The following is a 56,052-nucleotide window of genomic DNA, read 5'->3' as shown; positions in this document are numbered from 1 at the left end:
GACAACTTTTATATCATATCATGTTTCCAACCACTTGGCAAGCACTTTTTTTGAAAAAGTTTTTTAAGTTGTTTTTACAACTCGCTTAAACGCCGTGGTGCCAGTTGTTGACTGGATTTATAGAATACCACATATTTTTCATTAGTGCAACACTTTCTATAAACTATTTTTATATTGATGAAAGTATTAATTAATAGACGGTGCATTTATATACTTCCATACTATATGTATAACAACCTTTTGGTTGGAGAAAGTAAAAGGAAGAATCAGTGTTAACACTGATTCTTCCTTTGTTTATTGATCCTGTTGATAAAACTTCATATTGTTTGTTCTTCTAGCACTAAGATAAAAGAGACCATAAGAAAGCTTAATAGTTACTCAGCTGAACGATTACGCATATGTGGGAATAGTAGTACATCACGAATAGACGCTGCATCTGTTAGAAGCATAACTAGACGATCTATACCGATACCTAATCCACCTGTAGGTGGCATACCGTATTCTAGCGCACGAATAAAGTCATCGTCCATTTCATGAGCTTCATCGTTTCCTTTTTCTTTCTCTACCATTTGCGCTTCAAAACGTTGGCGTTGATCGATCGGATCATTAAGCTCTGTAAATGCGTTAGCATGTTCACGAGCAACTACGAACAATTCAAAACGATCTGTAAAACGCGGATCTTCTACATTGCGTTTGGCAAGTGGAGAGATTTCAACCGGATGTCCTGTAATAAAGGTTGGTTGAATCAATGTTTCTTCTACAAACTGCTCGAAGAACTCATTTAAAATATGACCGAATGTCATATGTGGTTCTACTTTTACATGGTGTTCTTTAGCTAGTGCATGAGCTTCTTCATTGGTCATGTGTACACCAAAGTCTACACCTTTTACTTCTTTAACAGCATCTACCATAGATAGGCGACGCCATTGTGGAGTTAGATCAATGTCTTGTCCTTGATATTGAATATGTGTTGTGCCCAGTACTTCTTGCGCGATATGAGCAATCATATTCTCTGTTAAGCTCATGATATCTTTGTAATCTGCATATGCTTCATACAATTCAATCATCGTAAATTCAGGGTTATGACGGGTTGATGTTCCTTCATTACGGTATACGCGTCCGATTTCGTATACTTTCTCCAGACCACCTACGATCAAGCGTTTTAGATGAAGCTCAATAGCAATACGCATATATAGTTCCATATCTAGCGCATTATGGTGAGTAATGAAAGGCTTAGCTGCCGCTCCACCAGCGATAGAATGTAGTGTAGGTGTTTCTACTTCCAAGTAGCCTAGCGAATCCAAATAACGACGCATCGATTGGATAATGCGGGAACGAGTAATAAATGATTGTTGTACTTCTGGATTCACGATCAAATCCACATAGCGTTGACGGTAACGCAATTCAACGTCTTTTAGACCATGGTATTTTTCTGGCAATGGATAAAGTGATTTGGACAATACTTCTAGATCGCTTACTTTAATAGAAGTTTCGCCTGTTTTGGTTTTGAATACTTTACCTGTTACACCAACGATATCTCCAAGATCAAGAATAGAGAATGCTTGGTACTTCACTTCTGGCGTGCTGTCTTGACGAACATAGATCTGAATACGTCCGCTCAAATCTTGAATATGTGCAAAGCTTGCTTTACCCATACCACGTTTAGCCATAATACGTCCTGCTAAACTAACTGTGATACTTTTCTCTTCTAGCTCTTCTTTGGTCAAGCTATCGTATTTACTGATGACATCCGCTGCTGTAGAAGTACGTACATACTTTTGTCCAAACGGATCAATACCTAGACCACGTAATTCATCTAGTTTGTCTCTACGTATTTGTAGTAACTCGCTTATTTCGTTTTCATTATCCATCTCTTCTGGATTGGGGTTTACATTTTCTTCAGACATTGCTGAACTTCAACTCCTTCAAAGTAGTACCTGTTTGCTATATTTCATATCTTTCGTTCATCTTACATACATGCTATGAAATATACACTATGACTATAGTGTACCTGATTTGACAGTATTCATAAATCTATAAAACGATTTTACATGATAATATCTGCGCAACATTTGCGAAATGTCCATATATTATGTGTTCATTTCAAGAAAAAAGCTTCCCAAAGGAAGCTTTTTCATAGGATATAACATAAATACGATCTACTTATCTCAACATACATAAGGCAATCTTATTTTTTGATTTCAAGAATTTTGTACTGAATTACACCGCCAGCAGGAACGCTAACATCAACGGTTGTTCCTTTTTGCTTACCAAGAATAGCTTTACCTACAGGACTTTCATTTGAAATCTTATTCTGTGAAGGATTCGATTCAGCACTACCTACAATGGTATATTCCATTGTATCGCCAAATTCCATATCTTCTACGATTACAGTAGCACCAATACTTACGATATCGGTAACAATCTCATCGCTATTGATAATACGAGCGTTGCGTAGCAACTTTTCAAGTGTAATGATGCGTCCTTCGATAAATGCTTGTTCATTCTTAGCATCTTCATATTCGGAGTTCTCACTAATATCACCGTACCCGATAGCAACTTTAATTCGCTCTGCTACTTCACGTCGTTTTACAGATTTAAGCATTTCTAGCTCGTCTTCCAGCTTCTTCAGACCGTCCTGTGTTAAAATGACTTCTTTGTCGCTCATCTCAACCGATTCTCCTGTCATGTGAATAATTTTCGCTCATCGCGCTTCGGGGTTTCTTGTCGAAATGATGATTGGATTAGGGATTCCCCAAAGAGGCTTAATTACTGTATCTAAACCTTTAGTTCAGGCAAATTTATACTGAAAAAGTATATGGGAATGATTACGAAATGTCAATAAAAAGGCAGGAACAGTATCAAACCCTGTATCCTGCCTTAATTATTCCTATACATTGCATAGATTTAGATACTGCAAACTTGCTCTACTTCTTCTAATTCGTTTCCCGGAGAGCTTAGTTCGCCTTGAGGTAATCCTTCTAGGAAATTGTGCAAAATCTGTACCATCTCATCACGTTTAACTTCTTCCATGATCGAGTCTTTGATTTTAGCTGATCCTTTTATTCCTTTTAGATACCAGGAAAGGTGTTTACGCATTTCTCGAACTGCCACATGCTCGCCTTTGAGATTAATCAAACGATCCATATGCAAAATAGCTATTCTGATTTTCTCTTCTGCTGTAGGCTCGGATAGCAATTGTCCTGTTTTTAAAAATTCAATCGTACGATATAACATCCACGGATTGCCTAGTGCACCGCGTCCAATCATAACTCCATCGCAACCGGTTGTATCTAACATACGCTTCGCATCTTCAGGAGTAACAACATCCCCATTCCCGATAACAGGAATAGAGACTGCTTCTTTGGCTTGTTTGATATAAGACCAGTCTGCTTGCCCTGTATATAGCTGCTGACGTGTACGACCATGAACGCTGACTGCTTTACCACCTGCGTCTGCTACAGCTTTGACATTATCGACCACAAAAATATGATCGCTATCCCAACCGATACGCATTTTCACTGTAACTGGCTTGCTTACATTAGCTACGACAGCGGCTACCATTTCATTGATCTTGTTCGGATCAAGTAACCATTTCGCTCCTGCATCGCTTTTATTAATTTTGGGCGCAGGGCATCCCATATTAATATCTATAATGTCTGCATTAGTATCTTGATCGACCACTTTGGCGGCGGCAACTAGCGATTCACGATCTCCACCAAAAATCTGCAAACTTAATGGCTTCTCACGCTCGTCGACAAATAACATTTCGTGTGTGCGCTTGTTACCGTTCAAAATAGCTTTATCACTGACCATCTCAGCACAGACTAGACCTGTACCAAATTCTTTGGCTATCAAACGAAAAGCAGGGTTACATACTCCAGCCATAGGTGCGAGTACGACCTGATTTTTCATTTCTATATCACCGATCTTTAACATTCGAGTTCACTCCTTGTATCTCTATCCATGGTTTACGATCAAAACAAGCGACTGATTCCCTGTATCAAAAAGCAGATTGTATAATCTGCGGTTTATTTTAATTTTGAACTATAAGGGCATCGTAAAAGCTTTAACATAATGAATCCCTTGTTGTTCGGCTTCAATATCACTTAATGATTGCTGAATCGATTGAAATAACTCGGGATGGTGATCAGACGATACTAATTCTGCTAACGGAACCAGTACAAAAGCTCGTTCATGCATTCGTGGATGAGGTAATTCTAAACGTTCGGTATGCAGTTGTTGATTGTCCATCCATAACAAATCCAGATCCACTGTACGTGGTCCCCAGCGAATATCTCGTACCCGACCTAACTTATTTTCTACATCTAACATGCTCATTAATAATGATTCCGGTTCTAATGTTGTACGTAACATCAATACCATATTGAGAAAAGAAGGTTGATCGATATATCCGACAGGAGCAGTCTCGTACAGACCTGAACAATGAACAATCTCTATATCGGAATGATCATTCAGCATCTGTATAGCTTCTGTTAAGGTCTGCTCACGATCGCCCAAATTAGCGCCTAAAGCAATATAAGCCTCTGAGTATTCAGAGGGAACAGATGACTTCATGACAGATTCTCACTTTCGTGTACGCCGCAATTCCACAGTAACGCCTTGAAAATGAATATCAAATGGTGGATGAGGCTTGGTTACTCTTACCGTTAGTGCATGTACATCAGTATAAGCGTCCAATAAAGAGGATGCAATACATTCTGCTAGAGCTTCAATCAATTTAAATGATTGCTGTTCTACTACCTGTTTTACTTTTTCATGAATTTCAGCATAGTTGATTGTAGTGCTAAGATCATCGGTCTGACCTGCTATTGATAGATCCATTTCTAATTCTAAATCGACATAGAAACGTTGACCTAATTTACGTTCTTCTTCAAAAACACCATGATACCCGTAATACTCCATACGTGTCAGAATCATTTTATCCATAACGGCATACTCCTTCTATATATAAATTATATAAATTGTTAGTTCTTATGATGTCGAGTAGACTGTACCATCGCATCACACATTACTGCCATTCGTTTATTCTGCTCAATATCATGCACACGAATAATCTGACAACCTTGAGCAATTCCAAAAGCAGTCGTAGCTGTTGTTCCTTCTACTACATCATGAGCAGGTAGATCCAAAACAGTTCGAATAAACTTTTTGCGTGAAGTTCCTAGTAATAACGGATACCCTAGTGAAGATAACTGATCAAGCTCCATCATTAGCTGTAAATTATGATCTGCTGTTTTGGCAAATCCAATACCCGGATCTAAAATAATATGCTCTGCTTGTACGCCTGCTTGTAGCGCTTGATCGATACAGTATTGAAGATCATGACGTACATCTGCAACAAAATTCGTATAATCCATATTATTTCGATTGTGCATCAAAATAATCGGGCACTGTGCAGAAGCTGCTACTTGTAACATTAAAGGATCGGCTTGTCCGCCCCATACATCATTAATGATATGAGCGCCTGTCTGTAATGCTTGCCTGGCGACTTCTGCTTTGTACGTATCAATTGATAACGGAATATGAGGAGCTTCCCGATGCAAAGCTTCAATAATCGGAAGTACACGTTCTAATTCTTGCTCAGCAGATACAGGATCATGCCCCGGACGAGTAGATTCTCCGCCAATATCAATCAGATCTGCTCCATCTTGCATCATTTGCAAAGCATGTTCAACAGCACGATCGATTAATGTATATTGTCCACCATCGGAAAAAGAATCCGGCGTAACATTCAAAATGCCCATTATTAAGGTTGAATCTCCAAGTGTTACAGTAGCGGAACCCATATTGTATGTTCTTGTGTAGCGAATAGGCTGTTTCACTGCTGATAAGCCTCCTTCTGGTAAGCATAAGCTAATTGAAAAGTCATAGAGTTGGAAAGAAGCTCAGGAAGCTGATGTGTTGCTGTATGTGCTAACAATTGCTTTACAGGTACTATTTCTTGAATAGAATTCGTTAAAAACACTTCATCTGCTTCTAGTAACTGCTCCCATGTATAATAACCTTCATGCACTGTTATTCCAGCAGACTCTGCTAACTGAATCACAAAAGCACGTGTAATGCCCGGTAATATCCCTGTATCTATAGCAGGTGTGTATAATTGTTGATTTTTTACAAAAAACACATTACTCACAATGCCTTCTGCTATATATTGTTCTTTGGTCAGCATTAATCCTTCTACAGCAGTAGCAGGGTGATCTTGATACTGTATTAATTCGCGCTTACCCAAAATGCTATTCATATAATGGAGTGATTTGAGACGAATATCGCCTTCTGGTGTGTTCCGTAAGGTGTGTAAGCGACGCAATGACTTGCTATGAGTATATAAATGATCTGCAAGCGAAATAGAATCAAGGCGAGCTGGAGGTAGCGACTTGGCATAGATCACGATAGTAGGCTGTTCATATTCTGCTGAAGGCAGACCTAATATATCGGTTCCTGCTGTAACTGTATAACGAATATAAGCATCTGATAATTGGTTAGCGATCCTTAATTGCTGAATCTGTTCAGATATATCGTTGACTGACTCATTCCAGATGATTCCTAAGGACTGGCAACTTGTCGATAATCTTAATAGATGTTGTTCTAATAAAAACGGCTGGCCATTATACGTACGAAACGTCTCAAACAATCCCATTCCATACAAAAAGCCGTGATCCATGACAGAGACCACGGCTTGATCTGTAGCAGTAATGTGCCCATTTAAAGATACATAGTTCATACGGTTGGTGCTTTATCTACTTTACGACTCAAAAAGCTACGCAACATCTCATGTCCATGATCCGTTACAATCGATTCTGGATGGAATTGTACACCTTCGACTGCATACTCTTTGTGACGCAGACCCATAATCTCGCCTTCAGCCGTCTCAGCCGTAATTTCTAGACAATCAGGTAAACTTTCACGCTCAACAATCAACGAATGATAACGGGTCGCTGTAAATGGAGAAGGTAAATTTTCAAAAACAGATGCTTTGTCATGCAGGATAGGCGAAGTCTTACCATGCATTAATCGCTCAGCACGAATCACATTACCACCAAATGCTTGACCGATCGCTTGATGACCGAGACAAACGCCAAAGATCGGAATATCGCCTTTGAAATTTTCAATAACGTCTAACGTAATACCAGCTTCTGTTGGTGTACATGGACCCGGGGATAATAAAATATGATCTGGTGCCATTGCACGAATACCTGCCATATCAATCTCATCATTACGACGAACGACTACCTCTTCACCCAATTCGCCTAAATATTGTACAAGGTTGTACGTAAATGAATCGTAGTTATCTATTACAAGTATCATAATATCCTCCCTTTCTCTGCTTGCACTTGATCATGTTGTTCACTTAACATCACTGCTCTAGCGATCGCTCTAGACTTGTTAAAACATTCGCGATATTCACGATAAGGTTCAGAATCGATCACTACACCAGCTCCTGCTTGCATATAAGCTATATTGTCTTTGACCGTTAATGTTCTAATAATAATATTTAATTCCATATTACCATTATAGTCAATCCAGCCCATCGAACCGGTATATGCACCACGACGTGTCTGTTCTAACTCTTCGATGATTTCCATCGTACGCACTTTCGGTGCACCTGTAATCGTTCCACCGGGAAATACAGCGGCTATTACATCATATACATCTTTGGAATCCGCTAATTCTCCTTCAACTCCAGATACTAAATGCATCACATGCGAATACCGTTCGATCGTCATCAATTCAGGCACACGTACTGTTCCGTATTTGGCGATTCGTCCTAGATCATTACGTTGAAGATCGACAAGCATAATATGTTCGGCACGTTCTTTCTCATTAGATAAAAGATCATCTTCCATCGCTTGATCTTCGATATCTGTTGTTCCTCTACGCCTTGTACCCGCTATCGGTCGTGCAGACACTTTGCCATCTACTACACGCACTAACAGTTCAGGCGAAGCAGATACTAAATGAAAATCAGGTGTACGCAACAATCCCATGTACGGAGAAGGATTGGTTAAACGTAACCATTCGTATACCGATTCAGGTGTTGAAGTTAACGGTCGCTGACTGCGTAACGATAAATTGACTTGAAATACATCACCCTGACGGATATACTCCTGAATCGTCTGTACTGCTTTTTCAAATTGAACTTGAGCAAATCCGGTCTCAAATCCATACCCATCTGTACGTGAATTGGTTAATGCTATAGGATGTTCAGCCAAAAATTGCTTGCGTGCTAATGTAGAGGATAGCTGTGATTGCTGGATGATCTGCTGCCACTCCTCAGCCATTTGCATCGCGCATGTAGCCGCATGATCATAATCTCGTTGATAATCTGTATGTTCATTTATCGATGTATGCACACAGCAGTATAGTTGCTTTTCCAAATGATCGATTACCCATACTTGATTGAACTTCATCCATAGATAATCTGGCATTCCAAGATCATTGCTCAAATGATCTGGTAATTTCTCTAAAGAACGAGCTACATCATAGCTAAGAAAACCAACGCATCCGCCTGTAAAATGGGGTACTTCTGCTAATCTAGGTGCACGATCGGTAGACATCCATGTTCGTAGTATATCTAAAGGCTTGCCTGTATACGATGCACCAGCGATATATTCAGGCTGTGCTTGTTGCCACGATAATATAGGAGTGGTGCTTGTTGCATTTCGAATATGCGCTTGTCCATCTTGACCACTAAGAATAGAGATAGGAGAAAGTCCAAGATAACTGTATCTACCGCTTTTTCCATTTTCCAATATAAATGAATATGGCATCTGTTCTTGCCATAATTGTTCCCAACTATCAGGTAATAGCTGATCTTGCAAAGGAATCTGCACGATATAAGGCAACTGTGTATATCCTGCTGCTTGCCAGTCTGTCCATTGTTGAAATGATGTATATACTTTGGTCAATCGATCTTCCTCCAACCTCATGATCTATTCGTTGTCGTTAGTATACTAAAGCGTAGATCGAATGAGAAGATGCGAGAAATAAAAAAGCTTCTATCCCTATGCCATATAGACAAGGGTAGAAGCTTTTATTACATATTGATTGAGCCTATAACATAATGATCAATAGATCACTTAATTCCAATACGGAAACATCAGTACATCTAGCAACACTATTTTATACCGAGATGTTATTAGGATTAAGATTCAAAGTTGTATAATGGCGTACTAAGGTAACGCTCACCATTACTTGCAATGATCACAACGACACGTTTACCTGTACCTAATTCTTTTGCTACTTGTAGAGCGGCTTTGATCGCTGCACCTGAAGAAATACCTGTAAGAATTCCTTCTTCTTTGGCTACACGACGAGCCCATTCAAAAGCTTCTTCATTTTCAACATGAATAATCTCATCGTAAATATTTTGGTTCAAAATCTCAGGAATAAAGTTAGCACCGATCCCTTGAATTTTGTGAGGACCTGGTTGTCCGCCTGCCAAAATAGGAGAAGCCGCAGGTTCTACAGCATAAATTTTGATCTCTGGGAAAGATTGTTTTAACACTTCACCTGCTCCAGAAATAGTACCGCCTGTACCGATACCTGCTACAAAAGCATCCAAAGTTCCACCGATAGAACCGATTGCTTCTACAATTTCAGGACCTGTTGTTTCGCGGTGAATTTTAACGTTTGCTTTATTTTTAAATTGCTCTGCAATAAAGTAATCTGGATTTTCACTCAAAATCGTTTCTGCTTTTTTGACAGCTCCATTCATACCTTCTGATCCTGGAGTAAGAACCAATTCTGCTCCATATGCACGAAGCAAATTACGACGTTCAATACTCATTGTCTCAGGCATTACAATTACACATTTATATCCTTTAGCAGCAGCAACCATAGCCAGACCAATCCCTGTGTTACCACTGGTTGCTTCAACGATCGTACCACCAGGTTTGAGTAAACCTTGTTTTTCCGCTTCTTCTACGATGCTGATTGCAATTCGATCTTTGACACTGGAACCCGGATTCTGATATTCAAGCTTCAGATAAATATCTGCGCTTCCTTCAGGAACGATACTATTCAACTTAACTAGCGGTGTTCCTCCGATAAGTTCTGTAATGTTATTGACGACTTTTGCCATGCCTATAGCCCTCCTTCAAATGATTGAACGTAGCCGCGAATATGAACTCTATTCTATATGTCTAATCTACGCTATTCCGAGTAAAATAGTAGGTTTTAATATACTTTTATATTATCAATCTGTCACAGCGTTGTCAATCTAGCATTTCGCAAAAATCACATGAAATAGATCAGATAGAGCAAATATTTTTACTCTGCTACAGATAAAATATACGCATTGTATTTTTCTCTTAATTGTTGCTCGATTTCTGTTAACGGTTTGGCTTGTCCAAGTGCGATTTTGCGTCTTGCTGTTTCCCGGCTTAACGTCTGCTCGGACGAAGGCGCAGGGCGAATATCGGTGACTTGTACAATTGCATAATGACCTGTACTCAGCGCAATCGGCCCGACAATATCACCTGCTTGCATATCTTGAATCGCTTTTAACAATTCAGGCGGTTGAAAAGGATCATCTTGATCTATCCATCCAAGTGCTCCACCTTTTGGAGCTGAAAATGTATCTATAGACATCGACTGTGCTACTGCCGAAAATACTTCCCCTTGATCGATACGCTCAATCGCCTGTTGCGCAGACGATTCATTGTCTAATTCAATCCATGACAAATCAAATTGATGTTTGGTCATCGATTGCTTATATTGTTTCAAGTACGCATCTACTTCTGCATCGGTAATATTGATATCTGCTGTAGCGATCTTTTCCAATTCAATCTGATATTCCGATTCTTGTCTCAGATCATCTGCACTCAATCCAAATTGAGTATTCATTTCCTGATAAAAGTCTGCTGGTGAAGAATATCCGCTAATACGCTCTGCTAGATCATCTTGAATCTCTTCTTCACTGACTGCAATATGGCGTGCTTGTACTTCTAGCTTAACCGCTTGATGATTAAGCATTTGTGTCAAAATTTCTTTGCCATATCTTCGTTTTAATTCATTTACCCATTCTTGTTCACTAATTGACTCATTACCTACCATCGCTACTGTAGAAGAGCTAGAATGTTGAACTGCCCGGATGACCCAAAAGGCACCGAGCAGCATAATAATTACAGATAATAAGACCAAGACGGCTGTCCATACAGGTGATCTGCCTCTAGTCATATATTTAAGATTCCTTAACTTTTAGCTTCAGCAAGAATAGATTCCAGATCTTGACGATTGAATAAATGCTTTTCACCACAGAAATGACATACCACTTCTGCTTGTCCATCTTCTTCAATCAATTGTGTTAATTCATATTCACCCAGACTCATCAATGTCTGTTCTACACGTTTGCGAGAACAAGGGCAATAGAAGCGTACATCCGATGTTTCCATTACTTCTGCATCAGGTACAACGCGGCGTAACAGTTCTTCCAGTTCTAATCCTTCTGCTAAAAGAGTCGTTACCGGTGGCAATGAACCTATGGATTGTTCAATTTGATCAATCTCAGCATCAGTAAGACCTGGCAACAATTGAATAATAAATCCACCTGCTACAATCACAGAATTGTCGGTATCGACCAATACACCTATTCCTACAGCAGAAGGAGTCTGTTCAGACTTAGCGAAATAGTACGTAAAATCTTCGCCCAGTTCTCCTGAAATAATCGGTACGCTTCCGCGGTACGGATCTTTAAGCCCTAAATCTTTGATCACATATACAAATCCTTCTGTACCTACTGCACCAGCTACATCTAATTTCCCCATTGCATTACTTGGCAAGTGTACATGTGGATTATCGACATATCCGCGCACTTCGCCTTTAGCATTAGCATCCGCTACGATCTGTCCAAGTGGTCCGTCGCCTTTTACTTGTAGCGTTAATTTTTCTTCTCCTTTAAGCATTGCACCCATCATTGCTGCTGTTGTTAGGGTACGACCCATAGCTGCTGTTGCTGTAGGCCATGTATCATGACGTTGACGTGCTTCTTCGACTAAATGAGTAGAACGAATAGCAAATGCACGTACTTTGCCACCTAATGCTATACCACGGACCAAAAGATCCGGTTTTGTATGATTTTGATTTTCCATTTGTAATGGCTCCCCTCGTTGCTCTTGCTGTATATTCCAATGAGCATGTTCTTCTATTTTTATTTAGACGCTTTAGGCGTACCAAAAGTTTTGTCTATATTGGTTGTAACTATATTACGTTCATAAATCAAACGCAATCCTTCAAGAGTAAGCATCGGATTCACTTCATCTACCGTTTCGGTTTCACTGGAAATGAGTTCTGCCAAACCACCAGTCGCAATAACTTTACCGATAACGCCCATTTCTGCATGAATTCGTTTGACGATACCATCCACTTGACCTGCGTATCCATATATAATACCAGATTGCATCGCATGAACGGTATTGCGTCCTATCACTTTTTTAGGTTTTTCGAGTTCAATATTAGGTAATTTAGAAGCACGTTGATATAAAGCTTCTGTTGAAATACCAATTCCAGGTACAATCGCTCCACCTAAATAATCGCCTTTACTATCTATACAATCAAATGTTGTCGCTGTGCCAAAATCAACTACAATCACCGGTCCACCGTATTTGGCAACGGCTGCTACTGCATTCACTATGCGATCTGCTCCTACTTCGCGCGGGTTCTCATAACGCAAGTTCAGACCGGTGCGTATGCCCGGTCCGACAATCATAGGAGTATGATGTAAATATTTTCTGCACATTTCTTCTAACGTGTTCATAATCGGAGGAACCACAGAAGAAATAATAATACCTTTAATATGATCTATTGCAATTTTAGACATTTGAAAAAGATTATGCACCATCACACCATACTCATCTGGTGTTGCTTGTCGATTCGTATTGATGCGGAAATGATGAAGCAATTGTTCTCCTTCATACACGCCTAGAACAATATTCGTATTCCCTATATCGATCACCACTATCAAAGTGCGTCACTCCCCTTTCTTCGCACCCAAATCCAGACTAATATCCAGATTTTCAAAAGAATACGTCAATCTCCCTACTGATATAATATCAACACCTGTGGCTGCCAATTTATAAATAGTCTCTAACGATACATTGCCTGATGCTTCGATCTTAACATGTGATGCTTGCTGACGAATCATACGCACAGCTTCTTGCATACATTCGGTCGGCATATTATCAAGCATAATGATATCTGCACCCACAGTCAAAGCTTCTTGCACTTGCTCTATACTTTCAGTCTCTACTTCAATCGTCATCGTATGGGGAATCTGTTGACGTGCAGAAGTCACAGCTTCTGTAATCCCTCCTGCTGCTTTGATATGATTGTCTTTAATCATAACGGCATCATATAATCCAAAACGATGATTATGCCCTCCACCAACACGTACCGCATACTTTTCAAGCATCCGATGCCCTGGTGTTGTTTTGCGTGTATCGACTAAGCGTACCGGTAATTTTTGAATCGCATCTACATATTCACGAGTGCGAGTAGCGATCCCCGACATACGTTGCAATAGATTTAGCGCTAATCGCTCGCCTGTGAGTAGATGATGCGTACTGCCTTCTACTTCTGCAATGATATCACCTTTGTGTAGCTTTTGTCCTTCTTGAGCAATAGGTTGAAAGGTTAGATCAGGATGAACGGTATGAAATACTAACTCTGCAATCGCCAGTCCAGCAAGTATACCTTCTTGCTTAGCATGAATAACAGCACGACTGATATGTCCTTGCGGAACGGTAGTCGCTGTGGTGATATCGCCAGCGCCTACATCTTCTTTGAGCCATAACTTGATCCATTCGATAAGATTTTCCTGATAACCATTAAACATCATCACTACTCTCCTTTGTTAGCTCTTGATCGATTTGTTGTAAAATATGTTGTTGCCACTGATCATCGTTACGTTCTGGAAAATCTTCTCGATAATGTCCGCCACGACTTTCTTCCCGGTAAAGAGCAGAACGCATAACGAGTAGCGCACAAGTTAGCATATTAGCCAGTTCTAGCGCTTCACGAGTATTGAGAGGATATTCGAAAATGACAGCTAATGCTTCAAGCTTATCGATTCCTTCTTGAAGAGACGATGCTGTGCGACGAAGCCCTGCATGTCGCCCCATAATCCCCTGTAATTCTAATCGCCAGCTAATCCACTGCTCATTAGAGTTTGTGAATTCAGGTACATTCTTATCATGAAAAAGATTCGTTTTGGGCAAAATACAATCTGTGTTTGATATATCTATTGGATTTAGTTGTAGAATTTGCTGTACGACTCTTTTGCCAAACACAATCGCTTCAGATAATGAATTACTAGCTAATCGATTTGCTCCATGAATACCTGTAGAAGATACTTCACCACAAGCAAACAAGCGCTGCACACTAGTAGCTCCTTGCAGATCTGTTTTGATCCCACCCATCATATAATGAGCAGCTGGTGCTACGGGTATCCAATCTTGAGCAAGCTGTAGACCATAACTCATACAGGTCTCATAAATCGTTGGAAAACGGTGTTTTAATACTTCTTCTGTCTCATGTGTAATATCCAGATATACAAAAGCACTATCTTCTTTTTCCATTTCACTCATAATCGCTCTAGCTACAATATCGCGTGGTGCTAATTCTAGTAACGGATGATAATTTTTCATAAAAGCTTCGCCTTTGCGATTCCGTAAAATCGCTCCTTCTCCGCGCAACGCTTCTGAAATTAGAAATCGTGGTGCACCAGGATAACACAATGCTGTCGGATGAAATTGAATAAATTCCATATCTCGTACCTGTGCTCCTGCACGATAAGCCATCGCTACTCCATCACCTGTAGCCACATCTGGGTTCGTTGTATATTGATATAATTGTCCACTACCACCTGAACAAATCACTGTTGCTTCTGCTTGTACGTAGACCAGACTATCATCCGGTTGCTTGACGACAACGCCTTTACATTCATTGTGCTCTGTTATGAAATCAATAGCGAAATGTTCATCCCAGACTTCAATTCGAGGATGTTCAGCTACATGTTGAGATAGCGCTCGAACAATCTCATACCCTGTAGAATCACCATTGGCATGTAAAATACGACGATGACTATGCGCACCTTCTCTGGTCAACTCTAACTGTCCATCAATAGTATCAAATAAAGTTCCCAATCTTATCAGTTCTTGTACCCCTGCTGGCCCTTCTTGCACAAGCACATCTACCGCAGATGAAGAACAAAGCCCTGCTCCTGCCAGCAATGTATCTTGACGATGATATAGAGGAGAATCATCAGTGGATATTACTGCCGCAATCCCGCCTTGTGCATAACGGGTATTGCTTTCTAACAGCGATTTCTTAGTGATCATAAGAACGTGCTTATATTCACTTGCCAAAATAGCAGCAAATAACCCTGCAATTCCTGAACCTATAATAATAACATCTACTTGTTTGTGAATATATTCACTCAAATGATAATCGATCAGGCGATTTGGGATCATTATGGTTTCCTCTCAATCGTTCAAGATGAAGATACTTGTAGCATCCGTTCTAACGAAACACGAGCTTGATCAGCAACAACAGGCGGTACATAAATTTGTGGTTTCATATGTTCAAGACAATTCACTAATTTTTTTAAATTATTCACTTTCATATTCGGGCATACTAAATATTTACTAGCAAAACGAAATGTTTTATCCGGACTATCTTTACGAAGCTGATAACCTGTACCGTCTTCTGTACCTACAATAAACTCCTGACAAGGCGATTCTTTGCAATATTTAATAATAGCTGTTGTACTGCCGACAAAATCTCCTAAAGCTACCACATCTGGGCGACATTCAGGATGTACTACAAATTCAGACTGAGGGTATTTAGCTTTCATCTCCATCACGTCTTTGACTGTTAACATATCATGAGTATTACAGTAGCCTTCCCAGATAATCATTTTTTTGTCTGTATGCTGTTGTACGTAATGCCCTAAGTTTTTATCAGGTACCCAGATAATTTCATCGGAATCTACAGATTGAATTACTTTAACAGCATTAGCAGAAGTACAGCAGATATCAGTTTCGGCTTTAATTTCAGCAGACGAATTGATATACGTTACTACTTTCGCATTGGGATGCTTTTCCTTTAAGCGACGCAATCCATCGACATTGACCATATCCGCCATCGGACAACCTGCACGTTCATCAGGAATAATCACTGTTTTGTTAGGTGCTAGAATCTTAGCACTTTCACCCATAAAATGAACTCCACAAAATACAATCGTATCGGCTTCAGTCTGAGCCGCTTTTTGCGCTAGCAAAAAAGAATCACCACGGAAATCAGCTACTTCTTGAATCTCATCTCGTTGATAATAATGAGCCAAAATAATTGCATTACGTTCTTTTTTTAATTGTAAAAGACGTTTCCTGAGCTCTGCATCCCGTTCTGCTTTCTTTTCTAGTGCTAACGCTTCCATCGTAATCGCTCCTTTTCATTGTTTGAGATTCATTTCACAATGTTAGACAGACAAGTAGGTTCTAGGTCAGTAGAAGATTGCTACTTAGAGAGTTTGTGAAAAATATCCCGTACTACAGTATAAGTTGTGTCTAATTTGTGATCAATGTTCAACCAATAATGTACACAATCCTATAGTCACTTGTCAATCAGTGAATTAGAGCAGGAATTTCACGATACACAAAAAAGCCCGAAGATCATAATGATCTTCGGGCTTTGATATTTGTTGCATCTGTCGTATTGATTAAGAAGTAGGTGTGCTTCCACCTGTTCCATTTGGTCCACGATCTTCGCCAGGGCCATTGGTAGGGCTGTTCGGAATATCTCCGTCTTTACCTAATCCAGGTGTAGATGGAGTGTTATCTTTTTCCAAACTTAAAGAACCACCGATTGTATCTACAGTAGGTTCGCCACCTTCTGGTGTTTCCCCTGAACCGCTTGTATTACCATCGCCATTTGTATCACTTAAAGATCCAGTTTCAATCAATTCTTTGATTTGTTCTAGATCCAATGTTTCTACTTCAAGCAATGTTTGAGCGATCAAATGCATTTCTCTTGAATGTTTTTGCAATAATTCGCGACAACGTTCGTAAGATTCCGTAATAAAACGGTGCATTTCTTGATCGATCTCATAAGCAATTTTATCACTATAGTTTTGCTCGTGTCCGATATCACGACCCAAGAATACTTGACCTTGAGCAGTACCGAATTGCATCGGTCCAAGCTTCTCACTCATACCGTATTCAACGATCATGCTACGTACGATACTTGTTGCTTGTTGGAAATCACTATATGCTCCAGTACCAATCTCGCCGATAAATAATTCTTCAGCAACACGTCCACCAAGCAATCCAGTAACTTTATCCAACAATTCCTGTTTCGTTACAAGCATACGGTCTTCTTTAGGAAGCATAATAACATACCCGCCAGCACGTCCACGCGGTACGATGGTTACTTTGTGTACCATATCCGCATGCTCCAAGAAATAACCGACAATCGTATGACCCGCTTCATGATAAGCAACGATGCGTTTTTCACGATCACTAATAACACGACTACGTTTTTCTGTACCTACGATGATACGGTCAATCGCTTCATCAACCTCAGTCATCGAAATATCACGACGATTACGACGCGCAGCAAGCAATGCTGCTTCGTTCATCAAGTTCTCCAGATCTGCACCTGTAAAACCTGTTGTACGTTTCGCAATTGTATCCAATCTTACGTTAGACGTAAGTGGTTTGTTACGTGAGTGAACTTTCAGTACTGCTTCGCGACCTTTCACGTCTGGACGATCAACCGTAATTTGACGGTCAAAACGACCTGGACGTAACAATGCAGGATCCAAAATATCCGGACGGTTGGTTGCAGCTACGATAATAATACCTTCGTTCGCTCCAAAACCATCCATTTCAACAAGGAGTTGGTTCAACGTTTGTTCACGTTCGTCATGACCGCCACCAAGACCTGCGCCCCGTTGACGACCGACTGCATCAATCTCATCGATGAAAATAATACATGGTGCATTTTTCTTCGCATTTTCAAACAAATCACGTACACGCGACGCACCGACACCGACAAACATTTCCACGAAATCAGAACCGGAAATGCTGAAGAATGGAACGCCTGCTTCTCCTGCTACTGCACGAGCAAGCAATGTTTTACCTGTACCCGGAGGACCTACAAGAAGTACCCCTTTAGGAATACGAGCTCCAACTGCGTTAAACTTACGTGGATCTTTAAGGAAATCAACAACTTCGACGAGTTCTTGTTTCTCTTCGTCAGCCCCTGCTACATCCTCAAATGTAATTTTTTTCTTCTCTTCGTTATACAAGCGAGCACGACTCTTACCAAAGTTCATCACTTTGCCGCCGCCACCCTGAGCTTGATTGAAAAGGAAGAAGAATAGAATAAACATGATCACAAGCGGTATCATCGAAGTGATAAATGACAACCAAATACTGTCGCCTTCCATCGGCTTGATGGTTACTTGTGTACCCCCATTGTCACTAGCTGTTTCGATCTCGTTGATCGCCGCATCAGTGGCAGGGATGTAAGAAGAAAACGCATTAGATTTAGCATCTGCTGGTTTATTTTTGTATTCACCTGTAACCAAATAGGCATAGTTATCAAACTGAACCGTAACAGAGGAGACATTACCAGCAGCAAGTGCTGCTTTAAGCTGATCATATCTTGGATTATCGGTAGCTTCACTTCCGTCACTAACGTAACGAACAATGCCCACCACGACTAAAAAAAGAATTAAATAGAAACCCGAATTCCGGATGAACCGATTCATCCCCTACCTCCTCTCGAGACACTTAAATTATTTTACCATAGCAAGACTTACGTTCTCAATAGAGCTCGAAGTCAAATAACAGATATTACGGTGTCGGACAATATATGGACACTTGGATATGCCTGTTATCAGAGCATAGGTAATTAGTTTGAATAAATTGCCGGCTTTAAAATCCCAATGTAGGGTAGATTCCGGTATTTCTCAGCATAGTCTAGACCGTATCCAACGATAAAAGCATCCGGAATAACAAACCCGGTATAATCTGCTTCTAAGTCGACCGTTCTGCCTGCTGGCTTATCGAAAAGAGTAACTACACGTACGCTACTAGCACTACGACCGCGCAATACCTCCATAAGGTAACTAAGCGTGAGTCCACTGTCAATAATGTCTTCTACAATCAGTACGTCTCGACCTTCTACAGAAACGTCTAGATCTTTAATGATTTTGACAACGCCGGATGATTTGGTAGATGCTCCATAACTGGATACCGCCATAAAATCAATCTCAAGCGGTACATCGATCCGCTTAACCAGATCCGCCATAAATACAAAAGCACCTTTTAATACACAAATCACAAGCGGGTTGCGACCCTTGTAATCTTCACTTAGCTTATTGCCAAGTTCTAAAATCTTCTGTTGAATCTCTTCTTCACTGATGAGTACTTCTTCAATGTCATTGCGCAACTTGGTTGAACCTCCTACATTATACTTATCAAGCCGAATCGACGATAATCAAACATTTTCTTCAGTTTTTATTCGCCTCATATGTACTACACAAGAAGTACCCGGGTGTATCAAGGCTGATCCCGAACGTCGAATTCCTGGAATCCATAGCACTTGACCGTGCACATCAGCCACTAAAGGCAAAGTATTACGCTGAGATAATGGTATTTTCTCATCGATAAAAAGATTTTTAACTTTCTTGGTACCACCTTTTTCGTTCAGTTTGAACACATCGCCTGGACGGCGAGAACGCAAACAAAGCGGAAAAGTCAGTAAATCCGCATCAAACCATGCTTCTTCCAAAGAAAGTTCCATCTGATCTGAATCATTCCTACTCCATGGTAATAATCGGATATCTAATTGCTCTTTGGCAAAAGGAATAGATATCACTTCATTAGTACGCAAAATCGGAATACAATATGGTTCATAAAGCTTTGGTGTACCTCGTGTCAATTGGATATGCTGATACTCGCGGCGACAAATAACTTTATCCCCAATATCCAGACTCCAAGTCGTGAGGTCACTTTGCATAATCTGCCCCCGAACCATCTCAATTTTGGAAAAATCAAATTGTTCGTAAGATGGTGACAGATAACTCAATATTAGTTTAATCAACCTCCGTTGTAAAGCGACATGCACTTCGACGAAAGAAGCAACTTCAAATGAAAACGATCCTTCTTCTTCTTTAACCAATTCCGCGTATAACGTCCCTGTTTCCTCTTGAATATAATCATTTTCAGTTCCGACAATTTCAGCAAGCCTTCCCAGAGACGGTACAAGCTGCTCATTAAATTGCTCTAAAAATGGTAAAACATCCAGTCGAATACGGTTACGCGTATACTTGCGGTGAAGATTACTGCTATCTGTAATATACCCAAAATGGCATTCTTCACAGGCATGAATCAAGGTCGTCTTGTATATACGTAAGAACGGACGTATAAGTTCCACATTTTTTTCAGTTCTTCGCATTTTTATTCCGCTTAATCCTTCTGCCCCTGCTCCGCGCAATATTCGCATCAATACCGTCTCCGCTTGATCATCCAAATGATGAGCCAGTGCGATAGAATGTGCTGACCATTTGGTAGCGATTCGATGCAAAAAATCATACCGTAATGTACGGGCTGCTTCTTGTGGCCCTTGACCGGTTTGCTCTATATACGCAGGAGTACTGACTTCCTCCAACTCAAAAGCAATCCCTAGATCAGAAGCAATCTGCTGAACCACCTGCGCTTCTTGAGCAGACTCTTCGGGTCGAAATCCATGATTCAGGTGAGCACAGATGAGCGTCCACTGATATTCATCGGATAAAGCATACAAAACATGAAGTAGCGCCACAGAATCAGGGCCGCCTGAAACAGCGACAACTATCGTATCGCCTCTAGACCAGAGCTTCTGTTCATGTACAAGTGTTCTGACATGCTCTAGCAACGATTGCCATGTCTGTCCACTCATCGTCACTCTCTCCGTTTCTTGATCGTTTTTTACTTTTTAAAAAATAAAGCAATAAATAACGCAATACTCAAAATGATAATAGACCAGATAAACGCATTTTTTAAACGGCGGGTCACCGGATCACCATCCGTGGATTTACTACTCAAAAAGCGTGAGCCACCGACTGCTTTCCACATATGATAAGCTTCGCCGGTACTTTTAAATTCTCCACGCAAAGCGCGTTTTAACCAATCTGCATATAATGTCAATCCAGGTGTCCGATCGATCAGTGACACAAGATCAGCAACACTTCGTATTTGTGGCAATTGAGTAGCTATGATTTGTTGTAATCCCGGCTCGTTAAATAACTTGATACACATCACAGCAAAAGCAAATAGATCATACGCGTAATCCCCTGTGCGATTGCCTGCTTTCCAGAATTTGCGATCATACCATTCTGTAAATTGATGTAGACTTCGCCCTGCTTGTATCGCCCCACCATAATCGATAAGTTCTACCTGTCCTTCGTCTGTAATAATGACGTGCTCAGCTTTTAAGTCACCAAATACCCAATTGGCTTCATGCAATTCACGTAAAATATCAAGCACACCTAAGCCTGCTTTACCGAGATTTTCACTGCCTTTTGCACGAAGGAAGTTAGTTAATGTCTGACCTTTTACATATTTCATCACATAAAAAGGAATAATTAATCCGTCTTCTTCATAATCATCCGCATCATACAGATAACGATTCACCTGATTTTTTCCTGTTTCTTTCCAATGCTTATGTAAAGAAAAAAGAAGTTTGATCTCGGATTGTAACGTACGATTGTAAGTGCCCATTTTCAAAGCGTACAGATTGCCGTTCACTATAGCAGACACTAAATAAACGGTTCCATTGGTTCCGTTGCCCAGTACGCGTTGCACCATATACTGTTGTCCTCTAGTTCTTCCGCTAATCATAGTACCTGGCGGCAATTCCGAATTAGTTGATATTGACACCGGGCTTCTCCTTCTCCTCTGAGGGCAGTCTAGATTTAGTGTACCATACCTATAGCAAAAAAACCGCAGATGCCAGGGCACCTACGGTCATTATTGATATGTTCTATATGCAAGGTAAGGATTAACTACGCTTGGCACCACGGCCTCCACGCTTGGATTCCGTATTTTTTTTGAGTGAAGAAATGCGTTCCTCACTATCTTTCATGAAGCGTGTCAATTTATCATCAAACGAAGGCTTGCCAACTGCTGGCTTGTTGAAAGAACGACCTCCACGATCACCGCCACCGCCGCGATTAAATCCGCCGCCGCCTCCAGAACGCTCTCCGCCATCTCTACCGCCGCCACCGCTGTTGCGTTGCTCAAAGCTACGCTCTGGACGAGGTGGTCTAGAAGATGGTGCTGGTTCTGCTGGTTTGTCAACTGCTTGTTTGATCGAAAGTCCGATTTTACCGTCTTTGTCTACATTGATGACTTTAACAGTAACGACGTCGCCCATTTTAAGATGGTCATTAACGTCTTTTACATAGTTGTCGGCAATTTCCGAGATGTGAACAAGACCAGTGACACCTCCCGACAAATCTACAAATGCTCCAAAGTGTGTTATTCCTGTCACTTTGCCTTCTAACTTGGTGCCCACTTCAATTGCCATAGAGTAAAATAATCCTCCCTTAAAATATACAGTAAAATCCCTTACGGATTACAATCTGCGTTGATTAAATTATAACGGAAGCCGAAAATAAGGTCAACTCACTAATACTCAGTTTTACGACTTATTTCACTTCATTATTCATTTACTGTCTGTTGCCTCTGTTGCCCAAATCGGTGTTTCGCCTGGTAAATACATACCATATTGCTTACGAGCGACTTGTCCGATATATTCCGGGTCTTCCAATCGCTTCACTTCACTTTGCGATTGAGCAAATGCTGCATCTGCTTGTTGCTTCTGTACTTGATGCTGAGTGAGTTCTTCTTTTTTCTCCGCTAAATGTATAGATTGCATAATGAACGTATACATCGCCCAGCCTAGGAATAACACCATGAAAAGCATCCAAATCCGTAGCCGTCTGCGCGCCCCATTGTTTCCCTGAGATGACTGATTATTTGTTTTGTAGTTACCGCTTCGAATCGGCGTAGGTTTTGAGTTCATTGGGTTGCCTCCTTGATGGTCTGTCGTCATTACATCGCTAACATTACATTTTAATTAACATTACCACAAAATAACGATTTGTAACACTTTGTCGACAAATTAAAAGAAAAAACAAAAAAGGCTGTCTCCAAGTCCGAAGACGTGAAGACAACCTTTTTCAATAACAAGCAACCTGTGTATGATTGGATATTCACCAACGTTAATCTCTAGAAAAAATATCATCCTGTCTTACGATAGGCTCTTCTTTGAGCAATGTATACATCGTTGCTGCTTCTTCTTTGCGCGTACTATCCGCCAAACGTTCTACTTGTACAGTGACTAGCTTTTGTCCAAACTGAACGGTAATCTCGTCACCGACTTTGAGCGTAGCACTAGGCTTGGCTTCACGTCCATTCAACAGGACTCGTCCCTGCTCGGACACATCTTTTGCCACAGTACGGCGCTTGATCAGTCTCGATACTTTCAGGAATTTGTCCAGACGCATTAGTTTACCGCTTCTTTAAGCTTGTTACCTGCTTTGAATGCAGGAACATTGGATTCCGCAATGTTGATTTCTTCACCTGTTTGCGGGTTGCGTCCGGTACGAGCTGCACGTTTGCGAGTTTCAAACGTACCAAAACCGATCAATTGAACTTTATCGCCTTTTGTTAATGCATCTGTGATTTCACCAAGGAAACCGTTCAATACTGTTTCAACGTCTCTTTTTGTCAATCCGCTGCTTGTGGAAATGTTGTTAATCAAGTCTGTTTTATTCATTATTCAAAGCCTCCCAAATATTCAAAGAAATATAGCTGCGTTATTCAGATTGTCTATTGATGCACAATATGTTTACGCAAAGTTGCTTGCCTACAGTATATTACATTCTTCATGACATCCCAAATTCCTCTATGTTTACTGGAGTAATTGGTGCCATAAGCATCATAGCATACCGTAAGCGTGTGCTTCAACGCTGCTAGAAAGATCATAACATAAGAACGTATGCTCTGCTTATTTTTTTCGAAATAATTGAATTACTGTTTATTTTGTAATTTGGCTTCATCCCATAGCTGATCGAGTTCTACCAAAGACATAGACAGAATATCTTTACCCTGCGTGTGTAATGACTGTTCGATATATTGAAATCTGTGTTTGAATTTGCGATTAACCAGTGCTAGCGATTGCTCGGGATCGGCATTGATAAAGCGAGCAATATTGACTGCACAGAAAAGCACATCGCCTAACTCCAATTGCTGATCCAGTGCATCATGACCTTCACGTACAGCTTCTTTCAGCTCTAGCAATTCTTCATCCATTTTGGCAAAAGCGCCTTCGATATTTTCCCAATCAAAGCCCACTTTTGCTGCTTTTTTCTGGATTTTGTAAGCTGTTAGTAGTGCAGGCAGATCCCGCGGAACACCGTCTAAAAGAGAAGCTGTAGCATCTAACGTACCTTTGAGTTTTTTCTCTTCGGCTTTCATAGCATCCCAATTTTGGAGAGCAGTCTGTGCGTCATTGGCTTCGCGGTCACCGAATACATGCGGATGACGGAAGATCAGCTTTTGATTCAGACTTTCAATCACATCATAGACCGTAAAAGCTCCTGTTTCTTCTTCGATTTGAGCATGCAGCATAATTTGCAACAATACATCGCCCAATTCTTCTTGCATATGTTCTGGATCATCATCGTCTATTGTTTCCAGTACTTCATACGTTTCTTCGATAAAATTCTGACGAAGCGATTGGTGTGTCTGCTCTTGATCCCACGGACACCCACCCGGACTACGCAAAATTCCTACAATCTCATGCAGACGAGCAAATGTACGATTACGAATCTGTTCATCTTCTGTACGAGGTACATAGATCAGCGATAAATTGCCATAATTTTCAGTACGATCTAATTCATATACAGGTGTGCGTTCGATGATTTCTTTGCCTTGCACTCCTAGATAATGACACACGATCACTTCAAAATCGTCTGGATACAGCTCCATCAAACTTAATTTCACATCGGAAGCTGTAAACGTATCATAGACTTGCCCAATTACCGTATGAAGCTGAGGTTGAAGCAATTGAGCATTAAGCTGAGCCGCATCGAGCAACTGAAACCCTTCGATAGGATCAAATCCCAGACGGGTAAATGCTTCATCCAAAAAGCTTTCCCCACCTAGTACATTTACAGTGATATTCAGTGCTTGTCCTTGTTCACGCAAAATCTGAACTGTTTTCTCAGCGACCATCGGATGACCGGGTACAGCATAGATAATTTCTTCTGTATCTAGCCCTTCCACTGCTGCTTGTAACAATCGATTGGCAATCTCCGCATACACTTCTGGAAATGAATTTTTCGATTCATATACCTCATCAAATGTTACAAAATCAGCTTCTAACGCTTCTAATGCTGGATGATCTTTGGTACGAACAAATAGCTTTTCAGCTTGTTCCAATTTACGAAAAATACCGACTGTTAATTGATCTACATCTCCAGAACCGAGTCCTACTATTGTAATTTGTGCACTCATATTTGTCCTCCTAACCATTGGTATATCAACTGTATATTGTTATGAAATTAATTTGAATTTTTGCAGTAATTTAGCTAATTTCTTACCTATTTTCGGCAAAGCAATAATCTCTGCGGTAGTCATAATTTTCAATTGGAATATACCACCTGCAAATACAATTGCACCGATAACTACTCCGCCTAATGTGATCAGAGACGCTTGAATACGTCCATCCAGTCCCCAGCGATCGAATACATATTCAGCCCCGAACATCCATGCAATAACAGCGCCAGACATTACCATAACCAAAAATAGAGGCTTGAACAAATCTTGCTTCCATGTCACTTGTAGACGGGTTAATCGTATCAATAACCATGTATTTAAAACAGCAGCTACCGCATAACCAATAATGCCGGCAAATGCAGCACCTGTAATACCGAAATAAGGAACCAATACAATATTAAGCACTGCTTTGACGACAGTCGCAAGTAACAAATGTACTGCTGGAGCTTTGACAGAGCCCATTCCTTGTAATAACGCTGCTGTTACGATCGACACAGTAGCTCCTACGCCTGTAAAAGCTAACCAGCGCATCGCTTCACTACCTGCATCGTCTTGATACAACATAATATCTAGTGGAACAGCTAGTACCGCTACACCAGCTGAAGCGGCAAGCCCAAGCAACCAAAACCAGCTTAGTGCTTGACGACTCTGTGATTGCACCAGATCCATTCGGTCACGTACTCTAGCATCTGCCAGTGCAGGAATAAACAATACAGATAAGGATGTAGCTAGCATCGACATCAACTGTACTAACGGCATTCCTCGATTGTATATCCCGAATTGTACCATAGCCTCTGCTTCACTCCAGCCAATTCCTTTCAATAGACGTGGAACTGTAAATGTATCTACCAGACTAATTAAAGGCGCCGATAATGATCCCAAGCAGATCGGTAGTGCATAGAGTGATAATGCTTTGAGCAAAGGAAGTACAGGCTCATGAACGCTATTTGGTATCGAAGATGGCGATAATCTCACCGCTGATTTTTGACGATAAATCCACCAGTAGATCAACATCACCAATAAACCAGCAGCTCCACCTGCGGCAGAACCAAATGTAGCACCCGCCGCAATCCAATCGTCTGCGGCTCCATTGCCGTCTAACATCAGCAGTAAAATAACCATCGCAGCTACACGAATGGTCTGCTCAGCGACCTGAGAGACGGCTGTAGGGATCATATTATGCATTCCCTGAAAATATCCTCTTAACCCCGCCATAATCGGCACTAGCGGCAAAGCTAGCGCTGAACTACGTATAGCGGCTTCCGTATGACGATTATCGATCCAGTCTGCCAGTAAAGGTGCTCCTATGTACATCAGAATGCCGCCTACTACGCCTAGAACAATCAGCATCACAGATGAGATTGTTAAAACACGCCTTGCCCCTTCTTCATTACCAGCTGCGATCCGTTCAGCTACAAATTTGGAAACAGCTGCTGGAAAGCCAGCGGTAGCGACAAGAAGAACTAGCGTATAAAAAGGATACACCGCATTATAAATACCGAATACTCCATCTCCTCCGATATTCTGCAACGGTATTTTTTGGATCGTACCGATTAATTTAGATAACACAGCTGCCAATGCTAATATAAATGCTCCTTTAAGCATACGCGAAGATGGAGAGGATTCTTTCATATGCACGGTGCTCCTTTCTAGCCAGTAGTGGCATTCTTTTTTCGGAATAAATTACACAAAAATAGCGCGGAGACTCCGCGCTATTTGTTTTACCCATTCAATCTACTTTTTGCTATAAAAGCCAATCAGTCATCAAATATTATTTACTGCTCTCTGCTGGTGCTTCTGTAGAAGTACCTTCTGTTGCAGGTGCAGTTGTTGTTGGAGCTGTTGTTCCCTCTGTAGCTGGCGCTGTTGTACCTTCTGTCGGCGCTGTAGCAGCTGGAGCTGTTTCAGATTTAGGTAGATTTTTCTTCGTAATCATACCTGGTACTTCTTTAGACATATATTCGCTGAATTTTTGAGAAGCAATTTGAGATTTGATTGTTTCTTTTTCTTCAGCCGTTAGATCAGCAAATGCTTTTTCTGTACGAGCTTCTACTTTAATAACATGGTAACCGTAATCTGTTTTCACTGGATCACCGATCACACCGATTTTTTGTTCCAATACTGCATTTTTGAAGCCTTCAACCCAGTTTCCGACTTTTTCATTTTCGTAAAGACCACCTTTGTCTTTAGAACCTGCATCATCAGAATATTTTTTAGCGATTGTTGCAAAGTCTGCTCCGCCATCTAATTTAGCTTTCACTTCTTTAGCTATTTTCAATGCTTGAGCATCTGTACGAGTTTTACCATCAGCAGTTTGTAGTCCAATCAATACGTGACGTACAGAAGCTGTTGTGTAATCTTTTTTGTTGTCATTGTAGTATTTCTCTACATCTGCATCTGTAACTTTTTCTTTCATTACTTCAGAAGCAGTCAATACACGTGTCATATAGTCTTTAACATCTTGCTCTGTCAAATTAGCTTCTTTGAGCATAGTAGCCAGTTGTTCAGGATCTACACTTGTTTTGAATTGAGCTAGTTGTTCTTCACCTTGTTTAGCACCTGCAGTTTTTGCTGCTTCGCTTGCACTGTCATCAAGAGATTTGTAAGCTATCTCTTGCTCTAGCAAAATTTCTTTATATTCGTCCATATCAAACATTTGAGCATATTGAGGAGAGAAGAATTTCATCATACTTACTTCATGATTAAATTCATTTTCAGTGATTGTACCGCCTTTATACTCGGCAACCACCGGACTTGTATCTTTCGTTTCATCATTCTTTGTTTCCGCGGTTGTTCCTTTGTTACAAGCTGCTAACAGACTGATGCACAGAATAGCAACTACTGCTAACATCGTCGTTTTCCGCGCAGCTTTTTTAATTGGCCACATCCTGTAGTTCCCCCTTTAGTTTGAATGATTCCATGATAGCCTCGAGGAATTGGCAAAGCAGTTCAAGCAGCTCGCCATCCGTTAGTCCTTTACCTTTGACTTGAATAACCATATTGGAACCCTGATTAAATTGTACACGTCTTTCGAAGCGATTGCCAACTTGGGACAGTTTGCTCAGATTGAACGCTTTTTCTTGCCCTGTATGGAACTTCAGCAACACATCGTCTCCGCGGCGCGAAATATTTTCGATACCGTAGCGTTTGCCGTACAGCTTGAGTCTTGCCACTTGTAACAACTGTAATACCGCTTCAGGCAATTCGCCAAAACGATCTAACAGTTCATCTTCAAGCTCGCTAATATCATCAAAAGCAGACAATACAGCAACTTTTTTGTAAATTTCTATTTTTTGGATACTGTCATAAATATAATCAGCTGGTAGATACGCGTCAATAGACAGATCAATAACAGTATTCCAATCGTTCGCTTTGGTATCTTCTTCGCCTAGCATTGTCACTTTACGTTTCTGAATTTCTTCAGCTAGCATTTGTGAATACAGGTCGAACCCGACCGAAGCGATAAAGCCTGATTGTTCAGCCCCTAGAAGATTACCTGCTCCACGAATCGATAGATCACGCATCGCAATTTTGAAGCCTGAACCCAGTTCTGTGAATTCTTTGATCGATTGCAGACGTTTCTCTGCTACTTCAGTTAAGACTTTATCCCGTTGGTACGTAAAATAAGCATACGCGATTCGGTTCGAACGTCCAACCCTTCCACGCAACTGATACAACTGAGAAAGCCCCATTTTATCAGCGTCATGTACAATAAGCGTATTCACGTTTGGAATATCTACGCCTGTCTCAATAATACTGGTACTTACAAGTACATCGAATTCGCCATCTAAGAAATCAAGAATTGTTTTTTCCAATTCTTGTTCAGACATTTGACCATGCCCGACAGCGACTCTTGCATCTGGAACCAGTTCAGAGATTTGAGCTGCCATTTCGTGAATCCCTTGAACTTTGTTGTAAAGGTAATAAATCTGACCACCGCGAATCAATTCGCGCTCTACAGCTTCACGAACCAATGTATAGCTATGTTCAACCACATAAGTCTGAACAGGGAAACGATTCTCTGGCGGCGTCTCAATAACAGAAAGATCACGCACACCAAGCATCGACATATGAAGCGTACGCGGAATCGGTGTCGCTGTCAGCGTTAGCACGTCTACATTGGTTTTGAGACGTTTTAACTTCTCTTTATGTGATACACCGAATCGTTGTTCTTCATCGACAATCAATAGACCGAGGTCTTTGAAAATAATATCTTGAGACAACAGACGATGGGTACCGATCACAATATCAACTGTACCTTGCTTGATGCCTTTAATCGTATCATTCTGCTCTTTACGCGTACGGAATCGACTCAATACACTAATATTAAAAGGATATTCGGCAAACCGCTCTCGGAATGTCTCATAATGCTGTTGCGCCAAAATCGTAGTCGGTACCAGAATAGCCACTTGCTTGCCTTCAATAGCAGACTTAAATGCTGCACGAATAGCCACTTCTGTTTTCCCGTATCCAACGTCACCGCAAAGCAAACGATCCATCGGACGCGTTTTTTCCATATCTTTTTTGATTTCATCAATCGCACGTAATTGATCACGAGTCTCATCATAAGGGAAAATATCTTCGAACTCTTGCTGTTCAGCCGTATCTTTTTCAAATCCATATCCAGAAGCTTCTTGACGCTCTGCATATAATTTGATGAGATCATCTGCAATATCTTGAACAGAAGAACGAACTTTACTTTTCACTCTGGTCCACTCATTACCACCAAGCTTGTAGACTTTAGGTTCTTTTTCTTCAGAGCCTACATACTTCTGGATCAGATCGATCTGTTCGATCGGTACAGACAGCTTATCGCCACCTGCATACATAATATGCATGTAATCTTTGTGAATACCAGCGACTTCAAGTGTACCGATTCCCATATATTTACCGATACCATGATTTTGGTGAACAACATAGTCACCTACTTTAAGCTCGGTATAACTACGAATTCGTTCTGCATTATCTACATTTTTGCTAACTTTGCGTACTTTACGTTGCTTTTTGGAGAACATTTCGCCTTCGGTAATAACCGCCAAATTAATCGACGGTAATTCAAATCCTGTTTGCAGACTACCATCAATCATAATAGGAGTCTCGATATCGTAATCGTCAAGAACCCGGCGCACACGCTCCATCCGTTCTTCACCATTAGCGACCATCAATACTTGAATCCCTGCTTTTTTCCAGCGTTCCATCTCAGACTTGAGCACGTTCATTTGCCCATGGAAATCCTGCATCGTACGACTGACAAAATTAACGATATTGCCTGGAAGCACATGTGGAACCTGACGTAAAAAGATCGATGTCCAGATCGTCTGGAAGCCACTGCGATACATAATATCATCTGTATCTCCAGCAAGTTCAAGTGAAGGCAAGTTTTTGCCGTTTTGCAATAAATGCATATTCCATTCTGATTCATCCCGCTCTAATTGCTTGGCTGTTTCGAGCAATCGTGCAGGTTCTTCCATAATCAGAATCGTATCTTCAGGCATGTAATTATACAAAGTGACCTGCTCTGGATAGAGCAAGCTAATGTATTTATAGATTTCCGGGAAATAGATATGTTGACGCATCAATTCAATCTCGCGACCAATTTCTTCGCGCAGACGAATTTTTGCCTGACGATCTGTCATTTTTTCGATTTGCATTTCAAGGCGAACTGAAGCTTGATCTGCCGCTTGATTCATACGATTACGGTCTGCAATAATTTCGCGGCACGGGGTAATCGTGATAGATTTCACTTTATCGATAGAACGCTGATCATCAGGATCGAAAGTACGAATCGAATCGATATCTTCATCAAATAATTCAATTCGATACGCCAAACTCGCTGTTGCAGGATAAAAGTCAATAATCCCACCACGTACGCTCATTTCACCGCGTGATTCTACACGTTCTACGCGTTCATAGCCAAGTTCAATCATACGGGTTAAAAACGTATCTAGAACCAGTGTACCGCCTTCTTGTAATTCAATTTCAGCACCTGCTAATGATTCTGGAGCAGGCACAAAGCGCCGAATACCGGAAAAAGGCACAACAACAACGCCTCTAAATCCAGCAGCACATTTCATCAATACATCAATGCGTTGTGCTAATGTCTCAGGGCTTGATATTGCTGATTCTGCGGCTACCAATTCATTAGCTGGATATAACAAAACCTGCTCAGGTGTTAGCGCTTCCTGTAAATCTTCAGCAAGCTTATGAGCAGCAAACATATTATGAGTGACGACCAATAATGGTCTTTGGACTTCTGTGAACAGACTAGCCATCATGATCTGGCGTGAAGAACCGGATAAACCGGAGATGAGTTGTTCTTTCATCCCGGACACAATACCAGATGTAACAGAACCAAAATCCTTGTCTTTGGCAAATGCTTGTATCAGAGTTTCTAACAAAACGGCACCTCACTTATCCTTAGGTAAAAACGGTAAAACGACAAATCGGATTCATCTCGATTTGCCTACAAACAACCGCCTTCTTATCTAACCTGTGTTACAGATCAGCATCAAAGGCGGTACTTATGAATTTGGGACAGTTGTCAATGTCTGTAATTGCTTATGAATTAAGGCTTATTATAGCATCAACCGTTAAATTTAGCCATCGTCTGCTCAAAGGTATGCTTTAAGCTATATTCCATCGCATTACAAGCATTTTCGATCATTTCGTCTAGCAATTCTTTTTCTTTTTTGGCAAAAGGAGAAAGTACATAATCGACAATTGCATATCCAGGTGCTGGTCTTGAAATCCCCATACGAATACGATTAAATGTCTGTGTACCTGTATGTTGAATAATCGACTTAATCCCATTATGTCCACCTGCACTACCTTGATAACGCAGACGAATCTTGCCTGTTTCGGTATCCATATCATCATAGACGACAATAAGATCTTCCAGCGGTACTTTATAATAATCCATATATCCTCTGATCGCTTCACCCGACAAATTCATATAGGTCATAGGTTTAATTAAAACGACTTTGACACCATCAATATGTCCTTCACCGATCAGTGATTTACTTTTAGCTTGATTAATAGCAATCCCGTGACGATCTGCTAAGCGATCCAATGCCATAAAACCAACATTATGACGGGTTTTGGCATACTCAGATCCGGGATTGCCCAAACCTACAATCCATTTCATTGGTACATATCCTCTTTTCTTTGAAAATATACAATCATCCAAAATGTAAAGGTTGCTATATTATCGTGCAGTCACTAACATTTTTTGCTAAAATCAAATTATTGAATACGTATCATACTTTTGATACTTATCTGCAAATGATCAACTTCACGACTAACCAGTATAGAGAGGGGGATTCAGCATGTACACCTTTGGGCAGCAATTGCTGAAAAACCGTCATTTTTATGATCATTTTAAGCAGGAAGTGCCTGTGCAGATTTATCGTCGTGATATTCCTGTCGATATCGGAATGATTACGGCGTATGATCACCAGTTTATCGAGGTGAATCGTGTATTGTATCATCGGCAACGTCATGTGTTTCTTTCAAGACCCGGGTATTAATAGATACGCCGATAAGGGTTACTCGCCTCAGATGGGGCAAGTAACCCTTTTATTACATCAACGCTTATTCAATTTCAAATAGTTTACTGATCGATAGCTCTTCATGAACACGAATAATCGCTTCGCCCATAAGAGGTGCTACCGACAATACTTTTAATTTACTTGTAGGATTAGGATGCGTGATTGGAATTGTATCTGTTACAATCACTTCTTTAAGCGGCGAATTTTCCAGACGATCCATAGCCGGACCAGACAATACTGGATGTGTACAACAAGCATACACTTCTTTTACTCCACCTTCGATCAAAGCATTTGCACCCAAAACGATTGTACCCGCTGTATCAATAATATCATCAACCAAAATGGCTGTTTTACCTTCGATATTACCGATAATGTTCATCACTTCACTCACATTCGGTTCAGGGCGACGCTTATCAATAATTGCAAGCGGAGCACTTAGTAGATCAGCAAGCTTACGCGCGCGTACTACACCACCGTGGTCAGGAGAAACAACAACAGGATTTTCAATTTTTTTGGAACGGAAATATTGAGCCAAAATAGGCACTCCAAGTAAATGATCTACAGGAATATCGAAGAATCCTTGAATCTGCATAGCATGTAAATCCATAGCGATAACGCGATGAGCGCCTGCTTTTTCAATCAGATTCGCTACCAATTTAGCTGTAATTGGATCACGTGAACGTGCTTTACGGTCTTGACGTGCATAGCCGTAATATGGAATAACCACATTAATACTTTTAGCAGAAGCACGTTTTAATGCATCTACCATAACTAGCAGTTCCATCAGATTATCATTGACAGGTGCACAAGTAGATTGGATTACATAGACATGGCAACCACGAACACTTTCAGACAACTTCACCTGAATCTCTCCGTCACTAAATCCAGTCGTACGAGATTCACCCATAGGAATACCAATATAGTCAGCAATCTGTCCCGCCAACTTAGGGTTAGAATTACAAGTGAAAATTTTTAATTTAGAATCACAATAAGTCATAATGGTTAAAACCCTCCGTGGTGGTTCATTGGAATGCTTATCAACTCGGCGTTCATTTCTCTTTAGATCCGTCAAATCATACAACAAGCATTATATATTTCATATTATATAATAATTCTTTAGCGAATAGTGGCATTTTGTTGGTAAGAATAGATAATAATTTTAGTTCTAGCGCATTATTTTCTGCTATAACTGTTAATTATTTCTTTTTTTCATGAATTGCTTTCGCTTTTGCACGAATTTTCTCAGCATATCCTGATTTGTTTTCTTGACGTTGACGAGCGATAGCCATATCGTTTGCTTCTACATCTTGTGTAATCGTAGAACCAGCTACCACATACGCACCATCACCTACACGTACAGGAGCTATCAAGTTAGAATTACTACCAATAAATACATTATCACCAATTTCAGTGATTGATTTGTTAAGTCCATCATAGTTAGCTGTAATGGCTCCACAACCAATATTAACGCCTGAACCTACAACAGCATCCCCTACATAGCTTAGATGAGGAATTTTGGAACCTTGACCTACTGTTACATTTTTGAGTTCTACAAAGTCGCCGACTTTCACTTGATCGCTTAACTTTGTACCCGGGCGCAAGTATGCGAATGGACCGATATTACCTTCAGCCCCTACTTCTGCTCCAGAAAGAATCGATTGACGTACAGTCGAACCATTTCCAATAGTTGAATCTTCTATCTCTGTATTCGGGCCAATTATACAATCTTCACCGATAACAGTATGACCGTTTAGAATCGTTCCTGGATAAAGTACAGTATCGGAACCAATCACAACATCTGCTCCAATATAAGTAGCGGATGGATCGATAATCGTTACACCGTTTAGCATATGTTTTTTGGCAAGACGTGCACGCATAAAACCTTCTGCTTCAGACAATGCTAGACGATCATTAACACCGATCGATTCTGCTAGATCAAATGTTTCGTAGGCAGCTACCATTTCGCCTTGTTCACGCAAAATTTTGATGCAATCAGTCAAATAATATTCCTGTTGTGCATTATCGTTAGTAATCTGAGAAAGCGCTTGGAACAATTTACTGTTATCAAAACAATACGTACCTGTATTGATTTCTTGAACAGCTAATTCTTCAGGTGTACCTTCTTTTTGCTCAACAATCTTCTGTACACTACCATCTGCTCCACGAATAATACGACCGTATCCTGTCGGATCTATCATCGAAGCTGTTAAAATAGTTACTGCTGCTCCCTGACTTTCATGGTTAGCAATAATGTTTTCTAACGTTTCAGGAGTAACAAGCGGTGTATCTCCGCAAATAATGATCGTCGTTCCTTGTTCGGTACCAAGCAATGATTCAGCTTGTTGAATCGCATGACCTGTTCCTAATTGCTCACTTTGTAGTGCATATTCAGCACGATCTCCCAAATAAGCTTGTACTGCTTCAGCGCCATGCCCTACAATAACGACACTTCGTTCACACTGTACTTGTTGTACAGCATCTAGTACATGACCGACCATCGGCTTACCACATACCGGATGGAGTACTTTGTACAATTTGGATTTCATGCGTTTGCCTTTACCTGCTGCAAGTATAATTGCCATTCTTTTCGAATCCAACACTACAGACCTCCTTGTAAAACTCATATATTTACATCATTTTTTATTAGATATGTTGTTAAAACTCCCTAATGAATATATCTTATTCCAGACAAAAAGAAAAGGGAGCCACAATGTAGCTCCCTGTGGCTCCCTTTTCTTTCAAACCCCAATAAGTAAACGTTAAGCACCTTCTTCGATCACTTCTTCTTCTTCCACTCCTGCACGTTCGTACTCAGCCAATACAGCTAACTGAATCTTCTCGCGAGTTCCAGAAGAAATAGGATGCGCTATGTCGCGAAACTCACCATCCGGTGTCCGTTTGCTTGGCATTGCAACAAACATTCCATTGTTACCATCAATTACACGAATGTCATGAACGACAAATTCGCTATCAATTGTGATGGATGCGATTGCTTTCATTCGGCCTTCGGAATTCACTCGGCGGAGTCTTACATCCGTTATTTCCATATGTGTTCACCACCTTTGTCTATAAAGACTTAGATTGTGTAATTCCACACATAGAAGTCAAATTCCTTCTTTTTTCTCCAAAATAATTGTGTATTTTTTTATTTTATTTATTTTTAGGCTCGATTTCTACCGATTTCACATGATTTTAATGATATTCGTTCTCATTACTAAAATGAAAATCATTGGCAAAAAAGCTTAATTAGAATCATTTTCAAAGTAGTTGCCAGGTTGTACCGTAATTTTTTTGTTTTTAGGATCGATATCAGTTACTTTCGCAAGTGACACATAATCTGCCCACAAACGATCATCCGTGTCGACAGAACCTGATTCCAATAGTACCCCTACACCCGCAACAGTTGCATTGAATTCTCCCAAAAGATCAACCATTCCTTGAATCGTACCGCCAGCTTTCATAAAATCATCAATAATCAATACGCGAGATTTTTCTTTTAGCGCGCGACGCGACAACGTCATCGTGTGCAGGCTCTTATGAGAACCGGATACATAGTTAATACTTACTGCTGATCCTTCTGTCATCTGATGATCACGTCTTACTAATACCACCGGCAAATTCAATTGCGTGCCTGTAGCATGAGCTAGCGGAATCCCTTTTGTTTCTACCGTCATAATCACATCGATCGGCGTATCTGCAAATGCAGAAGCAAAAATCTTACCCACTTCATTCAAAATAGCAGGCTGCCCTAGCAAATCAGACATATAAATATAATTACCTGGAAGCAGACGATCAGGTTGTCCCAATTGACCGCATAATTCTTCCATAAAAGAAAATGCTTTTTCTTTGGCAAGCTTCGGAATATACTTCACTCCACCTGCTGCTCCTGCAAGTGTCAACAACTCTCCTGTGCCATCTTCTTCAAAAACTTCTTTGATAATGGTCAGATCCTCACTAATCGATGATTTGGCCGCTCCGTATCGATCAGCGAAAGTGGTTAATGGAATTAGCGTATGTGGTCGTGAAGTTAAATATTGAGTTAATTCCACTAACCGCGCGCTTCTCTTTAATTTTTTCACCGTAACGCCTCGCTATCTACAAAATATTGACATTTTATACCCTAAACCCGAATAATTAAAGTGAATATAACATTTTTGTACGTGTTTGTAAAAGAAAATCGCAATCTTTTTCTCTTATGGCTTATCATCGAGCACCATATCGAGTAAAAAAGACTGCGATTTGAAATCAGTTAAGTTAGTATTCGTACAGCATATACTTCTTTACAAAATCCTCTTAACCCGTTGTAGACACGAGCTACTTTAGATTCTTTTGAAATCAATCCAAATACCGTAGGGCCACTGCCTGACATTAATACGCCATCAGCTCCAAGCTGGATCATCGCCTGCTTCAACTGCTGTACTTGCGGATAGTGAGTCAGTGTCACATCTTCAAGCACATTGCCAAGCTGATCACAGATTTCATCAAATGATTTATTTTCTAACGCTTTCTGCATTTCGATAGCAGAAGGGTGTTTGGCTACTTTATCAGCGCGGAAACGTCCGTATACATCAGCAGTCGATACATTGATCGGTGGCTTCGCGAGAACGACCCAGCAATCCGGTGGACTGGTAAGTGGGGTTAAAAGCTCTCCACGCCCTGTTGCTAACGCTGTACCGCCTGTAATACAGAATGGCACATCAGAACCGATAGAAGCGCCTAGCTCCATCATGTCGTCGTGAGGAATCTGGAGGTTCCAGAGACGATTCAATCCTCTAAGCGCTGCGGCAGCATCACTACTACCTCCAGCTAGACCTGCAGCAACTGGAATCTGCTTATCGATATGAATATGTACGCCCTGTTTGATATTATATTTTGCTTTGATTTTTTGAGCAGCTTGAAAAGCAAGATTTTTCTCATCCAAAGGAATATATCCAGCTTGACTGGAAATTTGGATCGTATCTCGAGACAATTCAGTGAGTGTCAGCCGATCTGCTAAATCGACCATCGTCATAATCATCTCGACCTCATGATAACCATCCGGTCGTTTATGTAACACATCCAGCATCAGGTTAATCTTCGCTGGTGCTTTTTCATATATCTTCATGCTGTTCCTCCACCCTCAACATTCCATCCGAACGATTTGATACGCTGCGTACGGGTTCCTGTGCTTATCATTGCGAATAATCCATATTATAAAAAAAATGAAGTATAAAGTCTATTAATATGGGTATCGGGTTCCGTTCATATCTATAAAATGTAGTCACAAAACAAAACAGTCTCTACCCCGAAAGGAGATAAAGACTGTCTTATGATAAAACAGTTATTCAATTCCCAACATATTCGATTCGTGTCTGACAATCGTCATCACAGACGGTGACTTCCACAGAATCTGTTAATATATCGGCATAGCTGTAAGACACACGTTCAAATGTCTGATGCTCTTCAGCGAGCTTGACAATAAAAACAGAAGGGTAGGTCTCTTCCAAAACTCCGGTTCGTTCGATGGTCTTCTTACGACCACCATTAGCACGTAACGTAATTTTGTGCCCTACATGAGCATCAAGACTACGTTTGATTTCCAAAAGCGCATTGTTAGCCATTGACTACAACCACCTCTTTCCCTCCTCATTATATCAAAGAAAAGATGGTTTGTCAAATGAACATTAAATTATAGCAGTATTAAATTTATCTTGTCAACGAATTTTTTTAGCGGATACCTGCTTTCAAAAATACACTGCTCAAAGTCGCATATTCTTGCAAACTAAGTGTTTCTCCGCGTCTAGAAGGTTCAATTCCTGCTTCTGCCAAAAGCTGCTCTAATTGCGTACGGTCTCCACCTTCAAAGTAGCGACTACGCAAGTTATTGGCAATCGTTTTACGACGTTGTACAAAACAAGATTGCATCAATTCAAAAAAGTAAGCTTCATCTTCGACTTCTACTGCCGGACGATCACGCAGTTTTAAGCGAATCACCGCAGACTCTACATTAGGCTGTGGGATAAATACTGTTTTAGGCACAATACAGATCAATTCAGGCACGCAATAATATTGCACAGCAATACTTAGACTTCCGTAGTCTTTGCCTCCAGGAGGCGCTGCCATGCGCTGAGCGACTTCTTTTTGGATCATCACTACAATATTATCTAACGGAAGGCGTTCTTCCAACAGCTTCATAACGATCGGTGTCGTGACATAGTACGGTAAGTTAGCAACTACACTGACTTTTTCAACTTCACTAAAATCTTCACGAAACAATTGATGTAAGTCGACTTTAAGCACATCATCATGACGTACTTTAGCATGTGGATAAGGTTCTAGCACTTCTTTCAAAATTGGAATTAAGCGACGGTCAATCTCAACCGCTGTTACTGCACCCGCTTCTTGGGCTAATCGTTCGGTCAATGCGCCTATCCCCGGTCCAATCTCTAAAGCTCCATTTTCAGGTGTTAACTCGGCGGCTTCTACAATTTTGTTCAAAATATTCGAATCGATCAAAAAGTTCTGACCGAGACTTTTTTTAAATGAAAATCCATACTTATTTATTATTTCTTTAGTGCGTTTGGGTGTCGCTATATCTAGTCGTTCATCCATATTATTGTTCTTCCTCCGCTTCCATTTGTGAAAGTGCTGCTGCAAATTCTTCACGGCTTATTCCAAAAATGCGCAAACGCTTATGGAACTGTTTTCCGTTGCCATACCCTATCCCTAACAAGTTGCCCATTTTCATTCTTCGCTCTGCTGCATCTGGCTGCATTACCAGTCCTGTCATGATCAAGTCTTCCCAATCGATCAAAATCTCTGCTTCTGGCATTTCAGAATGTACACGTGCAAGTGCTTCACGAATCGCTTCAGGCGAAGCATTCTCAACACCGATATCACCTTTGAGCGTAGCTTCGCTTTCAGGAATAAAAGCATGTTTACAACCAGGTACTTTCTGCGCGACGATCTTACGTATTCGTTCACCAGCAAAATCAGGATCTGTTAATATGATCACACCGCGGCGTTCTTGAGCTAACTTCACCCGACGAATAACATGAGCTCCAATCGCTGAACCACCAGTTTCGATCGTATCCGCGTCTACAGCTCGTTTAATCGCTACTGTATCGTCTCTACCTTCCACCACAATCACTTCTTTAATCACGTTGATTGTACGCTTCCCTTCACTCTGTAAATAATGACCTCTATCTATTCACTATAAATTGATCTTAACAGAACAAAAAGAAGAGGAATATTCCTCTTCTTTTTGTTTTCCTTATTCACGCTCATGGTTAATATTATTTATATCATATAACAGATGACTGGGCTTAAGCAATGGCGTTATCCCAATCAACACCCTGACTAGGGTTTAACCGGACCAATTACATATACAGTGTAACCGGATTTACGTCCAAATGCTCTTGCTTGGCTCAAGCTGTCTATATATACGTCGATTTTATTACCGTTAATAGCACTACCGGTATCTTCAGCACGGCGGAAGCCAATGCCTTCAATGTATACCCACCATCCCATAGGAATGACACTCGTATCGACTGCAATCGTACGACCTTCTGTTACACGTGCTCCAGAAGCAGTCACTGTACCTAGACCAGGTTCTTGAGACGAATAAGCAGTAAGAGATACATTGTTCAGTACTTTCGCATAAGAAAAATCTACACCTGCTTTGGAAGTACTATTACTGGAACCTCCACTAGATGATGCAGCTGCAAGAAGCTTAGGCTCTTCTTTTTTGGTGCCTATTGCTACAATCTTATCTTGCACTTTTGCGGTTGTTTTTTTATCAACCATACGTTTGGAGACGAATTCTCCATCTTCGTATACTTTCTCGATGTATTGAACCACTTTACCTGTTTGACCACTTTGTACTAACTTTGTTTTACCTTCAACCATAGAAGCATCGGTTTTTTTAACAGTTTGATAAGGAATCTTTACAACTTTTTTCGCTACAAACGATTTGGTGCGAACAATCTTGATATCCATATTGTCATGAACTGAAGATTCCATTGCTGGTGTAAGTTGATCTTGACCTGACAATGTTAATCCAGCTTGCTCCAATGTGTTACCAACTGTCTTAGAGGTGGTATAGATTTTCTTCGTGCCACCATCTGCCGTAATGTTTACTGCAACCGCATGGTTAATATAAACTTTATCGCCGTCTTGAAGTGCGCCATTCATCGGCATTGACACTTTATCTTGTGGTGCCACTTTAATTTGATTTTCATCAAGCAGTTGAGAAAGCATCAATTTACGTGTTTCCACGGTTTGTGCTTTGCCGTCAATGACAACAGAAATATTTTTACCCGCTTGATTATAAAGTAGGGACAATAGCATCGCTGCAAGAGCGATAACCAATAATGCAGCCCACAATACATAGCGTAGATTTTGTTGCTTCCAACTCAGCGCATAAGACATGCTGGATGAGCGCGAACCATGGGTTTTTTCGAAAGGAGCAATTGCCACTTCTTCCGTCCTCCTTCATAGTCTCGCCGTCTAGCTGTGACGTAATTGTATATGACGCGACTATATAACAGAATTTTCACAGGCTGATCGTAAGCATAAGATTATCGAATCTGTGTGATAATCTTTCGTGATGTTCAAAAATGCCTGCGCCATGGTCAGTCTAAGGGACATACCTAATATCTGAAAGATCAAGCTTCAAATATCGTATCTCTATACCTTTTCCTTTTGCCCAAAACAAAAGAAGCCTCTGGAAAAGAGCAAGAGCAACTTTTCCTTGGCTTCCGACGTATTTGAATACAGTTCGGAAAACGTTAGAAAATACGAGGTTGCCTCTGCATCGCTTACGGGGTTAGCTGTCGGATTCGGACACATTGTATTGCTTGCCCTTTGAAGGCTCCTCCGCTCATGGCGCGAGTACCTCCAATTCACCCCATAGACCCTGTAAAAGGAATCATACATAATGACTTCGGTATTCTGATAATAATGGCTTGAAGACATATGTTGGTTCCCCCGTTTTCCTATGCAGGAAACTCAGCGAGACCGAATCATGGAATCTTGCGTGATAACAGCAAGATTAAATCACTGATGAAATAATATCCCGAACCCAACCCTCATGTAAAGCGACGAGCAAGCACGTTTTTCTGAATAAATGGTTAAAAAGTTGTCATATTCTTCGATTTTTTGATGATAATTTATTCATATATCCGTTTAACGATGTTTTTTGCGTGATTTACTCTGTTTTTCATCGAATGCCAAATCGTTCCAGTGCATTTTTAGTTGTAATTGTACTAATTTCTTCCAGTGATACCCCTTTTAACGCTGCTGCCGCTTCTGCTACAAGTGTCACATAACCGGACTCATTTCGTTTTCCACGATAAGGATGTGGTGTCAAAAATGGGGAATCTGTTTCAAGTAAAAGACGGTCCCTCGGAACCTTTTGTAACACCTCTTTAGGTTGCTTCGCATTTTTGAATGTAATCGGTCCTCCAAACGATAAATGGAAGCCCATATCAAGACACATTTTAGCTGTTTCCCAGCTACCTGAAAAAGAGTGCATTACTCCTCCGACTTCATGTGCATTTTCTTCACGTAAAATCTTTACAATATCTTCGTGTGCATCACGATTATGAATCACAATCGGCATATGAATGGAGCGTGCCAGACCAATTTGTTCACGTAATACTTTGTGTTGCACTTCTTTTGATGAAGTATCCCAGTGATAATCAAGACCGATCTCACCGATAGCGACTACTTTCTCATGTTTGCATAACGATTCGATCCATTCGAGATCACCAGGTTGCATATGAATCGCATCTACAGGATGCCAACCTATCGCTGCATATATAAATTCGTAACTTTCTACCAATTCCATTGTGGTTGGAATCGTTTCGCGGTTGAAGCCCACATTGATCATACGTGTTACACCCTGTGCATAAGCACGTTCAATGACTTCTTTACGATCATCGGCAAATTCAATCGAATCCAAGTGAGTATGTGTATCAAATAACATATATTTTTCTCGCTCCTTCTCTGTTTTACACACTTTTTTCTTTTATTTTAGATTTCAAATTCCATTTGAGGTGGATTGATTTTATTTTCAAATATTGCTGCTACTTCTTCTGATAACTGATGAATGACTTTTTCCAATTTATCTTGCGGATAGTAGAGATGATATCGACCACGATGAATACCGCTGATTGAACGTACAATATCCGATACTTCTGAAATTTCTTGAATACGATTTTGACGATCTAATAGTAAAATTTGCTTTTCCTTTTTAGGATCGCCCGGACGGAATACATCATAAGGAAGATCAGTTGGAAAATCGATTTCCAGATCATATTGAGGATGCAATCCCACTCTAGCAAATTCATTTCGAATACTATCGATCGTTTCCAAATCAATTAAATCGGTCTCTACATATTTATACAGTCTACGTTGCATAAAGCGATGACACACATCTGCAAGAATTTCATCATCTTCTCGTGTCCACTGCATAAAAGCTGTCTGTACTAATGCTTCATCTAGCAATAAATAATCATGTACTTGAATATTTCCTTCAAATAAAGCAGGTAACGGGTACGGTAAAAATTTAAATGCAAATCCTTGATCGAACAATTCTTTAGCCCGGCGGAAAATCTGTCGCAAAACAATATCCGAACTTCGAGTTACTGGATGAAAGTACACTTGCCAGTACATTTGATAACGTGCCATCAAATAATCTTCAATCGCATGCATCCCAGATTCTTTAACGACCACTCTACCATTATGAGGACGAAGCATCCGCAAAATACGATCCACATCAATCGTTCCATAATTCACGCCTGTAAAATAAGCATCACGTAACAAATAGTCCATACGATCAGCATCCAGCGGACTAGACACCAAATTGACAACAATCGGTTTTTCATAATCTTTGCGAATAACAGAAGCGACTCGTTCAGCCAGACCTGTTTCTGCTTCTTCCAATACACGGTTTACTTCTGTATCGCCAAGCAGAATACGACAGGTCCATTCTTCATGATCCATATCAAATGCTTCTTCTATAGAATGTGAAAAAGGTCCATGACCCAGATCATGCAATAAAGCTGCACACAAAGCCACTAGACTTTCTTCTCGCGGCCAATCTTCATAACCACCACGTTCAAATTGAGAAATAATACGACGTGTAATTTCATACACACCTAATGAATGAGAAAATCGACTATGCTCTGCTCCATGAAAAGTTAAATAAGAAGTTCCCAATTGTCTGATACGACGTAATCTTTGAAATTCAGGTGTATTAATCAATGTCCAGATTAAACGATCTTGCACGTGGATATAATTATGTACAGGATCTTTAAATACTTTTTCTTCTCCTAAAGGTTGTACAGGCTTCAAAACAAACTCCTCCTTCTATCTCTAAAACACAACTATTTAAAATTAAAAATAAATTCTTCGATGATAATGTCGAATGATGTCGGTATATACAAGTTACGAATTTCCAAATCGACAAAATAATTTTAAGCCCATAATACCTTATAATACCGCTATATAAAAATATTTTTTCAAAAAAAACAGAAAAAAACTCTATTTTTCTCAATTTATAGGTTGACTGATTTGGGAAACGTTGGTATTATGAATATCATAAAACATAGAAATTTGTCGAATGATAGCACATCAAACAAACCAATAACAACTAATATATTTAAATTTGAGAGGATTGATCAGTAATGATGAAATCAACTGGTATTGTAAGAAAAGTAGACGAATTGGGCCGCGTAGTAATTCCTATCGAACTTCGCCGTACACTAGGTATCGGAGAAAAAGACGCTTTGGAAATCTACGTTGATGGCGAACGCATCATGCTTAAAAAATACGAGCCTGCTTGTATTTTCTGTGGTAATGCTGAAAATGTAACTTATTTTAAAGGAAAAATCGTTTGTAATGAATGTATTTCCGAAATTCCTGTCCCTGTGACAAAATAAATAAAATAGGTTATACTAGAATTATCAACTTATTAATTCTAACCTTTTTAATATCTCCTTGGGCCTTTACTCAGCATTTTGTCTGGGTAAAGGTATTTTTTTGCTTTCTTTTGGTTTTCAAAAAAAGGCTTGGCGTTTATTATACTTCCTTTTGCATAGTACTTCCAATTTACACATCAAAAAGGAATCTTAAACAATTTAAGATTCCTACATTATGTTACCTGTTTGAATATTCATTTTTGTGAAAAAATAATAGATATAACGAGTTTCTTCTATTATAAGTATAGACTCTAAAATCAGTTATTAAGAAAGCATTTTTAGACGGTTTATTCTTGTTCATCTAAAAGAACTTGATACACATCACGTTTAGAGATTTCGCGGTCTTTTGCTGTTTTTTTCATAGCATCTTTACGTGAAATGTTTTCTTTATTTTCGTAGTGCATCACATGTTCTTCGATACTCATCTGTTGCCACCATTCACTTGCTTCTGCTTTGGCTTCAGTTAACGATTGCCCTTCAATAACAACGCAATATTCGCCGATAGGTGGATGAGTTTCTAACCATTCTAGTGCTTCTTCAACACTGCCTCGTGTCCACTCTTCATGACGCTTCGTTAGCTCGCGTGCTAATACGATATTACGATTTCCAAGATGATGTGCAATCGCCAGTAACGTTTTGATAATGCGATGCGGAGATTCATATAATAGTAATGTACCTGCTCCATGCTTAACACTACCTAGTACTTCTTCTTGACCTTTGCTGTCTCTTGGCAAAAACCCTACAAATGTAAACCGATCTGTCGATAATCCAGAAGCAATCAAAGCAGACAAAGCCGCATTTGCCCCGGGAATAGGCACAACCGCAATTTGCTGTTCTAATGCCAGCTTCACCAATTCTTGCCCGGGATCCGAAATAGCAGGCAATCCTGCATCGCTTACAAGTGCAAGACTACTTCCTTCTATAATAAGGCGGATTAGTTCAGGGCCGCTCGCTTTTTTATTATGCTCATGATAACTAAGTAATTTGCCTGGTGTAATATCAAAATGAGTCAATAATTTACGTGTCTGCCTTGTATCTTCAGCAGCAACGATATCGCATTCTTGCAGTGTGCGTACAGCACGATAAGTCATATCTTCCAAGTTACCAATCGGGGTAGCAACAAGATATAACGTACCTGCTCCTTCGTGCAGAACAGCAGACTCCCCTTTGGCAAAGCTTTTTTGAATCTGTATGCTCATAGTGACTCCTTTAACCCGTAATAGACTGCTTTGAGATCTGTAGTGTATTGCTCCTGTTCATCATATACGATAAGTGGCGGTAACATACGCATTTCAGGCTTTCCTCCACGTAATCCTTCAATCAATACCATATTGGCTTCCATATGTTGACGAGGATGTACAAATCGAATACGTTTTGGCTCTACTCCATATTGTCGCATCAAAATAATAATATCTGCTAAGCGATGAGGACGGTGAACCATCGACAGTTTACCACCGTTACGAAGCAGTTTGGCAGATGTACGAATCACATCTTCCAGCGTACATCCAATCTCATGTCTTGCCATAGCATGATGAATATTTAATTTCATATCACTTCCTGTTACAGGCGCATAAGGAGGATTTACTGTTACTGCATCATACGCTTCTCGTTCACCGACAAGTGGCATATCTTTAAGATCTTGTACTCGAATCTTGACTTGTTCTTCTAAGCCATTCATTGTCACACTACGCATTGCCATATCTGCCAGGCGTTCTTGTATTTCTACCCCTTCAATACTAGCATGGGTACGTGTCGACAATAAAATAGGAATGACTCCGTTGCCTGTACATAGATCGATCACTTTACCACGCTTAGGAATACTTGCAAATCGTGCTAACAATACCGCATCCATCGAAAAGCTAAATACTTCTCGACTTTGAATAATTTTAAGATTATACGTGAGCAGATCATCAATACGCTCATCTGCCAGAAGTGGTTGTTCGTTCATGGTATTTCCTTTCTGATCTTGCTTTCTTTAGAAATGATCCTGCGCTTTTATATCGATACTATATAAAAACCGCGGCATGTTGCTGTCCGCGGTTTGGATAATGATACTATTCAGATTTATTCAAAAAAGAAAGGCAGAACAAGCAATCGCCTTCTGTACGCAAATGTCCATAATACACATTACAGATATGGAAGCCTTCGTGATAAATACGTGCCAGATTATCATAACCTTCTCCAACCACTTCTAGATCAGGTAAGTCTGAATACAATTTAGAAGAGTACGTTCCTACCGATTTAGGTTCGATAACAGGAACTTCTTTTTTCAGAACACGACGCAATTGTTCATTTTCAGTACTTAGACGTTGATTTTCTTCTAACAGCTCTTTCACAGCTTGCTTCATTTTACCCATATCGCCATGCATATGATCCATCTTTGTTTCCAATTCGTGAATGTGTGTAAAAAGATTTTTCTTCTCCAAGTTCCCACCTCAAAAGCAGCCTTGATCGGGTTTACTTCACGACCACGTCATCCAATGGCAGTTCTTTGACTTTACTGATATCAAAGATCTGAACATGTACAGTACGCGAACCGGCATTGATACCGACCACTTTACCATCGCCTAGCGAAGTGACGACAAATTTACCGATAGCCGGAAGTTCTTCCTTCACGCTCTCATAATTATCATGCTCGAATTTAAGACAACACATTAGACGTCCACACAATCCAGAAATCTTGGTCGGATTCAAGGACAAGCTTTGATCTTTAGCCATTTTGATTGATACTGGCTCAAAATCGCCTAACCAGGAAGAACAGCATAGAATACGTCCACAAGGACCTATACCACCTAGCATTTTAGCTTCATCACGCACACCAATTTGACGTAATTCGATACGTGTACGGAAAATGCTTGCTAAATCTTTAACCAGTTCTCGAAAATCGACTCGACCTTCTGCTGTAAAATAGAAAATGATTTTATTGCGATCAAATGTAAATTCTACATCGACAAGTTTCATTTTCAGCTCATGCTCTCTGATTTTGTTTAAACAGGTCGTAAAAGCATTTTTAGCTGCGATCCGATTTTCTTCTACCACTTGAGCATCATGATCTTCTGCAATCCGAATCACTTTTTTCAAAGGAAGAACGACATCCGACTCATTTACCTCTTTTTTGCCAATCACTACTTTACCATATTCAATCCCACGTGCAGTTTCTACAATAACGTGTTGTTCACTTTCGACTGGAAAGTCTAACGGATCGAAATAATATATTTTACCCGCTTTTTTAAAGCGGACTCCTACTACACTATACAAAAGATAAGCCCCCTCATTTGCCAATACCGTTTTTCAACTCTACGGCAAAAATTCCGATCTGAAGAATTACTTCTTGTGTTCACCTGACATGACGTATTCAAAAAGTGTGCGTTGTTAAGCTTGTGCGCTCCGCATGATGTTATACACCGTCCGGTCTGTGATGAAGCTCCTTCAACCGCTAACGCCTATAAGAAATTGCTCCATGCATAACTGTGGATTCACATGAGAACGAAGCATTTTCTTACACTCTGCAGCAAGCGACATACAAGATATCCAATGCTGCATATCACGAGTGGTAGCCACTTTGGAGAGAGACTCTAACTGATCTATAAAAACGATACTCTCGTGCCTTCCAATCTGGATATGAACCATATCCTTAAACCATAAGTGGAAAAGATCAAATACAGGCTCAATATGATCTCCAAGTCCGCCTTTAAACAGCTTTTGCTGAGCAGTAATAAGGCTCATACTCCCTCTACCTGCGGATTCCTTCCCTAATTGTAACATTACGTTTCTGATTTCTGCAAACCAATTCTCTGCTAGCAATTCTCGGCATTCATCTAGATCAGACGCAATATGAACAACACATCGTACTAAAGGCATTGGAAATCCTTCATCTCCTAAGATTTGAGCCATTTTCTGAGGATCAGGTGGCGTAAATACTATAGGTTGTGTACGAGAACGAATCGTAGGTAATACTGACTGTGCATTTTCTGTTAAAAGGATAGCTACCGCTGGTGCTGGTGGTTCTTCTAAAAATTTTAACAGACTATTAGACGCTTGTATCGTCATTTTATCTGCATCTTTAATAATATATATTTTACGGTTTCCCGATTCTGAACGATACGAAAAAATCCGCTGAATATCGCGGATTTGCTCAATTTTAATCGAAGCACCATCCGGCTCGATCACATGAAAATCAGGATGATTTCCATTTTTCATTTTACGACATTGTATACATTCTCCACAGGCTTCATCACCTTTATGAATACATACCAAAGCTTGAGCAAAGCTGTTAGCCATTTTCATTTGTCCGCTACCTGCTGGGCCGCTAAACAAATACGCATGAGAAATCTTTTGACTACGCAGACCGTTTTGTAACATCTGCTTGGCAATATCTTGCCCGATAATTTCTTGAAAAGACATGGTGCCTCCTTACTGAACCACACACTTCAACACATCTATTTTACTTTCTTAATATAGAAAATTAATCAGCATACCGCGAATTTCGCCCATCCGCTGCAATAATTCTATTCTTCCTTCTTCACTTTGAAGCAATTCTTCAGCCATACTTAGCAACATGGAATCGACTTCATCTAACAATTTATACTTTTTGCCCCGACCCCGACGATCAAAGCTTTGTGTTTCTTTCACTTTAACACCGCGACGAACCGTATCTTCCAAAAAGCGTTTTACTAACATTTGATACGATTTGAGTTCGCGTAGTGTCATTGATTTCGCAAGCCGGTCACCCTGCATTTGAATTTCTTTAAATTGACGTTGGATATCATCATGTGTTGCTTGAGCACCATGATTATGAAGAACATCCGAAAAGTTCCGTTGTTGTACAACTTTATTAGGAGTATCCGATACGATAGGATTACTTTTTAATGGAGGATAACCGGGGTTGATTTTCATTATTCTCTTCCTTTCTTTGCTGGCATTAGACTTCTAGCTGTAAAGTCCAGACTTCCTTTATACATGCTTGGTTTTGTATATATCAATTAGCAGTTGCTAAACAGAGTCGTTATTAATTAGTATCGTTCAAATGTTACGATTTGCGAATAGTAAAATGAAAAAACTTCAATTTTTACGTATTAGCTTGTCGAACGATAACCTATTTGTAGCAGATAATAAAGACGGACCGGTTCTCAATAACGTAACCGATCCTCTGTTTATTTCTTAATTATACTCTTTATTATTCTATTATGTTTGAAGATATAACGATTTTTGCGTATTTTTTGAAATAAAATCAAAAACTTTTTTAGAAATGCTCAAAGCGTTCAACAGGCATAACGAATACAGTAGCGCCACCCACCTGTACTTCTACTGGCAATGGAAGATACGAATCGGTTGTACCGCTCATCGGAGTTACCGGTGTAACCAGTTGCTCACGAATTTTACAACTATTACGAATGACTTCCATAACAGCTTCGATCTGGCTATCATCAACACCAATCATAAATGTTGTATTTCCAGCACGTAGAAATCCACCCGTACTCGCTAGTTTGGTAGCCCGAAAATTAGCTTTTACCAATTCGCCTGATAGACGGTTACTATCTTTATCTTGCACGATCGCAATAATCAGTTTCATTATAATAGCCCTCCTTTTACAGATCTGTAAGGCACCTAGCCCTGTTTAGTTTATTCGACATCTATACGGATAATACCTCTATTTACTCTTTATTCATATTGTAACCGACTGCCCCAAATCAGAAGCATATTCCTTATTGTTATACACGGTAAGCTTGAATCAACTGATCCAATACCTGCTTAATATCGCCAAAAACACTGTGTTCATCTTGTTCACCATTGATCATTACAAACTGCTCTGCATGTTGTTTGGACAGTTCCATATATCCTTTATGTACCCGATGATGAAATTCCAGCGTCTCCAGATCAAGCCGGTTGACTTCACGTTCACCTGATTTGAACATAATGCGTTCTAATCCTACTTCTGGCTTCACATCGATATAGATATTCATATCCGCCCAATACTGCTGACCATCTACATTAATAGCCAATTGATTAATATCCAGTACAGCTTTACCTAGTTCACGTCCATACCCTTGATAAGCCAAAGAAGACATCACATACCGATCACAGATAACGATTCGTCCATCATTTAAGGCAGGGATCACTTTCTGAATTAAATGTTCTCTTCTAGCACTAGCGTATAGCAGACACTCGGTTAGACCACTCATATCATTATCTACATTCAAAATCACTTCACGAATCTGTTCAGAAACAGAGATTCCTCCCGGTTCACGGGTTGATAAAAAATCTATCCCTTGTTCGTTCAAGTAACGTTTAATATGTTCAAGCTGACTTGTTTTGCCACTACCATCCATACCTTCTAACACAATAAATAAACCTTTTGACTTCATTCTTATTCCTGCTTTCTGTAGACTACTTCGCGGTAGACCTCTATTGATAGACACGTAATGTATTTAATGCAGCATCAGCAGTGCCTTGTATTTTATGACCATGTGTTCGTAACGTTAATAGTCTATCATATACAGATGGATGGATCGTTTCTCCTGCATACAAAATCGGAATACCTGGAGGGTAAGGAATCACCATTTCTGCACATATTCGTCCTTCTGCTTGTTCTAGAGCAATAACTTCTATCTTGTCTTCATCAATCGGTGTCATTGTAAATAAGATAGGCTCAGATATAGTCGATAAATTGGAATCTATATACACTTTCTGTTCTCTCTGCTCTGCATGACTATCATTTGTGACCTCAGAACAGTCTGTAAGCTCTAATAGGATAGGAATAGTATCTTGATCTATATCATTTGTATCACCTATCACAATAGATTGCAGGGGTTCTTGAGCAATCTTTGCCAGAGCTTCTAACAGACAATAACTATCGTCTAACGTCGAACCCATACTAAATACCAATACAACATATCGATCATCACTCATCTCAGGCACACATCCATAATACTCTAACCGTTCTTGCAAGACTTCGCCAGATAAATAACCGTCCTGATCGTAGATCACCACTTTAAAAGGATCTTGTGTATAATATTCCTTGGAGCACGATAAATAACCAAATCTTTGATGACGAGCTAATTCATCAATAAAAGTATCTCTAGCTTGTAACCCTGTAGCAAAGACTTGTTCTCCATAACAATCTAATATATAACGACTCAGGTCTAAAGAAGCCATCAACGGATACGAAGGGCTTGAACTCTGAATCATAGTTAATCGCTGCTTTAATAAAGAACGAGTAAGCAAATCACCCTGCACATGTAACATAGCACTCATCGTCATCGACGATAACATTTTGTGAGTGGATTGCACCACACCATCTGCACCGGCAGTGAGTGCACTATTAGGAAAACGCTGATGATGACCATAATGTGCTCCATGCGCTTCATCTACCAATAGTGGTATCTCATACCGATGACAAGTAGAAGCAATATCACTCAAGTCTTTCCCCATGCCATAATAATTAGGCGACGAAAGAAAAACAGCTCTAGCAGTAGGATATTGTGTAAGAGCTGCTTCTATATTTTCAATACTAGGAATTACAGCCAAACCACTTGTTTGATCTATCTCTGGCGTTAAAAAGACTGCTTTCGCTCCTGCCATCATCAATCCGTTTAGAACAGACTTATGGACATTGCGCTGTACAATAATGATATCACCAGGATGACTACATACTGTTAAAATAAGAGCTAAGTTACCAACTGTACTTCCACCTATAAGAAAATGACTTTCTTCAGCTCCAAAACATTGTGCTGCTAACTGTTGGGCTTCTTGAATAACTCCTTCAGGATGATGAAGGTCATCTGTACCACTAATTTCAGTAACATCCCATTGCAATACAGAATGGAACAAATCCGCCCCAGTCATTTGCTTGAGTACATCAGTATAGATCATCCCATTTTTGTGTCCTGGCACATGGAAGCTTTTCTGAGTAGAAGAAGCATAACGAGATAAAGCATCATATAGAGGAGCTTTGCATTGTTTCGTTGTAGAAGGTATCCATTTATTGTTCATATTGTCATTCCTATAATATTTATTGTGTATTGTTCCCTATTCTTATTATAATCAAAATAACAGATATCGTCTCAACTTCGCTTCGATCTACAAAAAGACTTATAATTTAAGCTCGTGTATTTCAAAAGGTACATATTTGACCGATATAATGATAACAACCAATCACTTCAATAAATAACGCTTATTACTAATGCTATCAAAAATAAACATTTCTATATTGTAATCTTAGTAGCAAATCATCACTAAAAGGAGGGGCGCATTGAATGGTAACAGAAGCTCAACAAAATGCAACATTTTATCAATACCAACTTATTAAAAAATGGCCAGTCACTAGAATGTGGAACTGGATTTATTTATTAGTACCTATTGTCACGTTAATGATTGAGCTTTATTACTTCTCATGGTCTAGTATTGGATTTTGGCTACTTTCTTTTCCTTTAGTGTTATGGATTCAATATGTGATTTCTCGCTCTGTATTGATCATGACCGTTAATCACTTACGTAAACGTTGGAAATTTCAAATCCAATTTCCCTGGATCGGTTATTTACCAGATCAATTTATGGGTTATTCTACATTCCGCAGAGTGTTATTACATACAACGTGGATCGGATTTTGCTTTGCCGCTATTTTGTGTATGTGGCTTCCACTCGACTTCTCAATCTCTTTAGTCATGTGGCATATTTGGTTCTGCTTACCTCGTTTGATTATCTTACTTCGTTTATTCCGTAAACGTAAAGATGGCATTATTAAATTGACAAAAGAAGAAGTATCTTATTATATTCAATAGCTTCAGCACTATACTTGTTTTTTATTTATAGTACGTAGTCATGCATAAAATAATCAATCGTGCTCAACAGTTCTCAACAATTATATTAGTTAAAGCTATCAATAAAATGTTCCAGCCAAATATTCAATAAGCTAATACAGTATTAAGATTCGATTGCTGTAGTGATAGTGCATGAATAATAAAATCAAACTATTCTCTATTATAGTAGTTAGCATTATAGTCATTAGCTACCCACCATTATAGTAATTAGTAAGCATTGCTCTCTTTTTAACAAGTAAGCTGTCTGCTATCTATATGGGGAAACCTAACTGGATTCATCTCCAGTTACTCACACTATTCCCAGCATTCATAGCTTAAAGGTCAGTAACAATGCTTAAAGATCAATAACAATTACACAGAATACACATCAAAAAACGGTATCTTTTAACAAAGAGATACCGTTTTTTTGATGTTACTTTTTTATTTGTATTTTATAGCTTAGATAAAGCATACTCACTCTATTCATTTCGCCATATTACGGGTTAATAGTAGCTTCAGCAATAGGTGCTCTTGAACTTTTATCAGGTACAATGACGGTTAAGTAATTTTTCTGCAATACCAATTGTAACGTGCGATCCCCTTGAATAAATACAAAATTGGTATTACTTTCACCCATACTCTCCTGTTGTTGCTTCCAGCCCCAGTTTTTAATTTCTTGCATATATGCTTCTGGTAAAGTAGAAGATTCGATACCTGGTAACTCATAACGTACATAATTCATTTTACTATTATTAATAATGGTATCCATCTCTTTCACTTCTTCTGGAATAGGAAAGCTAGACTCTACAAAAGCACCTTGATAATGAGTCCAAGAAATATTAGATTGAGAACAACCTGCTAATATCCCTAAAAAAACGCCTACCCATAATACATTCCATATTCGATGTTTGCTTTTCCCCCACATCACATCGTCCCCCTAACTAAAACAATCATCCAGTATTATTGAAGTTATTTTTTACTCCATTAAACATTAATGAATATCTTCATTGGCAAGATGTATAATTATACATTATACATCTTTATGCAGTACGCAATTACGCCTTAATTTTTTTTTAGATATTTTTAAATAATATATTAAAATAACTTTTTTTCGCTATCATGACCTTAGACCTATCTATTACTTGTCTCTATTATAACTGTTGTTTCAACAACTTCTGTAACAAAACAGTTACACTTCCACGAAATGAAGATACAAAATCTTATATATTCTCTCTATTATTGAGTAAATATTGATTAAAAGATGTATCTAAACATGTTTCCCAAGCCTACAATCAGGGCTAGTTTAAGATATGTAACACTCTATTGAAGCATTATTAAAGCTCTTTTAAAGCTCTTTTAAAGCTCTTTTAAAGCTCTTATGAAGCTATAGCATAGCCTTTTAGAATCATTCATCCTGTGTTCTAACTCTTACAATCGATTTATATTTACTGATCTAATCAAACTGAAAACTTCTTAGTGCGTACTTATATAGCCATACCAATCAACCGTTTCAAATACTGTACAAAATATGTATTAAAACTCAGTGTATTCTCCCCCAACAACAGGAAGCGAATAAAAGTAAAGAGCATGAGAAAATGCAGAGCACAAGATATCTAATGAAAGATACTCCACAAACCTAAAGCAAAAGACCAGACGACGACTTTACAATCTATGTACTATCACGAGATCACAAACAGCATTAGAGGAAGAGAAAGGCAGCATTTAGACAGAGCCGTATCAGTAGAGAGAAAAGAACACCACAGTACATAGAAATGAAAGAAAGTGAGAATAAGTAGGAGAAACGTTGCGTTAGAGGGACAAAGGAATAACCTACTAAAAAACTACTTGAAGAAGGTTAGACAAAAACTCATCAGACGAAGCGATCCAACCACCAGACTTTGCTCCTCGCCTACAACAGCAACTGTAAACCATCTATACCTACACCTGTCCCTCTACCCCGTTCACAAGGCTTATTCCCACACCATGGTTTCCATCCTTTTACACACAAAAAAAGAGCGACTCCTGGAATCAGGAATCACTCTTTTCGGTCTTGCTCGTTGCTTGGCAACGTCCTACTCTCCCAGGACCCTGCGGTCCAAGTACCATCGGC

At 39.9% G+C, this 56,052-nt stretch carries 53 protein-coding genes and 1 riboswitch; of the genes, 3 read left to right on the top strand and 50 right to left on the bottom strand.

Annotated features, from left to right (window positions below):
• Window positions 1-374: 374 nt before the first annotated feature.
• The 29 genes from lysS to pth form a co-directional block, all read right to left on the bottom strand.
• Entirely contained in the window at window positions 375-1,907 is a 1,533-nt protein-coding gene (gene lysS / locus QCD85_RS22150; protein ID WP_273614341.1) for a lysine--tRNA ligase, read from the bottom strand.
• A gap of 281 nt (window positions 1,908-2,188) precedes the next feature.
• On the bottom strand, window positions 2,189-2,668 hold the full coding sequence (gene greA / locus QCD85_RS22145; RefSeq protein WP_204827326.1) for a transcription elongation factor GreA: 480 nt from the start codon (window positions 2,666-2,668) through the stop codon (window positions 2,189-2,191).
• A 239-nt stretch (window positions 2,669-2,907) separates the two neighbouring features.
• Entirely contained in the window at window positions 2,908-3,939 is a 1,032-nt protein-coding gene (gene dusB / locus QCD85_RS22140) for a tRNA dihydrouridine synthase DusB (protein WP_204827325.1), read from the bottom strand.
• 108 nt (window positions 3,940-4,047) lie between these two features.
• A complete protein-coding gene (gene folK / locus QCD85_RS22135; protein ID WP_273614340.1) occupies window positions 4,048-4,578 on the bottom strand; it encodes a 2-amino-4-hydroxy-6-hydroxymethyldihydropteridine diphosphokinase in 531 nt (176 codons plus the stop codon).
• Between the two features lie 9 nt (window positions 4,579-4,587).
• Window positions 4,588-4,950, bottom strand: coding sequence for a dihydroneopterin aldolase (folB, locus tag QCD85_RS22130; RefSeq protein ID WP_301263895.1), 363 nt, complete (start codon window positions 4,948-4,950; stop codon window positions 4,588-4,590).
• A 38-nt stretch (window positions 4,951-4,988) separates the two neighbouring features.
• The gene (gene folP, locus QCD85_RS22125) at window positions 4,989-5,846 is read right to left on the bottom strand and encodes a dihydropteroate synthase (protein ID WP_441005641.1); all 858 of its coding nucleotides are present in this window, start codon (window positions 5,844-5,846) and stop codon (window positions 4,989-4,991) included.
• Window positions 5,843-6,745 carry an aminodeoxychorismate lyase gene (gene pabC, locus QCD85_RS22120; RefSeq protein WP_301263894.1) on the bottom strand — a complete coding sequence of 301 codons (903 nt, stop codon included), beginning with the start codon at window positions 6,743-6,745 and terminating at the stop codon, window positions 5,843-5,845. The genes folP and pabC overlap by 4 nt, the downstream gene beginning before the upstream one ends.
• Window positions 6,742-7,329, bottom strand: a complete 588-nt coding sequence (gene pabA, locus QCD85_RS22115; RefSeq protein WP_273614337.1) for an aminodeoxychorismate/anthranilate synthase component II — start codon at window positions 7,327-7,329, stop codon at window positions 6,742-6,744. The genes pabC and pabA overlap by 4 nt, the downstream gene beginning before the upstream one ends.
• A complete protein-coding gene (locus QCD85_RS22110; protein ID WP_301263893.1) occupies window positions 7,326-8,930 on the bottom strand; it encodes an anthranilate synthase component I family protein in 1,605 nt (534 codons plus the stop codon). The genes pabA and QCD85_RS22110 overlap by 4 nt, the downstream gene beginning before the upstream one ends.
• Window positions 8,931-9,166: 236 nt before the next feature.
• Complete coding sequence (gene cysK, locus QCD85_RS22105) at window positions 9,167-10,105, bottom strand: cysteine synthase A (protein WP_204827319.1); 939 nt, start codon at window positions 10,103-10,105, stop codon at window positions 9,167-9,169.
• A 188-nt stretch (window positions 10,106-10,293) separates the two neighbouring features.
• Window positions 10,294-11,202: a peptidyl-prolyl cis-trans isomerase gene (locus QCD85_RS22100; protein ID WP_301263892.1), complete on the bottom strand. Its 909-nt coding sequence runs from the start codon at window positions 11,200-11,202 to the stop codon at window positions 10,294-10,296.
• A 14-nt stretch (window positions 11,203-11,216) separates the two neighbouring features.
• Window positions 11,217-12,113: an Hsp33 family molecular chaperone HslO gene (gene hslO, locus QCD85_RS22095; protein WP_273614333.1), complete on the bottom strand. Its 897-nt coding sequence runs from the start codon at window positions 12,111-12,113 to the stop codon at window positions 11,217-11,219.
• 59 nt (window positions 12,114-12,172) lie between these two features.
• On the bottom strand, window positions 12,173-12,985 hold the full coding sequence (locus QCD85_RS22090) for a type III pantothenate kinase (RefSeq protein ID WP_273614332.1): 813 nt from the start codon (window positions 12,983-12,985) through the stop codon (window positions 12,173-12,175).
• Window positions 12,986-12,991: 6 nt separating this feature from the next.
• On the bottom strand, window positions 12,992-13,858 hold the full coding sequence (nadC, locus tag QCD85_RS22085) for a carboxylating nicotinate-nucleotide diphosphorylase (protein WP_301263891.1): 867 nt from the start codon (window positions 13,856-13,858) through the stop codon (window positions 12,992-12,994).
• Complete coding sequence (gene nadB / locus QCD85_RS22080) at window positions 13,848-15,491, bottom strand: L-aspartate oxidase (RefSeq protein ID WP_301263890.1); 1,644 nt, start codon at window positions 15,489-15,491, stop codon at window positions 13,848-13,850. The genes nadC and nadB overlap by 11 nt, the downstream gene beginning before the upstream one ends.
• A gap of 20 nt (window positions 15,492-15,511) precedes the next feature.
• Window positions 15,512-16,456: a quinolinate synthase NadA gene (gene nadA, locus QCD85_RS22075; protein ID WP_301263889.1), complete on the bottom strand. Its 945-nt coding sequence runs from the start codon at window positions 16,454-16,456 to the stop codon at window positions 15,512-15,514.
• A gap of 282 nt (window positions 16,457-16,738) precedes the next feature.
• Window positions 16,739-18,793 carry an ATP-dependent zinc metalloprotease FtsH gene (gene ftsH / locus QCD85_RS22070; RefSeq protein ID WP_273614328.1) on the bottom strand — a complete coding sequence of 685 codons (2,055 nt, stop codon included), beginning with the start codon at window positions 18,791-18,793 and terminating at the stop codon, window positions 16,739-16,741.
• A gap of 143 nt (window positions 18,794-18,936) precedes the next feature.
• Window positions 18,937-19,476, bottom strand: a complete 540-nt coding sequence (gene hpt / locus QCD85_RS22065; protein ID WP_273614327.1) for a hypoxanthine phosphoribosyltransferase — start codon at window positions 19,474-19,476, stop codon at window positions 18,937-18,939.
• A 48-nt stretch (window positions 19,477-19,524) separates the two neighbouring features.
• Window positions 19,525-20,967, bottom strand: a complete 1,443-nt coding sequence (gene tilS, locus QCD85_RS22060) for a tRNA lysidine(34) synthetase TilS (protein ID WP_301263888.1) — start codon at window positions 20,965-20,967, stop codon at window positions 19,525-19,527.
• 29 nt (window positions 20,968-20,996) lie between these two features.
• Complete coding sequence (locus QCD85_RS22055; RefSeq protein ID WP_301263887.1) at window positions 20,997-21,947, bottom strand: protein kinase domain-containing protein; 951 nt, start codon at window positions 21,945-21,947, stop codon at window positions 20,997-20,999.
• A gap of 121 nt (window positions 21,948-22,068) precedes the next feature.
• A complete protein-coding gene (locus QCD85_RS22050) occupies window positions 22,069-22,596 on the bottom strand; it encodes a S1 domain-containing RNA-binding protein (protein ID WP_204827308.1) in 528 nt (175 codons plus the stop codon).
• A gap of 138 nt (window positions 22,597-22,734) precedes the next feature.
• Window positions 22,735-23,094, bottom strand: coding sequence for an FtsB family cell division protein (locus QCD85_RS22045; RefSeq protein WP_273614324.1), 360 nt, complete (start codon window positions 23,092-23,094; stop codon window positions 22,735-22,737).
• A 199-nt stretch (window positions 23,095-23,293) separates the two neighbouring features.
• Window positions 23,294-23,578: an RNA-binding S4 domain-containing protein gene (locus QCD85_RS22040; RefSeq protein ID WP_274171321.1), complete on the bottom strand. Its 285-nt coding sequence runs from the start codon at window positions 23,576-23,578 to the stop codon at window positions 23,294-23,296.
• On the bottom strand, window positions 23,578-23,850 hold the full coding sequence (locus QCD85_RS22035; protein WP_204827305.1) for an HU family DNA-binding protein: 273 nt from the start codon (window positions 23,848-23,850) through the stop codon (window positions 23,578-23,580). The genes QCD85_RS22040 and QCD85_RS22035 overlap by 1 nt, the downstream gene beginning before the upstream one ends.
• Window positions 23,851-24,104: 254 nt before the next feature.
• The gene (mazG, locus tag QCD85_RS22030; RefSeq protein WP_301263886.1) at window positions 24,105-25,592 is read right to left on the bottom strand and encodes a nucleoside triphosphate pyrophosphohydrolase; all 1,488 of its coding nucleotides are present in this window, start codon (window positions 25,590-25,592) and stop codon (window positions 24,105-24,107) included.
• A 39-nt stretch (window positions 25,593-25,631) separates the two neighbouring features.
• The gene (locus tag QCD85_RS22025) at window positions 25,632-27,266 is read right to left on the bottom strand and encodes a putative polysaccharide biosynthesis protein (protein ID WP_301263885.1); all 1,635 of its coding nucleotides are present in this window, start codon (window positions 27,264-27,266) and stop codon (window positions 25,632-25,634) included.
• A 139-nt stretch (window positions 27,267-27,405) separates the two neighbouring features.
• Complete coding sequence (locus QCD85_RS22020) at window positions 27,406-28,521, bottom strand: peptidylprolyl isomerase (protein WP_301263884.1); 1,116 nt, start codon at window positions 28,519-28,521, stop codon at window positions 27,406-27,408.
• Window positions 28,508-32,032, bottom strand: coding sequence for a transcription-repair coupling factor (gene mfd / locus QCD85_RS22015; RefSeq protein WP_301263883.1), 3,525 nt, complete (start codon window positions 32,030-32,032; stop codon window positions 28,508-28,510). Before mfd ends, QCD85_RS22020 begins: the two co-directional genes overlap by 14 nt.
• A 185-nt stretch (window positions 32,033-32,217) precedes the next feature.
• Window positions 32,218-32,778, bottom strand: coding sequence for an aminoacyl-tRNA hydrolase (gene pth, locus QCD85_RS22010; RefSeq protein WP_273614317.1), 561 nt, complete (start codon window positions 32,776-32,778; stop codon window positions 32,218-32,220).
• A gap of 181 nt (window positions 32,779-32,959) precedes the next feature.
• Here pth and QCD85_RS22005 point away from each other — a divergent pair, with 181 nt between their 5' ends.
• The gene (locus QCD85_RS22005) at window positions 32,960-33,160 is read left to right on the top strand and encodes a hypothetical protein (protein WP_069326071.1); all 201 of its coding nucleotides are present in this window, start codon (window positions 32,960-32,962) and stop codon (window positions 33,158-33,160) included.
• 64 nt (window positions 33,161-33,224) lie between these two features.
• On the opposite strand, the gene QCD85_RS22000 is transcribed toward QCD85_RS22005, so the two are convergent.
• From QCD85_RS22000 to QCD85_RS21950, 11 genes are all read right to left on the bottom strand, one after another.
• Window positions 33,225-34,178: a ribose-phosphate diphosphokinase gene (locus QCD85_RS22000; RefSeq protein ID WP_069326070.1), complete on the bottom strand. Its 954-nt coding sequence runs from the start codon at window positions 34,176-34,178 to the stop codon at window positions 33,225-33,227.
• Between the two features lie 199 nt (window positions 34,179-34,377).
• On the bottom strand, window positions 34,378-35,763 hold the full coding sequence (gene glmU, locus QCD85_RS21995; protein ID WP_274173001.1) for a bifunctional UDP-N-acetylglucosamine diphosphorylase/glucosamine-1-phosphate N-acetyltransferase GlmU: 1,386 nt from the start codon (window positions 35,761-35,763) through the stop codon (window positions 34,378-34,380).
• A 177-nt stretch (window positions 35,764-35,940) separates the two neighbouring features.
• Window positions 35,941-36,228: a septation regulator SpoVG gene (spoVG, locus tag QCD85_RS21990; protein ID WP_204827298.1), complete on the bottom strand. Its 288-nt coding sequence runs from the start codon at window positions 36,226-36,228 to the stop codon at window positions 35,941-35,943.
• A 195-nt stretch (window positions 36,229-36,423) separates the two neighbouring features.
• Entirely contained in the window at window positions 36,424-37,260 is an 837-nt protein-coding gene (gene purR / locus QCD85_RS21985) for a pur operon repressor (protein ID WP_204827297.1), read from the bottom strand.
• Window positions 37,261-37,430: 170 nt separating this feature from the next.
• Entirely contained in the window at window positions 37,431-38,285 is an 855-nt protein-coding gene (gene ispE, locus QCD85_RS21980) for a 4-(cytidine 5'-diphospho)-2-C-methyl-D-erythritol kinase (RefSeq protein ID WP_273614316.1), read from the bottom strand.
• A gap of 220 nt (window positions 38,286-38,505) precedes the next feature.
• Window positions 38,506-38,781, bottom strand: a complete 276-nt coding sequence (gene veg / locus QCD85_RS21975; RefSeq protein WP_069326066.1) for a biofilm formation stimulator Veg — start codon at window positions 38,779-38,781, stop codon at window positions 38,506-38,508.
• A gap of 106 nt (window positions 38,782-38,887) precedes the next feature.
• Window positions 38,888-39,772 (bottom strand): 16S rRNA (adenine(1518)-N(6)/adenine(1519)-N(6))-dimethyltransferase RsmA, encoded by an 885-nt coding sequence (rsmA, locus tag QCD85_RS21970; RefSeq protein ID WP_204827295.1) that lies wholly within the window; start codon window positions 39,770-39,772, stop codon window positions 38,888-38,890.
• Between the two features lies 1 nt (window position 39,773).
• Window positions 39,774-40,322 carry a ribonuclease M5 gene (gene rnmV / locus QCD85_RS21965; RefSeq protein WP_273614315.1) on the bottom strand — a complete coding sequence of 183 codons (549 nt, stop codon included), beginning with the start codon at window positions 40,320-40,322 and terminating at the stop codon, window positions 39,774-39,776.
• Between the two features lie 197 nt (window positions 40,323-40,519).
• Window positions 40,520-41,638: a ubiquitin-like domain-containing protein gene (locus QCD85_RS21960; protein WP_373462010.1), complete on the bottom strand. Its 1,119-nt coding sequence runs from the start codon at window positions 41,636-41,638 to the stop codon at window positions 40,520-40,522.
• Between the two features lie 323 nt (window positions 41,639-41,961).
• Window positions 41,962-42,185: riboswitch (cyclic di-AMP (ydaO/yuaA leader) on the bottom strand.
• 195 nt (window positions 42,186-42,380) lie between these two features.
• Window positions 42,381-43,148, bottom strand: a complete 768-nt coding sequence (locus tag QCD85_RS21955; RefSeq protein ID WP_301263882.1) for a TatD family hydrolase — start codon at window positions 43,146-43,148, stop codon at window positions 42,381-42,383.
• A 47-nt stretch (window positions 43,149-43,195) separates the two neighbouring features.
• Window positions 43,196-44,518, bottom strand: coding sequence for an HD domain-containing protein (locus QCD85_RS21950; protein ID WP_273614313.1), 1,323 nt, complete (start codon window positions 44,516-44,518; stop codon window positions 43,196-43,198).
• A 332-nt stretch (window positions 44,519-44,850) separates the two neighbouring features.
• Between QCD85_RS21950 and QCD85_RS21945 the strand changes: the two genes are divergently transcribed.
• Complete coding sequence (locus QCD85_RS21945) at window positions 44,851-45,105, top strand: AbrB/MazE/SpoVT family DNA-binding domain-containing protein (protein ID WP_017815545.1); 255 nt, start codon at window positions 44,851-44,853, stop codon at window positions 45,103-45,105.
• A 326-nt stretch (window positions 45,106-45,431) separates the two neighbouring features.
• On the opposite strand, the gene rsmI is transcribed toward QCD85_RS21945, so the two are convergent.
• The 9 genes from rsmI to QCD85_RS21900 form a co-directional block, all read right to left on the bottom strand.
• The gene (gene rsmI, locus QCD85_RS21940) at window positions 45,432-46,343 is read right to left on the bottom strand and encodes a 16S rRNA (cytidine(1402)-2'-O)-methyltransferase (RefSeq protein WP_273614312.1); all 912 of its coding nucleotides are present in this window, start codon (window positions 46,341-46,343) and stop codon (window positions 45,432-45,434) included.
• Window positions 46,340-47,092, bottom strand: coding sequence for a tRNA1(Val) (adenine(37)-N6)-methyltransferase (locus tag QCD85_RS21935; protein WP_273614311.1), 753 nt, complete (start codon window positions 47,090-47,092; stop codon window positions 46,340-46,342). The genes rsmI and QCD85_RS21935 overlap by 4 nt, the downstream gene beginning before the upstream one ends.
• Window positions 47,093-47,198: 106 nt before the next feature.
• Window positions 47,199-47,570: a DNA replication initiation control protein YabA gene (gene yabA, locus QCD85_RS21930; protein ID WP_204827289.1), complete on the bottom strand. Its 372-nt coding sequence runs from the start codon at window positions 47,568-47,570 to the stop codon at window positions 47,199-47,201.
• Between the two features lie 31 nt (window positions 47,571-47,601).
• On the bottom strand, window positions 47,602-48,402 hold the full coding sequence (locus tag QCD85_RS21925; RefSeq protein WP_069326058.1) for a PSP1 domain-containing protein: 801 nt from the start codon (window positions 48,400-48,402) through the stop codon (window positions 47,602-47,604).
• A gap of 171 nt (window positions 48,403-48,573) precedes the next feature.
• Window positions 48,574-49,548, bottom strand: a complete 975-nt coding sequence (gene holB, locus QCD85_RS21920; protein ID WP_301263881.1) for a DNA polymerase III subunit delta' — start codon at window positions 49,546-49,548, stop codon at window positions 48,574-48,576.
• Window positions 49,549-49,596: 48 nt separating this feature from the next.
• Window positions 49,597-50,040, bottom strand: coding sequence for a YaaR family protein (locus QCD85_RS21915; protein ID WP_273614309.1), 444 nt, complete (start codon window positions 50,038-50,040; stop codon window positions 49,597-49,599).
• Between the two features lie 346 nt (window positions 50,041-50,386).
• Window positions 50,387-50,716: a cyclic-di-AMP receptor gene (locus tag QCD85_RS21910; RefSeq protein WP_069326055.1), complete on the bottom strand. Its 330-nt coding sequence runs from the start codon at window positions 50,714-50,716 to the stop codon at window positions 50,387-50,389.
• A gap of 139 nt (window positions 50,717-50,855) precedes the next feature.
• Window positions 50,856-51,509: a dTMP kinase gene (tmk, locus tag QCD85_RS21905; protein WP_301263880.1), complete on the bottom strand. Its 654-nt coding sequence runs from the start codon at window positions 51,507-51,509 to the stop codon at window positions 50,856-50,858.
• Window positions 51,510-51,549: 40 nt separating this feature from the next.
• Window positions 51,550-53,136: an aminotransferase class I/II-fold pyridoxal phosphate-dependent enzyme gene (locus QCD85_RS21900; protein ID WP_301263879.1), complete on the bottom strand. Its 1,587-nt coding sequence runs from the start codon at window positions 53,134-53,136 to the stop codon at window positions 51,550-51,552.
• 263 nt (window positions 53,137-53,399) lie between these two features.
• On the opposite strand from QCD85_RS21900, the gene QCD85_RS21895 reads away from it, so the two are divergent.
• Entirely contained in the window at window positions 53,400-53,924 is a 525-nt protein-coding gene (locus QCD85_RS21895) for a hypothetical protein (protein ID WP_273614306.1), read from the top strand.
• A gap of 514 nt (window positions 53,925-54,438) precedes the next feature.
• Here QCD85_RS21895 and QCD85_RS21890 read toward each other — a convergent pair.
• Window positions 54,439-54,867 carry a hypothetical protein gene (locus QCD85_RS21890; RefSeq protein ID WP_301263878.1) on the bottom strand — a complete coding sequence of 143 codons (429 nt, stop codon included), beginning with the start codon at window positions 54,865-54,867 and terminating at the stop codon, window positions 54,439-54,441.
• Window positions 54,868-56,052 lie beyond the last annotated feature (1,185 nt).

This window comes from Paenibacillus sp. PsM32, from assembly GCF_030433815.1.
GTDB lineage: Bacteria > Bacillota > Bacilli > Paenibacillales > Paenibacillaceae > Saccharibacillus > Saccharibacillus kyungheensis.
Note: the sequence above shows the minus strand (reverse complement) of the source record. Positions and strands in the feature narration are given on the sequence as shown.

Excerpts from the sequence above, each read along its gene's own strand:
- lysS (WP_273614341.1), bottom strand. The coding sequence starts at position 1,907 with ATGTCTGAAGAAAATGTAAACCCCAATCCAGAAGAGATGGATAATGAA.
- greA (WP_204827326.1), bottom strand. The coding sequence starts at position 2,668 with ATGAGCGACAAAGAAGTCATTTTAACACAGGACGGTCTGAAGAAGCTG.
- dusB (WP_204827325.1), bottom strand. The coding sequence starts at position 3,939 with ATGTTAAAGATCGGTGATATAGAAATGAAAAATCAGGTCGTACTCGCA.
- folK (WP_273614340.1), bottom strand. The coding sequence starts at position 4,578 with ATGAAGTCATCTGTTCCCTCTGAATACTCAGAGGCTTATATTGCTTTA.
- folB (WP_301263895.1), bottom strand. The coding sequence starts at position 4,950 with ATGGATAAAATGATTCTGACACGTATGGAGTATTACGGGTATCATGGT.
- pabC (WP_301263894.1), bottom strand. The coding sequence starts at position 6,745 with ATGAACTATGTATCTTTAAATGGGCACATTACTGCTACAGATCAAGCC.
- pabA (WP_273614337.1), bottom strand. The coding sequence starts at position 7,329 with ATGATACTTGTAATAGATAACTACGATTCATTTACGTACAACCTTGTA.
- cysK (WP_204827319.1), bottom strand. The coding sequence starts at position 10,105 with ATGGCAAAAGTCGTCAATAACATTACAGAACTTATCGGAGGAACACCG.
- QCD85_RS22100 (WP_301263892.1), bottom strand. The coding sequence starts at position 11,202 with ATGACTAGAGGCAGATCACCTGTATGGACAGCCGTCTTGGTCTTATTA.
- hslO (WP_273614333.1), bottom strand. The coding sequence starts at position 12,113 with ATGGAAAATCAAAATCATACAAAACCGGATCTTTTGGTCCGTGGTATA.
- nadC (WP_301263891.1), bottom strand. The coding sequence starts at position 13,858 with ATGATGTTTAATGGTTATCAGGAAAATCTTATCGAATGGATCAAGTTA.
- nadB (WP_301263890.1), bottom strand. The coding sequence starts at position 15,491 with ATGATCCCAAATCGCCTGATCGATTATCATTTGAGTGAATATATTCAC.
- nadA (WP_301263889.1), bottom strand. The coding sequence starts at position 16,456 with ATGGAAGCGTTAGCACTAGAAAAGAAAGCAGAACGGGATGCAGAGCTC.
- ftsH (WP_273614328.1), bottom strand. The coding sequence starts at position 18,793 with ATGAATCGGTTCATCCGGAATTCGGGTTTCTATTTAATTCTTTTTTTA.
- tilS (WP_301263888.1), bottom strand. The coding sequence starts at position 20,967 with ATGAGTGGACAGACATGGCAATCGTTGCTAGAGCATGTCAGAACACTT.
- QCD85_RS22050 (WP_204827308.1), bottom strand. The coding sequence starts at position 22,596 with ATGGCAATTGAAGTGGGCACCAAGTTAGAAGGCAAAGTGACAGGAATA.
- QCD85_RS22045 (WP_273614324.1), bottom strand. The coding sequence starts at position 23,094 with ATGAACTCAAAACCTACGCCGATTCGAAGCGGTAACTACAAAACAAAT.
- QCD85_RS22040 (WP_274171321.1), bottom strand. The coding sequence starts at position 23,578 with ATGCGTCTGGACAAATTCCTGAAAGTATCGAGACTGATCAAGCGCCGT.
- QCD85_RS22035 (WP_204827305.1), bottom strand. The coding sequence starts at position 23,850 with ATGAATAAAACAGACTTGATTAACAACATTTCCACAAGCAGCGGATTG.
- mazG (WP_301263886.1), bottom strand. The coding sequence starts at position 25,592 with ATGAGTGCACAAATTACAATAGTAGGACTCGGTTCTGGAGATGTAGAT.
- QCD85_RS22025 (WP_301263885.1), bottom strand. The coding sequence starts at position 27,266 with ATGAAAGAATCCTCTCCATCTTCGCGTATGCTTAAAGGAGCATTTATA.
- QCD85_RS22020 (WP_301263884.1), bottom strand. The coding sequence starts at position 28,521 with ATGTGGCCAATTAAAAAAGCTGCGCGGAAAACGACGATGTTAGCAGTA.
- pth (WP_273614317.1), bottom strand. The coding sequence starts at position 32,778 with ATGAAATGGATTGTAGGTTTGGGCAATCCCGGATCTGAGTATGCCAAA.
- QCD85_RS22005 (WP_069326071.1), top strand. The coding sequence starts at position 32,960 with ATGTACACCTTTGGGCAGCAATTGCTGAAAAACCGTCATTTTTATGAT.
- QCD85_RS22000 (WP_069326070.1), bottom strand. The coding sequence starts at position 34,178 with ATGACTTATTGTGATTCTAAATTAAAAATTTTCACTTGTAATTCTAAC.
- glmU (WP_274173001.1), bottom strand. The coding sequence starts at position 35,763 with ATGGCAATTATACTTGCAGCAGGTAAAGGCAAACGCATGAAATCCAAA.
- spoVG (WP_204827298.1), bottom strand. The coding sequence starts at position 36,228 with ATGGAAATAACGGATGTAAGACTCCGCCGAGTGAATTCCGAAGGCCGA.
- ispE (WP_273614316.1), bottom strand. The coding sequence starts at position 38,285 with ATGAAGATATATGAAAAAGCACCAGCGAAGATTAACCTGATGCTGGAT.
- veg (WP_069326066.1), bottom strand. The coding sequence starts at position 38,781 with ATGGCTAACAATGCGCTTTTGGAAATCAAACGTAGTCTTGATGCTCAT.
- rsmA (WP_204827295.1), bottom strand. The coding sequence starts at position 39,772 with ATGGATGAACGACTAGATATAGCGACACCCAAACGCACTAAAGAAATA.
- QCD85_RS21955 (WP_301263882.1), bottom strand. The coding sequence starts at position 43,148 with ATGTTATTTGATACACATACTCACTTGGATTCGATTGAATTTGCCGAT.
- QCD85_RS21945 (WP_017815545.1), top strand. The coding sequence starts at position 44,851 with ATGATGAAATCAACTGGTATTGTAAGAAAAGTAGACGAATTGGGCCGC.
- rsmI (WP_273614312.1), bottom strand. The coding sequence starts at position 46,343 with ATGAGCATACAGATTCAAAAAAGCTTTGCCAAAGGGGAGTCTGCTGTT.
- QCD85_RS21935 (WP_273614311.1), bottom strand. The coding sequence starts at position 47,092 with ATGAACGAACAACCACTTCTGGCAGATGAGCGTATTGATGATCTGCTC.
- holB (WP_301263881.1), bottom strand. The coding sequence starts at position 49,548 with ATGTCTTTTCAAGAAATTATCGGGCAAGATATTGCCAAGCAGATGTTA.
- QCD85_RS21915 (WP_273614309.1), bottom strand. The coding sequence starts at position 50,040 with ATGAAAATCAACCCCGGTTATCCTCCATTAAAAAGTAATCCTATCGTA.
- QCD85_RS21910 (WP_069326055.1), bottom strand. The coding sequence starts at position 50,716 with ATGAAACTGATTATTGCGATCGTGCAAGATAAAGATAGTAACCGTCTA.
- tmk (WP_301263880.1), bottom strand. The coding sequence starts at position 51,509 with ATGAAGTCAAAAGGTTTATTTATTGTGTTAGAAGGTATGGATGGTAGT.
- QCD85_RS21900 (WP_301263879.1), bottom strand. The coding sequence starts at position 53,136 with ATGAACAATAAATGGATACCTTCTACAACGAAACAATGCAAAGCTCCT.
- QCD85_RS21895 (WP_273614306.1), top strand. The coding sequence starts at position 53,400 with ATGGTAACAGAAGCTCAACAAAATGCAACATTTTATCAATACCAACTT.
- QCD85_RS21890 (WP_301263878.1), bottom strand. The coding sequence starts at position 54,867 with ATGTGGGGGAAAAGCAAACATCGAATATGGAATGTATTATGGGTAGGC.